Raw genomic sequence first — 43,565 nt, 5'->3', positions numbered from 1 at the left:
TGGACGATATCGACCGGGTGACGAGCTGCTGGCATTCCTCGAAGCGCTCTGAATTATGCCGACACACCGCGCCGGTCTTCTCGCAGCACTTAAGGGTGTGAGGATCGGCGCGGCATAATCCGAACATCGGCATTATGGGCGTTATGCCGACATCGGCATAAGGCCCATTGGACCGGAAGCGAAAAGCGGCTGGAGCGGATAAAGAAGTTTGCGAACCGCGAAGCCTATGCCTTCGAAGAGCTGGTGGCGGAAATCGGAGCCTGTTTTCTTGGTGCCCAGATTGGCGTCGCGCCGTTATTCGATCAAAGCGCCGCCTATGTTGAAGGGTGGTTGAAAGCGCTCAAAGAGGACAAGCGGGCGATTTTTTGTGCGGCATCTGAAGCGCAGAAAGCTGCCGACTTTGCTTTGCAAGCAGCAGGTCAAAGCAAGGAGGTGGCAGCATGACTCCCGACTATCACAGCGATGATTTCGCGACCGCGCGACTGGAAGACACGGTCAGCCTGCGAAGCGCTGCCCGCGAGGCGCGCGCCACGCTCTACGCGGTGTTGAATCGGCTGGAGCTGAACGATCTGGACGGCGAGGAGCAGCCCTATATCGACGATTGTCTTGGGGCTCTCGCAATCCTTGAGGAGGCGTTGCGATGACCTTGGAAGAGATCAAAACAGCAGTGGACGCGGGCAACCGCGTTCACTGGGTCAACAGCGGGTATGTGGTGGCGCGTGATGGCCTCGGGCAGTACCTCATCACCTTCACGTGGAATGGGTCAGCTATTGGTTTGACCAGTCGGGATGGCACCCGCTTGAGCGGCAATCCTGACGAATTTTTCATCGGTGAAGCGCCGAGGTTTGCCATGAAGTATTCTGACATCAGGCAAGCGGCCCGAGAGGGCCGCGCCAGCGTGCATCTGCATGGGTTCTGTAATCTGCCCGATGGCGGGCAGGAGTATTGCGATGATCTGGCACTGATCGATGGCTGGGCGATTTATGTCCGAGTGGAGACCCCGGACGACCCGCAACAGCCCTTTGATTTGCACGAGCTGCCCGATCATCAAACCTATACCAGCGCCGAAGGCGCAGCCCGCGAAATAGCGCTGCAATTGCTTGGCGATGCTGAGGCGTGGAACCACGATTAGTGGTGCCATGCCTTGCGCATGGGGCCGGGCTTTGCCCGACGGTCGCAGCCGATGGCTGCTCCAAACGGAATACAGGAAGTTGATGCAATATTATAATATTGATTCAATTATGGCGAAGTGCCATAACAGGGCTGCCTGTATGATGCTGGCAAGAAATAGGGGTGATTACTTCACATGGGCCGACCGCGCGCGCCACGGCACAAGCGACTGACGCAGAACCAGCGTTTTGCCATCGTTCGCAAGCGTGCTGAGGGGGTGCCGATCGAGGATCTGGCCCGCGAATTCGGCGTCACTACCCGCACCATCTTCTACACGTTGAAGGGCGATCAAAGCCGCAAGCTTGATGCGCGCGTGCGTTCAGAACTGGTGAATGTCCGGCTAACGCCTAAGGAGCTTGCGGGCTTCGATACGGTGCTGACGCGGCATGATATTGCCAACCGCGCCGAAGGGCTGCGTCGGCTGATCCATGCCTCAAACGACCTCTTCGTTCCTGACGACGAACTGGCCAATCAGATGCAGGGGCTATCGGCCTCGCTCAATCGCACCGGCAACAATATCAACCAGATCGCGCAGCGCCTGAACGAGGCAAAGCGCCAGGGTAAAACGCCGCCCTATGGCAATTCTGCTCATGGCCAAGTCCGCGCCCTAGCCGGGTTGATCTTCGACATCGCGGACCAGGTTCAAGACATGGCGCAGCGACGCCGAAGTGCGCTGTCTGGCGAGGTTGCCCGCGTTCTGGGAGGCTTTGCCGATGGCCCGGAATAGCGCCGTTGCCGCCGCGCAAGAGGCCTTCTTCGATCGCGACTGGAGCCGCATTCGCGGCAGCGTCCCGCGCGCCCGTGCCAAGCAAATGGCCCGCGCGGCCATGGGCCATTCACCCGCGATCTTCAAAGCCATTCGCGACGGCGGCACGCACAACAAAACTCAGCTGCGTAACCAGCTGGAATACCTGACCACCAAGTCGAGTTTTATCATCGACAGCCGTGGCACCTATGACGGCCAAAGCGTCCTGTCAGCAAAAGAGATCGAACAGGTCACGCGCCGGTTTTCTGCGCAGTGGAATGAGGGGTTTCATCCCAAGCTGGGGCATACCTCGCATCTCTTGATGGCTTTCCCGATTGGCACGCGCGGCGAGGATGTCGCCGACATTACGCGCGAGATTTGCGAGAGGTTCTTTCAGGGCGAAGGCAGCCACTTCGACTACATCGCGGCCGTGCATGAGGATCGGGATCACCCGCATGCCCATATAGTCCTGAACCGGCGCAGCAAAGACGGTGAATTCTTCTTCCTAAAGGAAGGGCACCACTTCAACTACGACAGTTTTCGCGAGGCGATGGTGGAGGTGTCCGACCGCTATGGGCTGCGCCTTGAGGCGACCCGAAAGCTTGAGCGTGGGGTCACGACGAAGAGCATCAGCGATGTAGAGCAACGTCGCGCGGAAGCCACAGGGCAGAAGCTGATCGAGCGCGAGCGCGAGCGCGTGGGACCAGAGCTTGACCGCGCGCTGGCCGAAGTCGCCCAGAACGCGCGGCTCTATCGCGGACTGGCTGCCGAGGCCTCGCGTGAGAACCAGCATGACATTGCAGCAGCGTTGGACAAAGCCGCGACGCTTTTGGCGCAGGGCAAACCGATTGAAGCAGATGGAAAGGTATATGGCATGGTCGAAGAACAACATTCGTTTGATGAGGTCGTGGATGCCTTTCACGACAAGATCAACCAAGCTGAACGCATTGTAGCTGACGCCCCGGTGGAGCGGCGTGCGGCGCTGGAGCACGAGCTGAACGACATCTATCGTTCACTGTCGCATCTGAGCCCAATGGGAACGCAGTCCCACACCTTGCTCGAAGATGCGTCCAAAAGCGGGATCTATTCGGCCGCGAACATTCAGGCCGAGGTCCAAGGTGCCTTACAGGATCCAGCGCTTGCCGAACGTCTTGAGCAGGCTTTGAAAGGCACCGGCATTGATGCGCAGGATGTGACGCGTCGCGTCGAAATCGGTGCAGGCAATGCCGCGCTGGAGCGGCAATGGCTTGGTCAAGATTTGAAGGCGATTGCCGACAAGGAAGGCTTTGACCTGTCGCGCGCCGATGAGCTCGAAAAAGCGATCGACCGTCTCGACCAGGTGCACAGTGATCTGGGCCGTTTGTTGGCAGATGGTGAGGTTCTCAAAGACAGTGGGGCGGTGGAAGTCGACCGGCAGGAAGCCATAGTCGACAGGTTGCCGCCGACCACCGCTGATATCCAGAGCCGAATGTGGGACGACCCAACCGCAGATCCATTCCGCAGCGATCTGGAGCGCGAGACATTACGTGCCGAGCTGGAGGAACTGGTCGGCGAGGAGCATACTCCCGACTTGGCAATCGGCGATGAGACCACGCTGGAGGAACATATCGAAGACCGCCTGGACCGGCTCTATGCGGCCAAGGCCTATCTCCAAAGCGACGCCGCACTGGCCAACAGTGTGGCGATGGAGCATGTCCTCGACGAAATCGCCAACGAAGAACTAGACCTCCAACGCGAGCGGCACGTCGATACCGACGGCGAAAAGGGAGTGACGCATGGGTAAGGCGCGGATCGCACTTGGCGTCATGAGCTTTGCTCTTCTCGGCGCGGCATTGGGCTATGTCCTGGCGTCGGCCTTTCTGACGTTCCGCTGGTTCGGGGTCGGGGCGGAAATCGATTTTCTGATGCTGGCGCGTGGGTATGGAGGGCTTCGTACGACCCATCCGAGCGATATGCAGATCGTGCACTTGATTGTCGGAATCAGCACCGGTGCCGGTGTCTTGCTCAGTGCTGTGTTGATGAACGACGCGCTGACCAAGTTCGGTGAAACCCACTGGCAACACATGTCCGAGATGAAGCGGAACGGCTTTTTCGGCAAGCCTGGCCATGGGTTTGTTCTTGGCAAAATGGGCAGGCCGAAGAGTCGGAAGCCGTTTGTTATGTCCAAGGTTTTTCCCCATGCCTTGATCGTGGCCCCGACCGGGCGCGGTAAGACCACGGGTTTCGTCATCCCGAACCTTCTGACCTACCAGGGCAGTGCGGTGGTTCTGGACGTGAAGGGCGAGAACTTCGAGGCGACGGCGCGGCACAGGGCTGCGCAGGGCGATAAGGTGTTCCGTTTCGCGCCCACAGATTGGAAGGACGGCCGCTCGCACCGCTACAATCCTTTGCTGCGGATCTCGGTGCTGGAAAACGTCGACCGCCAGCAGATGGAGCTGCAACTCCTGGCTTCGCTGTTTCTGCAAGCAGATAACGACCGCGTCCAAGGGCTCCTCGATGGCGGTATCGACCTATTCGTGGCGGCAGGGCTTTTGGCGTTCGAGCGAAAGCGGCCGACTCTGGGCGAGATCTACCGCATCACCGCATCTGGCGGGGACAAGCAGAAGGAGTATCGCCGCCGCGCCGATGAAGTGGTCAATCCAGCCGCCAAGCTGATCTTCATGCGCATGGCCTCGACCAACAACGATACGCTTACGTCCTACCTGTCGCTCTTGATGACGTCCGGCCTCAAACAGTGGTCCAATCCCGCCATCGACCGAGCAACCGCGACCTCAGACTTCGATTTCCGCGACATCCGAAAGACGCCGTATTCGGTTTACCTCGTGGTTGAACCGCTGATGGTGAAACCGCTCGCGCCACTGATCCGCCTGTTCTTTTCGGACTTACTCGCATCGTTGCAAGACCGTGAACCTGGTAAGGACGAGCCCTGGCCGGTGATGATCATGCTCGATGAGTTCAACCGCTTGGGCAAAATGCCGATCGTGCTCGACAGCATTGAAACCTTGCGATCTTACCGGGCCAATCTCGCGATCGTCACACAGACGATCCCAGCACTAGATGAAATCTATGGCGAAAATGCCCGCCGCGCTTTGCAGGGCAACGCGGGTATCAAGCTCTATCTGACCCCCTCAGATGAAAAGACCATCGAAGAGCTCAGCAAAGCCGTCGGCAAGACCACCAAGCGAGTCGTGACCCGCTCGCGCTCGGTCGGCCGCAACCCATTCGCCGGGCGCAGCATGTCTGAGCGGACGGAAGAAACGGCTTTGTTACCTGAGGATGAGGCGCGGCGCATGGATCTGGATGACATCGTCTTGGTCGTCGACGCGCAAATGCCTGTCCGCGCCAAGCGGATCAAATACTATGAGGATCGCTTCTTTAAACAGATATTCGACAAGCAGACCGGCGATCAGCCATATCCCTCAGCGGGGGACCAGATGCGCGGCCTGCAAGGGCAGATCAAGGCTCTAGAGGCGAAGATTGGGTCGCTTGAGATGCCTGGAGTGGTTTCAGACGACGGCTCTAAAGGCGGAGGAAAGCGCCGAGAAGAGATCGATGATTTGGCTAGCGCAGAGCGGGGGGTGACGCCCGGCGATCAGCCCGGTTTGGGAGAGTATCGGGAAGGCACTGAACGTGTGGAAAGATTTATGGAAGAGGCGGCTGAAAGATGAATGACGCATTGCGGGGAACCATCGTGCTGCCGTGCTGAACGGCAACTGAAAACCGTGCTAGCAAGTTCAAACCACGAAAGTGGGCATTGCGGTTAACGGAGTCGGTCAACAATTTGGCTACGTTCCGGCCGCTTACAGCAGTACGAAAGGGAGAGTCCGGAACTTGCTCTGGGCAAGCTACCACCTTCATAATGCAAAAAGCTTGCTCTATTTTGGGTTGTTTTCTCGATGTGAATTCAAGACTCTGAGGCGGACCAAGAGATTTAGAGAAAGAATCAATAAATTTGACAGTACCTGATCATATCGCATGGCTACATAATACCGGCGAAACTGTTGCGACGGTAGACGGCCGCGAAGTTGAAATCTGGGTTTTACAGCACGCCGATAACCCATCGATCCTCTCGAATTGGGCCACCCACTACCGAAACCACTACTGCCGCGATGAAGATCTGCCTGATCTGGTCGCGGATACGGGACTATCGAACGCCGACTTTCTGACCTGCATTAAGTTTCCAGACACGGCAGCGGCCCCTGGACCCAGTACGCGCGCGGGTGACTTCGGTGAAATCCTGGTGGCGGATTTTGTCGAATACGTCCTGGGGTACTGGTGCCCTCGGCAAGGTCGATTTGAGGATCGCGAAAACCGTAACGTGCCTTCCAACGGCACAGATGTGATCGGGTTCAGCTTTATGGAAGACGAGCCAAGTCCCGACGACGAATTGCTGGTTATTGAGTCGAAAGCCGGATTTCGGCCAACGGCAATCAATCGCCTACAACAGGCGATCAATGATTCCAGCAAGGACCTTGTCCGTGAAGCGATGTCATTGAGCGCCATCAAACAGAGACTACTCAAGATTAACCGCTATGATGCCTTGAAGGTTGGGCGTTTTCAGAACCAGGCTGACAAGCCGTTCAAGCGAACCAATGCCGCAGTTGCTGTGCTTGACAATGAGATATTCAACGATATGGCGCTTGACGAGTCAGACGCATCGGAACACCCGAACGGGGACAATCTCCGGCTTATTGTCATTCGAGGAACATCGATGATGGACCTCGTACACGCACTTTATACGAGGGCTGCAAATGAGGCCTGAGCGGGAATCGCGACTAATCCTTGCCGCCGTTCAAGCGCGCGCGAAAATGTATGAGTTTCGTGCAGCCGAAGAGGATCATGTCCCGTTCAGGCGAGCGCCAGAGACCCTCTTCCCATTGGCTGTTGGTATTCTGCATGACGCAGCAGGCGCTATCGCCGATCGATTTGTCGATCGGTCAGAAGGTCCTGTCATCCCCTCCGCTTGGGAAGAGGATGATGGTTCGATTGCGCAGATGATCCGGTTCTCGGCCTCGTTCTTTGACGCGTATTTAGAGTCGCAGCTGAATGCCGAACTCACAACCGAGTTCTCGACGCTCTGTGGGGCATCCTATTACCTAGCAGACAGTGTTGGAAGTGCGGTGGTTGTCGCCCAAAGGTCCGAAGCACCCTCTTTAGAACTAGGGCATGGCCTTTCACGGGTGGCCTGGCATATCCTTCGGGGTGACGTCGGTCCCGTCGAGGGGGAAGCTAAACATGCCGAATTCGGCAATCGTCTGCTTACCGCTTTGACTCGGCACTTCAGCCTTGAAATAGACGCCCAAGAGGAAATTCGCTCTTTGTGTGCTGAATTGCGGGTAAGTGTTTATGACAACGGATCGGCCCGTGAAGTCGTTTACGCGGATATCGTAACGGCACTCTGTGCTCGCAAGCTAGAGAATGCAGCTCGCACGATTCTGCCACCATCATCGGGCTTGCCGCATGATTTGTGGGCCCAAGCTTTACGTAAGCCGCGCTTCCCCAAAGAGCTATGGCCAGCTCAGAGAAGGATTGCGGAGGCTGGCCTACTAGAAGGAAACTCTGGCGTCGTGCAGATGCCGACAAGTGCGGGCAAAACGCGCGCGACCGAGTTGATCATCAGGTCGGTTTTTTTATCGGGGCGCTCGAACTTGGCTGTGATAGTCGCCCCGTTTCGTTCGCTATGTAACGATATTCGTTCCGATATGGTGGGGGCGTTTGTGGGAGAGGACGTCGCTATCGACGAAGTCTCAGACTCATTTTTACTCGATGTTGATCTCGCAGGAGTTCTTGCGCAGCGATCGGTTATGATCGTGACACCAGAAAAGATGCTCTACATGCTAAGGCGTGCGCCTGAACTTGCGGAGAGAATCGGCCTCGTCATCTATGATGAGGGCCACCAGTTCGAAGGCTTCGCACGCGGTCCGACCTACGAGCTGCTGCTTTCATCGTTGCGGATGACTTTGCAACGGGAGGCGCAGGTGGTCCTGATCTCCGCCGTCATTGGCAATGCACCGGTTATAGCCGAATGGCTTGTCGACGACGCCAATGCGGTGATCAGCGGTGAGGGTCTACTACCGACCACCAAAAGCATCGCCTTTGCAAGTTGGCAATTCGAGCGCGGGCTTTTGCAATACGTGAGTCCAGACGATCCTGAACAGCAAGAGTTTTTTGTCCCTCGCGTCGTGACACAGACCAATCTTGCCCTAAAGCCTCGTGAGCGCGTAGCACGCGTTTTCCCGAAACGGGGCGGTACTGGCGAGAGTGCGGAAGTCGGATTGTATTTGGGGCTGCACTTGGTCGAGCGCGGCAGTGTGGCACTGTTTTGCGGAACCAAGGAATCCGTCATTTCACTTTGTGGACGGGCAGCGGATATATTTGATCGCCGAGTCGCACTATCGCGCCCGCTTGATGTTTCCGACGCGGCCGAGATCGCGCGTCTCTCGCACCTCGCAAAACTAAACCTCGGCGCGGACCAAGATGTGACCCAAGCGTCAGAATTGGGGATTCTTGCTCATCACGGTAACACTCCGCAGGGACTGCGTCTCTCAGTCGAACATGCCATGAAGGAAGGGCACGCAAAATTTGTCATTTGCACCTCGACGCTGGCGCAAGGTGTCAATTTCCCAATTCGGTACCTTATCGTCTCGGCAACCCAGCAGGGCAAAGAAAAGATAAAGGTGCGCGACTTCCACAACCTTATGGGCAGAGCCGGACGGGCCGGAATGCACACCGAGGGTAGTGTAATTTTTTCGGCACCATCTATTTACGATCAGCGGGGCAATATCGATGGGCGCTGGCGTTGGAATTCCACCAAGAATCTCCTGGATTCAACACGTGCCGAGCCATCGCGCAGCAGCATCCTGAACTTGTTCGATGATTATGAACAGACCGCCAGGCTCCAGCTCACTTTTCAAGTGGGTTGGCTGGACCTTGCCTTTGCAACGCATGCCGACATCGACGCTGCAGTAACCTCGATCAAACGGAGATTTGATTGGGTCGACATTGATAGATTCAAAACTTTCGTCGCCGATCGCGCACGCGCCATTCAGCGCATCGCCGCCTATCTAGCGGCTTACGTGGATTTTTCGAGCGACCAAGCAGGCGAACGGATCGACGAACTAACCCGCAACACTTTGGCATGGCACTTGGCTGACGAAGCCACGCGCGAAAACCTTCTCGAAGTTTTCCACATGACTGGGAGAGCTATCAGGGAAGCTGGTGACGATGCGCTACGCGCTTTGATCAGAAAATCTCCACTTCCACCTGCAGACATTTTTGCTCTACGTGATTGGACAAACGCTAACATTCAAACGCTTGTGGATGCGGCAGAACGTGGTGAACTTGTCGATGCAGTCTTTGCGGAGGTCCGTCAATACGTCACCTCCAAAGCCCTGACCAAGCTCACTGACCAAAACCAAATCCTGCCCACATTGAAGGCATGGATGGCTGGTGAGTCATTTGACACTATTGGGCAGGCGCTGCGTGCTGCCAATGTTCGGACTAGCAATCGGCATATTACAGCAAACCATGTAGTAGCCATCTGCGAAGGCGGTTTTGGGTTCGATCTCGCAATGGTCGTGGCATCGATTGCCGACCTCGTTGAACCTCGAGATCCAGCCCTCCACGAACAGCTGTTGTTGCTTCAGCGGCAGATAAAGAATGGACTGAGCAACACAACAGCGCTCGCCTTTTATGAAGCTGGTTTCAAGGATCGCGTGGTTGCTCAGGCACTGGCAACCTCATTTGGCGGCATTAACGATCGCCATGGTGTCCGGCGTGTTTGCAGCGCTCAGCAAGACGAGCTGAATGCGGTTCTCGACGCTTTCCCAGCATATTTCCAAAGTGTTGTGGAAGAACTGCGGCGTTGAGTTGGGCACGTCAAGCAGAACCGCTGGTTTCGTACTTGCGGCAGTTGAAATGCTGCTCCCCCCTCGAATGACGCGGAAGGGCTTCGTACGGGCTTTTGCGCTTGAAAAATGGAGGTCGTTAAGGGGCGATAGCACTTGAAACCCATCTTGTGACAACGTATTTCTGGCTTGAGCTGCCGCCCCAGCCTCCCCCCTCCGACGGGAAAGTATTCAGCATGCAGGGTTTGAAATAGAGCTTTTTCTGTTCGAGCGCGCACATAAGGAGGGATTGTGTATTTTTGCTCGCAATAGGAGAAACTCAAATGAACCTATCTGCACCGATCAATGAACTTAAACGCAAGGCAAAGCTGTTGCGCCGCTCTGAGGATATCCCACTCAATCAAGCGTATGCGCGTATCGCCAACGAAGAAGGCTATGCGAGCTGGGGGCTCTTAAGCCGCGACTATGAAGCGCAGAAGCCAAAGCCGAATGCGCGACCTCGGACAGGCTATCAGATCACTTCGCTGCCAGTCGATGACGGCTACCGTAGAGAAGCGATAGAGCTGGCCAACAGCACATTTGAAATGGTGATAAGTCGGATTGAGCCCGATAACCCAGTGGAAACGCGGCGGCTCTGGGATGCGGTAGAGTACATCGATCATCACCATTTAAGCGCTGATATGCTTCCAATTGATAGTGAATACGCCCTGTCTTTGATCGAGGCGTTTTTGGTCCATCACGTAATCGATCTCGCCGTGCAAGCAGATCGAAACGCGGAAGCTTAAGCTAGACCAACCTTTGGCTGGGGGTGAATGCACCCCCAGCCAAAGACAGCTTTTGGCAAATCTGCAATGCAGAGCCTGCTCATGCTATGAATGGTGGAAACGGCCGACTTCACTCTAAGCGCTTGGCCCGTTCAGCGACCCTCTGAACCAGTGAAACGGTCGCAGAGCTAGCCTGGCGCATCCCAGCCCCGGCGATTTCCGCATTTGACCTTGTTCCAAACCGTGCCCGCGCCCGTGACCCCTTGGTGCCAATCAAGCCCTTCGCGAACCCGCTAGGTCCAGGTATGCTCGGCGGTCCGGCCATCATGAAGTTGCCGGAGATTGAGCGCACAATCAGCGGGGTGGCGATGATCATGCCGCCTGCGAGAAACATCATCATAAAGAAGGGCACCAGCGCGCCGATGTTGCTTGCGCCGGAGGGATCTCCGAGTTCGGTCATCAGCGAACGTGACATGCCGACGACCGTCGAAAATACCCCGGCGATCACGAGGGGGTAGAGCGCGTAGGACACCGTGCTGGACAGCCAGCGGTGGAAATAGTCTTTGCTGACGTCGAACAAAGACAGCGCGATCATGATTGGGGCGATGCCGATCATGAACGCCAGCATGATCTTGGCGAAGATCAGAACCAGGCCACAAAGCGCGCCGATGACGCCCAATAGGAATGCGCCGATCGCGCCGATCAGGGCTCCGGCCATCCAATGCATGTTGTCACCGGCCGCGTTCAGGTAGTCGCCAAATTCTTCGATGAGATCGTCGAAGGCCTCGGCAAAGTAGGATGCACCTGCACCGCCACCGCCGAGCCCTGCCACCATGCCGCCCGCGAGTTGGTCGAGCCCGTTGATGAGGGCGCTGGCCACCGCGTTGAATTGGACCCAGTTCATCGCAAAGAGGGAGATCAACATGAGCTTGAGGGCGAACCAGAACGCGGTTCGCCCATCCATGGATTTGTACTGAAACACCATGTTGAGAAACACGCCGATCACAGCCAGCGTCGAGGCAATGGAAATGACGCCGCCAAGCTGACCGGCGACGTTGCCAAATGTGGTTTGGGCCGCGTCGTCCAGAAAGTTGTCGGTTGTCTCTACCATCCAGGTGACAACGCCCATGGGATCCTCCTCGGTTGGGCTTAGGTGCTGTCACCAGTGCGACGTTTCAGGAAGGCCTTCAGGATATGCTCGCCGTCGAAGTCTGGCACGACTGAGACCAGTTCCCAGCCATCCTGGCCAAGAGCCGTCAGCTGCGCTTCGATCTTTGGCGGCTTTGTATTGGCGGTGTTAATCTGTTCAATCTTGTATTCAAACATGGGCTGTTTCCTTTGGATGGGCCGGATCAATCGGCAGGTAGAATTCGGTGATGCCGCGCGCGCCTTCATGGCGACCGGCCTGGATGATCACATCGATCGAGCGGGTGATATAGTCGTTCATGTCCTGGTAGGTCATAGGCACGTCGGTCTTCAGGGCAGCGATGGCGAGGCGCTGTACCGCCAGCTGAGGGGTTTCAGCGTGGAGCGTGGTGAGAGAGCCGCCATGCCCGGTGTTGATGGCCTCAAGGAAGGTCATCGCCTCTTTGCCGCGTACTTCGCCTAGGACGATGCGGTCCGGCCGCATGCGAAGGGTGGAAGTCAGCAGGACGTCAGCGCTGCGCGTGGCTTCGTCGCGGTCAGACATCAGCGTGACGACATTGGGCTGCGTCGGACGCAGCTCCGCGGCCTCTTCGATCGTGATGATACGCTCGTCGGCGGGCACGAAGGAGAGGATCTTGCGCGCTGTGACGGTCTTGCCGGTCGAGGTCCCGCCGGACACGATCATGTTGAGCTTGTGCGTGATGCAGAACTTGATCGCGGCGTCGATATCGCCGGTGGCCACGACATCGCGCAGCTCGGCATTGCGCTTGCGCCTAGCACCCTCGTTGCTGCGCTCTTTTCCGAACAGGTAAGACAGCTTGATCTGTTCTAACGGAAGGTCCGCGAAGAACCGCAGGGAAATCGCGTATCCACCATCAACGGCCGGAGGCTGGATGACTTGCGCGCGGATTGGGCGGTCGCGGTAGGTGATGCTGACCGATACGATGGGCTTGGTCCGGCTGAGCGTGGTGTTTGCGGCCGAAGCAATCTGATTGCCCAAATCTTTGATCTCGTTCGGTGACAGCCGTCGATTGACGGACCGCATGAAGTGATCACCCTGAAACTCGGCCCACAGCGTGCCGTCGGGGTTGATGCAGAGCTCTATCAGCTTTGGGTCGCGCGCTTCGGGGATCTTGTCCATCGAGCTTTGCAGGTAGCTGGCCGCCATGATCAGAAGATCTCCAGATCGCGGTCGACCATCACGGTGACGCGGGCACCTTGATCGACATAGATCACGGGCGAGACGGAGAGATATTCGCCAATAACGCTTTGAGCGCTGTCTTGCAGGTCTTGGCCAATGCCTTCCAGAACATCAGAAGTGATCTCATCTTCGGTGTTTTGGGCAGCCACCGCGGGCAAGGCTCCGATCAGTGATATCAGAGCAGCGGACCCGAACCGTGTGCCGAAGCGGCTGTCGACGAAACCGGTTGTGCCGGACCGCCCCAGTTCATCACCACCGAAGGCGCTGATTTCGACGGTCTGGTTACTGGGCAGAATGATCCGGTCCCAGGCGATGGTCACGCGTTGTTGCGCAATATCTAGGCCGGATTGATACCGCCCGATCAACCGCGCCCCGCGTGGGATCAAGACCCGCGTGCCGTCATAGGCGTGGACATCTTCAGACACCATTGCTCGGACCTGACCGGCAAGCGAGCTGTCTATCGCTGTCTCGAGCACGGCCTGGATCATCGTGCCCTGAACAACCGTGTTTGACGGGTTCACGATCACCTGGGCCTGGGTCATCTCAGCGGGTTCAGCGCCGTTGCGGACAAAGTCTGTGTCGCCATCAAGCCGCCGTTGCTGCGCGGCGGTTTCATTGTTGCCGTTACCCGAGCCGCCAAAGGCGATGATTGGGCTGGCGATGCGGGCTTGGAGTTCGTCAAGTTCGGCTTGCCGCCGCCGTTCCAGCTCCTGAAGGCGCAGTTCCTCGGCCGTGGGGCCGGTTGGTGCGGGCGTGCGCGGGGCTTCCAGGCGTGCAAGCTCCAGATCGTTCTGCAGACGCTGGATTTGCCGTGCGCGTTCTTCCAGTTCTTCGCGCAAGGCGGCTTGCGTTGCTGCTGCCTCGCTGCGCAGGGCGTCGATCTCTGCGCCCAAGGTATCCAATGCCTCGAGGTCGACGGTTGGGGCTTCAGGCGCAGGTGCTTTGCGCAGGGCTTCGAGTTCGGACCGCATAGCGTCCATTTGCGCGCGCAGCTCTTCTGTCTCGCTTTCTGGTTCTGACTCCGCTGGAGGTAGCGATGTGTCTATCGGTGCAGGAGTTGGCTCAAGGTCTCCAAACCCCGGACCGGCCGCTTGGAATTCATCTGGGGAGGCGGTTTCCAGGCTGTCGGGGTCAGAGCCGCCAGAGAACAACAGCAAGAAACCGCCAAGAGCCGCGATTGCCCCAATCCCTAGGGTGATGGCGACAAAAGATGGCCGCGCCTTTCGGTTTTGTGGTTTTCCTTCAAGTGCTTCGAGGCGTTTCTTAAGCTCAGCTGTTTCACTCATCGGGATTTGCCTCGCTCATCTCTAGGACGCAGATCTCGTCATCGCCGAGCCTGAGAACCCATCGAGTGCTGACACCTGACACGCGGATCACGCCATCTGGCCGCGCGAGCGCATTCACGCTGCGCTCATTGCCACCGGACCATCGAAAGATCGCGGGCAATGGGGCATTCGCGGCAAAGCGGAAATAGGTGAAGGTGCCATCGTCCCAAATCTCGCGCGGGGTGATCTCGGATCGCGCGCTGACGCCGTAGGCGTGGTTTGCTGGCGCAGTGGCAGCCATACGCGATTGCCGAGGGGCCGCTTCGGGATAGGTGAAGCGAATGACGTAGAAGGTCGGCGAACTCGCCTCGGTCACGTTGAAATAGTAGCTACGCCGGTTGGTGTAGACGGTGATATTGGTGTGCGCGCCGCGTGTAACGGGCTTGATCGCAAAGGCCTGACCACCGGGCACTCCGTCCAACAGGAAGCCTTCGGTGTCGCCAGCAATGATCGAGCGGATGGTCTCGCCCTGGCCAAATTCAATGCTGGTCACGTGGGTCAGACTGGTTCTGATGCGGTAGACCTGCCCGTCCTGATAGGTGGCCAGCCGGACGCGGGCATCAAAGGGGCCTTGGCGCGGCTGTGTTTCTGCATAGGCGATGCCAGCAGACGGAACGAGGACGGCGAGGATCAAGAACAGGCGGCGCATTGGTTACTCCAAACGATCCGAGCGGATCGCGTATTCGGTGACGGTGAAGCCAAAGGGGTTCTGCCAGACATCGTCGATCGACCGGCTATTCTCGGGCCGAAATTCAAACATCAGGGTAGCGGTGAAGAGTCCGTTTTGAGAGCCGCGCGGTGAGTTGAGCCGCTTGCGCAGGCGCACCTGGGCACGATTGGCGCTGATATGAGTGATCGACAGAACCTCGACCTCAAGCCGGGCATCTGTGCCGTAGCTGTCGGGCGGATAGGCCTCGTGGCCGCTGGTCCAAAGCGCGCGCAGCCCTGCGGCGGCCGCGCCGTCCGACTGGTCCAGGACCCGCCGCACGCGCACATCATTGTCGAGCTGATTGTAGGTCTCTCGATCAATCACATAGCGGTAGACCTGTGCCTCGATGATAGCGGGGCGTTCCGTGAGTGAGACCGCTTCAACCATGGCATTGGGGAGGGCCATGCCGGTTTCGCTATCAAAGGGCACGATCATGGGCGGCGGGTCCACGTCGAACAGGGCCACGAGGGCGGCGGCGAGGCAACCTGCCATGCCAAACCCCATGCCTGTCAGCCCCAGTTTCTGCCACATGAGCTCGCGTCGTCGTGCGCCGTAGACGAGCTCTTCTTCGATGATTTCTGCCTCGCTGTTCATGGGGTCAGTCCGCGCGCAGGTCTGGCAGGGTGAAATCCATATAGCGGCGCTCTTCGGCCAGCGTCGCGGCATCGACCACTCCGGATTGGCCCGCGCCGACTGTTTGAATGGCTTCGAGCTCCCACATGCGTGTCATGGCGATGGCCAGCTCGGCCGTGACGCGGGTGTTGTGATCGACGGCTTCCTTGAGCGTTTCCATGTCGGGGATCAATGAAACCAGCTGCTCGACCCGTTCCAGCGATTGCGCGGCCTCGTCATAACTGTTCTCTGCCGCCGCCGACATCACCGCCCCGGTGCCCGCCTGGCTGGCAATGCGCTCAGCCCCCGGATTGCCGCTGCTGGCCATGTCAGAGAGGGTATCTTGGTCAAAACCTGCGTCCTCGAGGGCTTGCGTCATGCGGCCTTCCATCTGAGGGGCCGCGTTGCCGATCAGGCCGCGAAAATCGCCGCTTTGGATTTGCCGGATGGTGCCAAGGAGATCGCCGAATTCCTGATCGAGTAGGCCGTCGAGATCACCACCCATAGCCATCTCGATGATATCCGTCGCGCCGGTCAAGGCGGCGTAAGTCTCATTGAGCGTGTCGAGTTGCTGCTGCACCAGGTCGAGCTGTTTGAGAAGCGTGTCGAGTTGGTCGGTCTGGATCCCGAAATCCTCCAGCATTTGCTGCAGCTGGCGAATTTCCTGGGCGATGTTGCGTGTGTCGACAGTCGGAACACCTTGGGCAGATACGGGTGACGCAACCAACAGCGCGCAAGTGGCAACGGTAGAAAGAAAGCGGATCATCGGAATGCCTCCAGATCGAATTGCATGAAGTCTTGTTCGCGGGCCTGTGCGGCCGCCATGGCCAGCTCGGCCGAGCTAAGCGGGCGGGTATGGGCGGCCTTCAGGCGCGTACGGATTGCGATCAGGCGGGCGAGTTCGGCCCGCGCGTAGGTGTTGAGCGACATGGCCGCGTGAATGTCGTCGGTTTCGCCGATGCGGGTGATGATGTCCTGCACGCGCAGCGCGGCCGCTTGCACCGAGACCAATGAGTAGTCGCCATAGACCCCCGCCCCAAAAGAGGTCAGGCTCATCGTGGAGTTGGCAAGCAAGACGGGATCAATCGTGCCAAGCGCATCGACGCCGCCGACGCGGGCAAGGTAGAGATTGTAGCGTTCGGGGATGACCTGAACGTAGTGCTGGGTCTCAGCGAAAGGGGGCACGCCGCGGTAGCGCTGCACGTTGCCGGGACCGGCATTGTAGGCAGCTAGCCCGCGAATGATGTTGCCATCAAACATGGCCAGCATCTGCGCCAGATAGCGCGCGCCGCCGGTGACCTGGATGTAGGGGTTTTCATAATAGGCTGGGTAAATCCCGAGATCCTGCGCCGTACCGGGCATGATCTGGGTCAGGCCGAATGCACCAACAGGTGAGCGCGCGCCGATGGTGAAGCGGCTTTCTTGCCAGATCAACGCCTGCAACAGACAGCGCCACTGCTTGGGCGATAGGCCCGCCGCGTGCACGCCAGACATGTGGTGCGTTTCTTGAGCGGCGCGAATGATCAGCTCTTCAATCGATCCCGAGGCATCGCCGAACATCTGGGCTGCACCGGGATTCGGGTCCACCGGGCCATAAAGAGTTTCAACGGCGCTCTCTGGCGATGAACCAGCTTCCAAGCTTGCGACCAGCGCGCCTGAATTGCCGCTGGCAAGCGTTGCGGCATCAAGGATATCATCCAGCGCTTGGAGTTGTTCTTGCTCGAGCTCTTCAAGCTCTTCCTCTTTGGTCAGCCGATCCCGCTGCAGCGCCAGATCTTGTTCGCCTTGTTGCAGCACGCGCTCGCGCTGCAAGAACATGCCCGCATCAAATGTGGGCACGCCTTGGGCAAAGGCCAATGACGCGGCGAAACAGAACAGACCCGCAAAGATATGCAGGCGATGCTTACTCACCGAGACCACCAATCGGCCCGAGCAGCTCGAAGTTGCAATTACTGCGGCTGACCTCGGCAAAGGAGTTGAAGCATTCGGCCTCTGACGGCCGGTATTCCGCGCAGGCTGTCAGGGTCAAAAGGGTGAGAGTCATTACGCACAATCTACGCATCAATCTGTCTCCAAAATTCGGGGTTCTGGCGATAATCAGCGCCCACCAGTGCTTCGCCTTTTTCCATGCCGCCAAGGATCGTGAGGTAGGGGCCAAGGGCGCTCAGATCGGCATCGATAACAACAGAGCCTTGATCATCGCGCACCAGCGCCAGACGAGAGTTGCTTCCCGTTCCGAGCAAAACGCTGAGCTCTTTTTCGGTAAGGCCGAGCATGGTGTAATCGCTGGCCGAGGCGCGGATGTTCGGAAGCAAGAGCTGTGTCGGCACGGCCTCGACAATCGTCTTGCCAGTGCGGGTTTTCTCGAGCTGGCTTGCGTATTGGGTCATCATCACGACGACGGCATTCTGTTTCCGCGCCGTGACCAGCCAGTTGCTCAGCCTGTCGGCAAAATACGGGTTATCCAGCGCCTTCCAGGCTTCATCGATGATGATCAGCGTCGGCTTGCGATCCTCGATCACGCGCTCCACCCGCCGAAACAGGTAGGAGAGGACAGCCATGCGTTCCTTCTCGCTTTCGCTGTCGAGAATGCCGGTCAGGTCGAACCCCACGACATCACCATCGAGCGAGAAGGTATCCTCAGAGCTTTGCCCGAAGATCCAGCCATAGCGGCCATCTTCAGTCCATTCCTGGATCCGCTCGAACAGATCCCCTTCGTCAGCTCCCGCTACAAAGAGCGACGCCAAATCCTGCCAGTTACGAAGGGCGGCATCGCTCGCCCCGGCGTTCTGGCGCACTACCTCTTGAATGCGGTTGATTTGGACCGGGCTCAGGGGCTTGTCGGTGCGATGCAAAAGCGTGGCCAGCCAATCGGAGAGCCATGCTTGCCCGCGCCCATCAATTTCCGTGCGTAGCGGGTTGAGACCTGTGGCTTCACCGGCCTTGATGGCGCTGTAGCGCCCACCATTGGCCCGAACCGCCATTTCCATGCCCGCGCGATAGTCGAAGACAAAGACGCGCGCGTCGCAGCGCCGAGCTTGGGTCATGAGGAATGCAGACAACACCGACTTGCCAGAGCCTGGGCGGCCGAGGATCAAGGTGTGCCCGCCGGTCGGTTCTTTGTCCGGCTGACCCGTCTCATGGTAGTTGAACAGGAAGCCCGAGCGTTCAGGCGTCGGGAAGAGGGTGATCGGCTTGCCCCAAGGCACTCTATCGCCCTGCTTGCCCAGTTGACCGCGATGTAGCGCCGCGAGATCAGCAAAGTTGGTGTTTGTGATGGCGGCCTTGCGGCTGCGCATCTGCCCATTGCCCGGATGCTGCGCGAAATAATGAGTTCGGGAAGCAAAGCTCTCATTCACCAGATTAACGCCTTCACTGGCCGCGATGTTGCGCACCTCGGCCGCTATGGTTTCCAGCCTTTCCTCGGTCTCGGCGAAAACCGTGACGGTCATGTGATGATCGCCAAAGCTCAGCCGCTTGGATTCAAGATCGTCGAGCGCGTCGACGAGTTCCTCTGCAAGGGAAATCGCGCCGTCATCGCTGGCCTTCATCAGGCGCTGTTGGCGCTTGATCCGACTGGCCATGATGTTGCTGTTAATAGGCGTGAAGGAATGGGTGACGATCATGTCGACGGGAAGGTTCAGCTCATCAAACATGGTGCAGTTGGTTTTGGCCGGATAGGTCTTGATCGCAAAGGTGGTGCCAAAACGCTTGCCCGCCGTCCCGTCGTCGAGCGCAAAGCCTCGCCCCTGAAACGTAACACGCGCGTTGGCCACATCCTCGGCAATGATGCCGATGCGGGATTTTGCGAAGAGCGGTCGCTCCTGGCCAATATTGAGTGCCCCGAGGAAACCCAGCAGTTCGCCGCTCTCAGCCCCAAGCAGGCGTGGGTTCATATCGGCAAAAGATGAGAGCAGAAACCCGACGACTTCCTCGAGCTTGCGCAGCTGCTTGGCCGTCTGGTCTTTCAGCTGTGCGATTGAGCCTGAGCGCTTCAAGCGCAGCCGAGCGCCGAGGGGAGGACGTTTGAGCACTGTGAGCGTGAGCGTTTTGTCCCGCAGGCCCGCCCGTACCATGGCCGCTTGCCAACGGGTGTCCAGGGCTTGGGCAAACCCATCCTCAGGCACCGGGGGTAAAGTAGTTTCAATCGCTTTTGAGACCTTGTGCACGTAGAAACTGTACTCTGGTCCGATCTGCGCGATGATCGCAGCAAAGAGCGCGCGGATCTTTTCCAAATGCGCGTCATCGCTGGTCATGCTGTTGACGCCATCAAGACGAATGCATTGGAACAGGGCATTGCCGCGCGTGCGGATCGTCACGTCATTCACGAGACTGACATAGGGTAGCATGCTGGCCACCGTGCGCTCTTTGCGCGCCCAGTCCGGCATCATGGCAAGGTCATCCGAAGGGTCATGGAGCATAGCTGTCCCCCGAATGGATCTTGCGGTTCGAGGTGGGCGGCGTTTCCTGCAGCGCAGTGACCATAACCTCAAGAAAGGCCGGATCCCAATCCGCTGCTTTCCACAGCGCAGGATAGGCCAGAGCGGCGATGATGATCACCGGCCAGCTCTGAACCCGCAAAAAAAGCAACACAAACCCGAAGAGCCAGACCATCGCATACATGATCGGCAGCCCAATGAGCTTTGGCGGCCGGATCAGGCCCAGGAAGAGGCGGGTTTGGGTTGCCATGTCGGACTTACGCGCCCCAGATCGCGGTCACGATGGTCGGTGCAGCTGCGATGCCTGCAATCGCAACAAGCACCCAAAGGGCTTGGCGGAAATCCAGAATGCCGAAGAGCCAGGAGAGGAACACACCAATCAGAGCCAAGGTGCCAATGACAATACCCAAGGGGCCGGTGATCGTATCGACGATGCCCTGCAAAAGGTTCTGCACCGGCGAAAGGTCGATGCTCTGCGCAAAGGCCGGGTTGGCAATCATCAAGCTGGCCAGAGCCAGCGACAGGATCGTGCGAATTTGTATGTGCATCAGGAGGCTCCAGTCAGTCGATCACGCACGGCCATGACACGGCGCACGTGATTTTGGGTTTCTCGGTAAGGAGGAATGCCGCCATAACGCGCGACCGCGTCAGGCCCCGCGTTATATGCAGCGAGTGCGAGTTCGGGCGTGCCGAACTGCGCCAACATCATCAGAAGGTAGCGTGCAGAGCCGTCGAGGTTGGCCTGCCAGTCATGCGGATCCACATCGAGCTGCGCGGCCGTCGCGGGCATCAACTGCCCGAGGCCAATCGCGCCTGCGGAACTGCGTGCATTCGAGCGATAGGCGCTTTCGATCTCGATATTGGCTTGGAAGAGTGCCTGCCACTCGGTCACCGACAGACCGGCGCGGCGCAAAGCCGGGTGCCCGCCATAGCGATGCGCCGTGCTTTCAAGAGCTGCGAGGATTTCAGGTCGGGGAACTGCGCGGGCGGGTGCAGGAGGGGGATCTACAGGCTCTGGCGCTGCAAAAACGATCAGCTCTGGTGGGTTTGCACCAATCCCGTCGACATAGTTTTGAGCAAAACCTGGTTGGGGTGCTTTGGTCTCCAGCTGGCCATCGGCCCGCATGGAAAGCACGAAGCCTTCAGAATAGGCGGGTGCAGCAAGTAATGCTGCGAGGACGGCAAGTGGCTTAGCCCGCGTCGTCCAGCTTGTGTGAGGCGATCTTGCCTTCAAGCATCGGGATCGAGACGATCGAAACACCAAGGCCCGCAAGGAAGCTGGATAAGCCGTTGATCGTCTTGAACTCTCGGGCTGCCATGTTGTTGCGCGCAGTGACGAGCAGGCGACGCGTCTCGCCATCTGGCGAGACGCAATGCACGGTCCAAACCCCGGACCACTGAGCACCTGTACGTTTGGGCGTAACCCGGCACACAACATCCGCCGAATGATCCTCGGCAAGCAGCGTGCGCAGCCCATCTTCACTGACAACATTTGGGGCGTCTTGCATCAAATTCATAGGATCGAGCCTTGCAGAATTGTGCATTGGCCCGGCAGTCCCTCATGGACTACCGAACCGATACAATATTATAATCATGCAATCAATAGGTGCATTTTGAGTTTTTGCGCCATTCATGCGTTGAAACGAATTTACTGCAACGGAGTGGCTGAGCCAAGATAATATGGCGCTTTTGAAACAAACATTGGCGGTTATGATCGTTCTGAGCTGGAGTTCTGCCTCGATCGCGGGCAGTTGTCTGCCGCCTGTGCCGCCCTGGATGCCGACCAATGCACATGACGTGCAGGCCTATGCAGATCTGTTGCAGCGTAATGCGGAGACGTATTTTACCGATGTCGAGCGGTACTTCCGTTGCCTGGATCAGGAGCGACGGGAGGTTTTTGAGCAGGTTAGGGACTTCACCGAAGACTACGCGCGCGTTTTGGAGCTTCTGGACGGCGTGAGGAAATGACACCGGTCCTCGAGTAGGGAAAGCTGGCGCTCAACAAAGCTGCGGCGAAGGTCTCCCATGCGGGGTAAAGTGTGAATTCGCCGCGCCAGCCTCAACAACCGCTTTCTGAGTATTGCGACCGCAGCGAAAAACACCAAGGGCGGAAAGCAGACTTTCGCTGCGCTGACCCTTAACGTCTGCACTGCGTATCATGCGGAATTCTCAAAGTCCGCTCAAAATGGTGTTCTCTGAAATCTCCGACTAACGCCTTTCAAGCGGAAGGCCAACGGTAACGCAGGCATGTTCCCCGATTACCTTCTATTTCACATAGTACGCGGAATCGGCTTGAAAAAAACCTGTTTCGGAATCACGATCATATGCAAAATGCAGTATTTTAAGGATTCATTAATTTTGACAAGCCCACACCAAACCTTGCGTAAACCGTTATGATAACACCAAAGCCTGTCTCCACGCACGATCCGGTCTCCGAGCTCAAAATGATACGGTGGAAGCAGGCACGCTTCGAAGAAATCACCTTAGTCGTTGAAGACGCTCTGCCCGAACTCCTGAAAAACATTGAGAAGACTGTTGCTTCGATGACAACCATCAGAGCGAGTAAGGCACAGGTGTTTCCAGATGGACTTTGGAAAGAGCTCTTTGAGCCTTGGGCATTGCAAACTGCCAGTCTTGTTGAGGCGCAAATGGAAGAGGAAATCCAAGAGCTCGTCGCATCGGCTTCTGAGAGGGGAAACTTGGAACAGGCTTTGCGTGTTGCGCGACCTGGGCTCGCTGGAGCCGGGGTACTTGCTGCCTCTCTTGCCGCTATACCGACCGTTATCTCGTTCGCGACGGTCAGCACGACCTCTTTCTTCGTCTTTACCACCTCCAGCATTTCTTGGCCGATCATCGCGGTAGGAGGGGTCGGCCTTGCTGTTACTACATTTGCCGGAGGGAGCGGTGTCAAATGGCTTGGCGATAAGAACCGCTTGCACCTCGTGAAACGTCTCCAACAACGCGCTCTGACTGCGGCTCTTGGCTATGGCAGTTCTTTAGGAGAGCGTAGTCTCGTAACTGATCTACAAGCGGCCACACTGCGCAGCCTCGATGCTAATTTGGAGGCCCTCTGATGCCACTCCTTTACGACATTCCCCTTAGCGTCCTTAACCGTGTGTCATCAGGTGAGGCTGAGGTGGTAGGCGCGCTTATCAAAGAGGTGGCGTCGGGCAAGATCCTGGCGCATGTCCAGCCAACTCAAGGTTTTTTCAATGCGCTTTCTCAGGTCGGTGGCACTTTCGCACAGACCGGATTTTCGCCGCTTGGTGCAATTGGGGTTGTGCAAGGTGAACAGATTAAGTCCGGTATTGCGAGGCTGGAGCAGGGCTTAGGGCTGGTTCAAAACCTGCAATTCGTCAATATGGCCCTCACCGGGATCGGGGTCGGCGTGTCGGTTGCCGGTTTTGCGGTCATGAACATGCGCCTGAATGCTATTGAGAACAATCTCGGCACTCTGCGCGAGGAAGTCTGCGAAATCGGTTCGATGATACAGGCAGCCGAAATACGCCGCCTCTTTAGTGAAATTCGCGCAGCACTCAAAGATCTTGATAGTGTCACCACGCGAACAGACCATCTTGCCCTTGCAAGCAGCCTGCAAAGACAGCTGTCGTCCCATGTAAGCTCACTCAACGATCTCTTGATGGAGGCAATCGCGATCCGGAAGGAAACCAGCCTTTCAATGGAGCGGTTGGATCTGATCTGGACCCTTAGCTCGGCAAAGTGGCTTTGCGAGGACGCCGAGTTGCGGGCGCTTTTCGTATCAGAGGATATGGAACACGCGGACGAATACGCGGCCCGCTACATGGATGATAATCTCAGGTGTCTGGATCAGCTGAACCCAGATGCAATGTCCCGCTTGGTTGCCGCTGGCGAAAACGATTGGACCAACGCTGTGGCCAAACGCCGAGAAGCGGCTGGGCTCGCTGACACTATCGCAAATGGTTTTGCAAAGGCGGTTGAGAACCTCAGTCAGCAGCAATCACTGTCTCGTGCGCTCATAGAGGACGGGACCAGCGGTCGCATGTTTATTCAGACTGCCTCCAAAGAAACACAAAGCAAGTTTCTCGTTGTCATGCCTAAATAGTAGCCTGGTCGCCCAGCCCCTTTCCCACAGGCAATTAAGTAGACCAAGTGATGGCCGCCAATTGCATCGACTGATCCTCGGCGGGGCGTAGCATAGACACTGTGCGTCGGCCGAAAAGCGGCTATCCGGAAAGTGATACTTAGACGGCAGCTATGGGCCGGAACCAGACCTCGAACGCACTTCAACGCCGATCCTCTGGTCATTCCCGGGGTCGCGCAAGATGTCGTTGGCAGCCCGTCCCTTCGCCAGCTACCGCCACCGCCGAACGACAGCAGGCAGCAAGAGAACAAGCGCAACCTGCGCGTGGCCCTCGAAACAGGGCAGGTCAATCAAACCGGTGCAGCCTGCAGGGAACGAGTTTTTGGGTTCCGGGCTTATCCGGATGCCCGATGAACCCGAAGGTCATGCTCAGCATGCCCGAAACATCCTGTTCGACCATGCCGACATTTCCCGGCAGGAAAGACCCGAACGGGTCCCAGTCGAAACAGCCATATCGAACCTGTGCGGCCCGCGTGCCCAAGGCCTGGTGCCAGCGGACGACGCCTTCCAGCGAGATCGTCGAATTGACGAAAATCCCCGCCGGCCCCTCGGGTTGGAAATCCGCGAGAACCCGCGCGGCGCTGTCGGCGGAATACCCGGCCGCCAGAACGTGATCGTCGGGGACCGCGATCCCGCGATCGCGATGCGCTGCGAGGAAGCCCTCCAGGCGCGCGGCGGTGTTGTGATCGGCCAGCCGCCCGCCGACAAAGCGCAAGGCGCCGGACCAACCCAGATCCCGGGCACAGCGATCAAGGATCAGCATGGTCAGGTCATATGCTCCCGCGCGGTTGTCGGAGATGACCGAGGGCGCCTTGGTTCCGGGCAGGTCGAGGTTGATCGACTGGACGCCCGCGACCGCACAGAAATCCGAGATCCGGTCGGGGTCGGTGGCACCGGTCGAGATCAGGCATTCTGCCTGGTACGAGATCAGCTCCCGCGCGGCCTCGAATTCCAGATCAGGATCACGCTGGGTGCAGGTGACGACGGGAAACATGCCGCGGGCCCGCGCGATTTCCTCGAATTGCTCGGCGATCTCTCCGAAATAGCGGTTGTCGTATTTCGGGACGATCATGCCGACGATGTTGGACTTCTCCCGGCGTAACAGACTGGCCTGCACGTTCACGGCATAGCCCTGTTCTTCGGCGATACGCATGACACGCTCCGCCAGTTTCCGACTCAGTCGGCGTTTCTCCCATGTGCCATTGAGCACCGCGCTGACCGCACTGGGCGAGGCATCTGCCAGCGTGGCGATATCGTATATCGTTGTTTTCTTCTTGTTATTGTTCATTTCGCCCTCGCTCGCCGGCCCCGACAAGGGCCTCAATCCGATTATTGACAAAACTCAATCGATGTAGCAACCTTTGCGCAATCGATGGAGCAAGCTGTTCAATCGATTGCGCTCAGGGAGAAGCGCAAATCTTGGCTTGGAGGAGAAAACAAATGACCAAGAAAACGACCTTGTTGGCCACGTCCGCGCTCTTGGGGGCGCTGGCCGCGACCACGGCGGCGGCTGAAACCGTCGCCTTCCTGATGCCCGACCAGGCATCGACCCGCTACGAAGAACATGACTGGCCGGGTTTCCAGGCCGCCATGGGCGAGCTGTGCCCCGACTGCACCCTGATCTACCAGAACGGCAATGCCGACGTGGCACTGCAACAGCAGCAGTTCAACTCGGTCATCGCCCAGGGCGCTAGCGTCGTCGTGCTGGACCCAGTCGATTCCGCTGCAGCCGCGGCGCTCGTGGAAATCGCCCATTCGCAGGGCGTCAAGGTGATCGCCTATGACCGTCCGATCCCGGACACCCCGGCGGACTTCTACGTGTCCTTTGACAACGAAGGCATCGGCTACGCCATCGCGCAATCCCTTGTCGAGCATCTTCAGGCCGAGGGTGTGCCGGACGGCGCCGGCGTGCTTCAGATCAACGGCTCGCCCACCGATGCCGCTGCCGGGCTGATCCGCGACGGGATCGACCGGGCGCTGGATGCGTCGCCCTATGTCACGTTGTCCGAGTTCGACACTCCCGACTGGGCCCCGCCGAAGGCGCAGGAATGGGCCGCGGGCCAGATCACCCGGTTCGGCGGCGACATCCGCGGCATCGTGGCTGCGAATGACGGGACCGGTGGCGGTGCCATCGCGGCGCTGAAAGCCGCTGGCGCGGATCCGCTCCCGCCGGTGACCGGCAACGACGCGACCATCGCGGCGCTTCAGCTGATCATTGCTGGCGACCAGTACAACACCATCTCGAAGCCCTCCGAGATCGTGGCCGCCGCTGCGGCCGAAGTCGCGGTGCAACTTCTCAACGGGGAAGAGCCGGAAGCGACGACCTCGCTTTATGACACGCCCTCCCAGCTCTTCGTCCCGGCGGTCGTGACGCAGGAGAACATCAAGGAGCTGATCTTCGATGCGGGTATCCAGTCGGCGGAAGAGGTCTGCACGGCAGAATATTCCGATGCCTGCGCGGCGCTCGGAATCGAGTAAGCTTGACTGAACTCGCGTGGCGCCGCCCCGAAGGCGGCGCCGCGTATGCCTTGGGAGGACGACGTCTTGGTACAGGCCATGAATGCCCGTGAAAAAGGGGAACTGATCCTGCGTCTACGCGGGATCGGAAAGCAATTTGGTGCGGTCACCGCGCTTGAAGACATCGAGCTGGATGTTCACGCGGGCGAAGTGGTCGCGCTGGTGGGCGACAACGGCGCGGGCAAGTCCACATTGGTCAAGGTCCTCGCCGGGGTGCATCAGGCCACCTCTGGAACCATCGAATACCTCGGCAAGGAGGTAACACTGGACACTCCCGGCACCGCCCTGGAACTGGGTATCGCGACGGTTTTCCAGGACTTGGCCCTATGCGAAAACCTTGATGTCGTCGCCAACCTGTTTCTGGGTCACGAACTGTCGCCCTGGCGCCTGGACGAAGTGCAGATGGAGGTTCGTGCCTGGACGCTGCTGAAGGAACTGGCGGAGCGTATCCCGTCGGTGCGCGAACCAATCGCTTCGCTGTCCGGAGGCCAGCGCCAGACCGTGGCAATCGCCCGTTCGCTTCTGCTGGACCCGAAAATCATCATGCTGGATGAACCGACTGCCGCCCTGGGCGTGGCCCAGACCGCCGAAGTCCTGAACCTGATCGAAAGGGTCCGGGACCGGGGCCACGGAGTCATCCTGATTTCACACAACATGGAAGATGTCCGTGCCGTGGCAGACCGGATCGTGGTCCTGCGACTTGGCAGGAACAACGGCGTGTTTATGGCGGACTCCTCGCACGAAGATCTTGTCGCCGCTATCACGGGCGCGTCTGAAAACTCGGTCTCTCGTCGTGCCGCGCGCAAACTGGAAGCAACGGGGGAAGAGACATGACCAACGACACGCAAACCAGCCAGACCGCCCCCCAGCTTGACCGCGCCGATAGCCGGGTCCGCCATGACGAAGGCCTGTCCGGTGCGCTGCGCGCCTTCGTGGATCAGGTCCGGTCTGGGGATCTGGGCATGTTGCCGGTCTTTGTCGGGTTGTTACTGATCTCGGTTGTCTTCACCGCCCTGAACCCGGTGTTCCTGGCCCCGAACAACCTTGTGAACCTTCTGTTCGACGCCGCTGCGGTCGGGCTGATCTCGCTTGGCGTTGTCTGCGTGTTGTTGCTGGGCGAGATCGACCTGTCCATCGGCTCCATGAGCGGCCTGGCCTCGGCCATGACCGGCGTTCTGTGGGTCAATGCGGGAGTGTCGCTGCCGTTGACAATCGTGGCCGTGCTGGTCACGGGCATTGCGGTCGGCGCGATCTACGGGTTTCTGCGCAACCGCTTCGAGATGCCAAGTTTCGTGGCGACCCTTGCGGGCCTGCTGGCGCTTCTGGGGCTGCAACTCTATATTCTTGGCCCGACCGGCTCGATCAACCTGCCCTTCACCTCGCCCATCGTGCGGTTCGGCCAGATCCTGATCATGCCGGCCTGGCTGTCCTACCTGCTGGCGATCCTGCCCGGTGTCCTGATCGTCTGGAACGGCATCCGGACCGGCCAGAAACGGCGGGCGGCCAATTTGTCTGCCAGCGGCCTGAGCGTGACGCTGGCAAAGGCGCTGGTCCTGACGGCGGCCCTGGTTTTTGCGGTGTTCTACCTTGAGAAGGGGCGCGGCGTCCCCTGGATGTTCGGAGCCTTTACCCTGCTGGTCGTCCTGCTCGATTACGCCCTGACGCGCACGAAATGGGGCCGCTCCATGTTTGCCGTGGGCGGCAATGCCGAAGCCGCGCGCCGGTCGGGGATCAACGTGCGTCGCATTCGCCTGAGCGCCTTCATGATCTGCTCAAGCCTCGCAGCTCTCGGGGGCGTCTTCGCAGCGGCACGGCTGGCTTCGGCCAGTCAGCAGGCCGGCACCGGTGACGTGAACCTCAACGCCATCGCTGCCGCGGTCATCGGGGGCACGTCGCTCTTCGGCGGGCGCGGTTCGGCCTGGTCGGCCCTGCTCGGCGTGATCGTGATCATGGCGATTTCAAACGGTCTGACCCTTCTCAATCTCAGCTCCTCGCTGCGTTACATGATCACCGGTGCCGTGTTGGCCATTGCCGTGATCGTCGACTCGCTTGCGCGGCGGTCCCGCGCCAGCCATGGCCGCGCTTGAACCGGGAAAGGAACGCCAGATGACCGACGCACTTAAGGGCAAGACCGCCGCCATCACTGGCGCGGCATCGGGGATCGGGCTGGAATGCGCCCGCATCCTGATTGAGGAAGGCGCGCAGGTTGTCTTGATCGACCGGGCCGAGGATCGACTGAACGCGCTTTGCGCAGAGCTGGGCGAGGCTGCGCATCCGCTGGTGGTCGACCTGCTTGACGGTCCGCAGGTGTCGAGGATGTTGCCCCGGATCGAGGCACTGGTCGGGCCGCTGGACATCTTACACGCCAATGCCGGCGCCTATGTGGGCGGTCCGGCAGCCGAGGGAAACCCGGACCAGTGGGACACGGTGCTGAACCTGAACGTCAACGCTGCGTTCCGCTGCGTGCAGGCGGTGCTGCCCGCGATGATTGAACGGCGCACAGGCGACGTGATTTTTACCAGCTCGGTCGCCGGGGTCGTGCCGGTCGTCTGGGAACCCGTCTACACCGCGTCGAAATTCGCGGTACAGGCCTTCCTGCATGCCACGCGGCGGCAGGTGTCCGAATACGGCATCCGCATGGGTGCCGTCCTCCCGGGGCCAGTCGTCACGGCATTGCTTGACGACTGGCCGACCGAGAAGATGGAGGAAGCCCTTGCCAACGGGTCGCTGATGCAGCCGCGCGAAGTGGCCGAAGCGGTTCTGTTCATGCTGACCCGTCCCCGCGGCGTGGTGATCCGTGACATGGTGATCCTGCCCAACAGTGTCGACCTTTAGGCGGGTGGGGCAATGACAGCAACGCAAACAGACCCGCGCCTGTTGATCGGTGTCGATGTCGGGACGGGCAGCGCTCGCGCCGGCGTCTTCACCACTGACGGGCGGATGATCGGCACGGCGAAACACCCCATCGCCCTGCATCGCGAAGGCGGCGTCATCGCCGAGCAATCCAGCGAGGATATCTGGCAGGCGGTCGCGGCGTCGGTGCTTGGGGCGATGGCGGCAGCAGCGGCCGACCCGGCACAGGTTGGGGGGATCGGGTTCGATGCGACCTGTTCCCTGGTGGTCCTTGGGCAGGGCGGTGCACCGCTTCCGGTTGGCGACCCGGCTCATCCCGAACGCAATATCGTCGTCTGGATGGACCACCGCGCGGTTGGTCAGGCAGAGCGCATCAACGCAGCGGGTCACCGGGTGCTTGACTATGTCGGCGGGCGCATCTCGCCCGAGATGGAGACGCCCAAGCTTCTTTGGCTGAAAGAGAACCGGCCCGATGTCTTTGCGCAGGCCTGGCAGTTCATGGACCTGACCGATTTCCTGACCTGGCGGGCCAGCGGCGACCTGTCCCGATCGATCTGCACGGTCACCTGCAAATGGACCTACATGGCCCATGAAGGCGCATGGGATGCCGGGTATTTCCGGCAGATCGGGCTGTCGGAACTGGCTGATGAGGGGTTTGTTCGCATCGGGACTTCCATCGTCCCGGCGGGATCCGCTCTCGGCACGGGCCTGACTGGGGCCGCGGCGCGCGATCTGGGCTTGCCCGCCGGAACACCCGTCGGCGCGGGATTGATCGATGCCCATGCGGGCGGCGTCGGCAGCGTCGGCGCACAGAGTGGCGGCGGGGCCGCGGCGAACATGGCTTACGTGTTCGGCACCTCCTCTTGCACCATGACGACGACGGCAGAGCCTGTCTTTGTTCCCGGGGTCTGGGGGCCCTATCACTCGGCGATGGTGCCGGGGCTCTGGCTGAACGAGGGCGGCCAATCCGCCGCCGGGGCCGCGATCGAGGCGCTTTTGGCTTACCATCCGCGTGCTGCGCAGATCCGGGCCAAGGCCGAAGCTGCGGGCAGCAGCCTGCCCGACCGGCTGGCCGAGGAGGTCGCGCGACGCGTGGCCGACGGGGCCGAGATCGAGAGCCTTGCGCGCGGCATTCACGTCGTGCCCGAATTCCTGGGCAACCGCGCCCCATTTGCCGACCCGCATGCCAGGGCGATCATCGCCGGGCTGGGGATGGAGCAAGACCTCGACAGCCTTGTCGCACTTTACGTCGCCGGGCTATGCGGCATCGGCTACGGCTTGCGCCAGATAATCGAGGCCCAAACCCGCGCCGGGGCCCCGACCGAGCGGATCGTGATCAGCGGTGGGGCCGGGCGCAGCGATCTTGTCCGACAATTGCTGGCGGATGCGACGGGGGTCGAGGTCGCCGCGCCCGAGGCCGAGGAACCGGTGCTTCTGGGGGCAGCGATTCTGGGCAGCGTGGCTGGGGGCGTGACGCGGGATATTCCCGATGCCATGGCCGCGATGTCCAGGTTTTCAACCCGCTACGAGCCCAGAGGCGGTGCCGTGCGCCGATGGCACGAAGCCCGCTTCGGGGTCTTTGAAGACCTCCAGGGCGCGGTCCGGTCATCTGCCTAGACTTGACCATTGCTACACTTGATGTGGAGTACGCAGACAACGCTCTGCATCGGTGAGCTTCGACATGGCACTACGCTGCCGGGACAAAACGCGACGATGGACCGGTGCGGATAAGGCACCACGCTACCGGATGCCCATTGTCGTCCAGGCAAGCCGAGCCTTGACTTGGTCGTGGTCGACTGGTGCCTTGTCCCGCGATGTCTGAGTTCCAGCGTCCTCAGATTCCGCACAGGCAGCGAACGGCAGCTATGCGGGTAGCGGCTGCAGCATTTCGATGAGTTGTACAAAGTCCGGAATGGGCCGTTTGTGAAGCTGCATACCCAACTTCTGCCCCAGATGCTGCACCGCTTCTTACGGCAGCAGTGAGCCCACAGCCGACATGCCGATTTCTCGCTGCGTGCGCTCGCAGCGGAGAGTATTCTGCAATTGCACAGAATTCCATGACGCAGCGCGGCGGTGGTTCCGGTCATTCGTGCATAGTGTGAAAATTCTGGAGGGGTGAATCTACAGGACTCGCAACTTAGCTGACCTCAGAAATGTGCACCCATGCCCGGATTCAAGGCGCGCTTTGCGCGCCGCCGGTCAGCGCCCGACCGCCCCGATGGCAGGGCGCTTCTGCAACGTATCCGCATTGAACAACCACCCGATGTGGCGGAAAGATTGGAGAGCAAACCATGCCAAGCGTCCAACTTCCCGCTCTCGCCACGAAACGAAGAGCCTGGAACAAGGGGCGGATCATCGGCCAGAAACGGCCTCTGTTACCAAAACAGGTCTGGGCGATCCGCGCGCGGCTCGAACTGGCACGCAACCTGCGCGATCTTGCTCTGTTCAACGTGGCGATTGATAGTAAGATTCACGAATGCGATCTGGTGAAACTGGCCGTCAATGACCTGGTGAGGGACTATTGCATTCGCAAAAGGGTCTCCGTGTTTCGGAGTGAAACACAGCGGCCCGTTCAGTTCGAACTCTCTGAAAACACGCGGGATACCATTGCCGCGTGGATCATGTCGCCTGAAATGCTCGGCTGCCGTATCATGTTTCCCAGCCGGTTTCATGACCGCCCACATATCTCAATGCGCCAAAATGGCCGGCTTGTACGGGATTGGGTGGCCGCTATCGGCCTGAAACCCAGCGGATACGGCACACATTCGCAACGCCGGACCAAGGCGGCGGAGATCTGCCGCAAGACCGGAGATCTCAGAGCTGTTCAACTGCTGCTCGGACACACTAGTTTTGACAGCCCTGTCAGATACCTTGCCGTCGAACATGAAGATGCGCTGAGCATCGCCGGGCAAACCGACATTTGAACCACGATGGCGGGCGGCGCTTGCCGTTCGCCAACCGGACCGGGCCTGAGTTCGCGCCGCAGCGGTAGTTCTGATCGACCCCAAAGCACCGAATGCTGCACTGTTAACACGATTTGACGATCGCCTGTACCGGTCATTGGGCATTGTCGAGACTTTGGAATGGAGGGAACAGACCGGCCGTTCCTTGCGCCTCGCAAGAACGGTGGTTTCGCGCCAGGCACGGATTTTAAAATGGGCGACATGATCTGCTTGTTTGCGAAAGCCAGAATAACAAAATCAAAATGACAGAACTATAAAATGGTTGACTATATGAAATATATCTTTCATTCCTTATGCTACTTATCCACTTGATTCCGAAAGGCCCGCCTTTGTCACTTCCAATAAAGACCCGCCTGTCCAATGCCCTGAAGGAGGGGACGAAAGCGGATAAGGCGATTGCCAGCTACATGAGCGGCGCCTTGGCGGATTTGCCATTCGAAACAGCCGCAAGCATCGCGAAAAAGGTCGGGGTCAGCGAGGCGACAGTCGGGCGGTTCTGCCGCTCCATCGGGTATACAAGCTTCAAGAACCTCAAGGATCACCTGAAGGGTGATATCGCGGACTATCCCTGGCTCATGAGCGACCGGCTGAAGGAATTACAGAAAAGCGCCGCGGCGGGTGACGCGCATCTGACACGTGGGATGGAGTTGGAAATCGCGGCAGTGGTGAGCGTCTATGAATGCGCCCGCATGCCCGAATGGCCTCGGGTGGTCAAACGGCTTGCCAGCGCGAATAACATCCATGTGGCAGGCTTTCAGACAGAACGAGGTATTGCCCAGTACTTCGCGAACCAGATGCAATATGTGCGCGACGGGGTGTCACTGGTCGACCTGGCGGGCGGTAATTTTGCCGAGGTTCTGGCCTCTGGCAAGGACTCTTGCCTCTTGATTTTCGAAGCGCGCCGGTATTCCCGGCTCGCCAAGGTTCTGGCCCAGGAAGCGCAGGCAACCGGTATTCCCGTGACCCTTGTCACCGATCCATTCTGCGATTGGGGCCATGACGTCGCGGACGAAGTTTTCGCTGTGCCGACCCAGTTCAACCAGTTCTGGGATTCCACGGCGCAGATGGCGAGCCTCTGCAATCTGCTGATCAACAGCGTGTTCATGGAGCTTGGAAGTGACGTCGAAGATCGACTGAGCAGATTCGCCGAGCTTTATGGGCGCTTTACCGGCCATGTGGGCGACCCTGTCGCGCAAGTGGCGAAATAACTACAATCAAGAACCAAGAGGAGGAAACTAGATGAAACTCAAGAACAAACTGGCCGCGGTGCTGGCGACGACCGCCATTGCCGCCTCGATGGCGACTTCGGCGTGGGCGCAGTCGCTGCGGCTCGGGACAGAGGGCGCCTACCCCCCGTTCAACTATATCGAAGCGGACGGAAAAATCGCCGGTTTCGACGTGGAAATCGGGCTTGAGCTGTGCAAGCGTATGGAAGTGGAATGCGAGGTTGTCGCGCAGGACTGGGACGGGATCATTCCCGGCCTTCTGGCGAACAAATACGACTTCATCATCGCGTCGATGTTCATCACCGAAGAGCGCCAGAAACAGGTGGACTTCACCGATCCCTATTACCTCGCGGCCATGACCCACGTTGTGCCCGTCGGGTCGGACATCACCGAATTCAGCAACGAGGCGCTGAGCGGCAAGGTCATCGGTGCCCAATCCGGCACCACTCAGGCCGATTTCATTGAAGCCACCTATCCAGACGCCGACATTCGCCTTTACCCGACCCAGGACGAGGTGAACCTCGACATGGCCAGTGGCCGGATCGACATGCAGGTGGGCGACATGCTTCCGATGCTCGATTGGACGACCAAGTCCGATGATGGTGCTTGTTGTGAACTTGCGGGTGACCCGATCACCGACCCGGCATTTGTCGGCGACGGCGTCGGCATCGCGGTGCGTCAGGAAGACGACGAACTGCGCGAAAAACTGAACGCTGCACTGATGGAAATCCGCGCGGATGGCACCTATCAGGCCATCAACGACAAGTATTTCGATATCGACGTCTACACGATGCGATGACGCGATACGTTCCCCCGACCGAAAGACTGACCCATGTTTGAACTCTTCTCATATGGCGATACCGGCTGGGGGGACGAAATCCTGCGGGGGTTGGCGATCACGGTGCAACTCGCGATCGTCACGCTTCCCGTGGGCCTGTTACTTGGATTTCTGGCGGCGTTCGCGTCGATGTCTCGCCTTGGCCTCCTGCGGTTCCTGGGTTTCGGCTACACCACCATCATGCGCGGCCTGCCCGAGATCCTGACGCTCTTCGTTGTCTACAACGGCGTGGGGTTGCTTTTGAACATGGCGCTGCGCTGGTGGAACCCCGAACGCGGGGCGACGGATTTCAGCCCCTTCGCCGCCGGTGTCATTGCGCTTGGCATGGTGTTCGGCGCATTCGCGGGCGAAGTGCTGCGCGGCGCGTTCCAGTCGCTCGACAAGGGCCAGACCGAGGCCGGGCGCGCCATCGGCATGACCCAGGGCCAGATTTTCCGCCGTATCCAGTTGCCGCAGCTTTGGCGGTTCGCGCTGCCGGGGTTGGGCAACCTCTGGATCAACATGCTGAAGGACACTGCTCTTGTTTCAGTTATCGCGCTTGATGACCTGATGCGCATGACCAAGGTCGCCGTCGGCGTCACCAAGCAACCTTTCACGTTCTATCTGCTGGCCTGCCTGATCTACTGGGTCATGTGCGTCTTGTCCGAGCTGGTGCTGTATTGGATGGAACGTCGCGCCAATCGCGGCATCCGGAGGGCCGTGTGATGAACCCGATCGAGATCATCGCCCAATACTGGCCCCGGTTGCTCGACGGCACGCTGATGACGATCAAGCTGACCTTCCTCGGCGCGCTTATTGCCGCGCTCGTATCACCAGGCTTCGCACTGATCCGCACCCATGCCGCGCCACTGGCTCAGGCCCCACTCAGGCTTTACATCTCGTTCATGCGCGGCACGCCGATCCTCGCGCAGCTGTTTCTGATATTCTACGGCTCGGGCCAGTTTCGACCCATCTTGCAGGACTGGGGGCTGTGGACCTTCTTCCGCGACCCGTTCAACTGTGCGCTGCTGGCTTTTGCGCTCAACTCCACCGCCTATCAGACCGAGATCCTGCGCGGCGGCATCATGGGTGTGCCACAAGGTGAAATCGAGGCCGCCAAAGCCATCGGCATGACTCGTTTCAAGACGCTCCGCCGCGTTGTCTTCCCGCACGCCTATCGTATCGCGTGGCCTGCGCTCGGCAACGAGGTGATCCTGTTGATGAAAGCCAGCGCGCTGGCAAGCGTCGTCACCGTTTTCGACATCATGGGCCGAACACGCCAGATCTTTTCGCGCACCTTCGATTTCTCGATCTACCTGTGGGCTGCCCTGATCTATCTCTGCATTACCGCGATCTTCGTCCTGATCTGGCGGCAGGCCGAACGCCGCCTTAGCCGGCACATCGAAGCCCATCACAAACCGCGCGTCGCTGCACAGCCCGCAAAGGAACCCCAGGCATGAGCCAGACGGAAATCATCTTGAAGGCCGAAGGCATCCACAAGTCGTTCGGCAGTGTCGAAGTCCTGAAGGGCATCTCGCTTGAAGCGCGGAAACACGACGTGATCTCGATCCTGGGCTCGTCGGGGTCCGGCAAGTCGACCTTCCTGCGCTGTCTCAACTTCCTTGAAACACCGACATCGGGCAAGGTGACCGTCCATGGCAACGAAATCCTGGTGCGGAATGGCAAGCCCCAGAACGTGCGCCATATCGAGGAAATCCGCGCCCGGCTTGGCATGGTCTTCCAGCAGTTCAACCTCTGGACCCACCGCACCGTGCTGGAAAACGTGATGGAGGGCCCTGTCCAGGTCAAACGTCAACCGAAGGCAGAAGCCCGCGACAAGGCCGAGGCGCTTTTGAAGCGTGTCGGGCTGGAAGAGCGCATGGGCATGTATCCATCGCAGCTTTCCGGCGGCCAGCAGCAGCGTGTGGCCATCGCCCGGGCACTGGCGATGGAGCCCGACGCAATCCTGTTTGACGAGCCAACATCGGCGCTTGACCCGGAACTGGTGGGCGAGGTTCTGAAGGTGATGCAGGATCTTGCCGCCGAAGGTCGGACGATGATCGTCGTGACGCACGAGATGGGTTTTGCCCGCGAGGTCTCCTCCGAAGTCGTCTTCCTGCACGAAGGCCGCATCGCCGAACAGGGCCCGCCCGAAGAGATGTTCACCAACCCCAGGACCGAGGTGTTCGAGCGGTTCATCGCCAAGGTCATGTGATCCACCAAAATCTAGGAAGTTGTCGAAATGCTGGAAAAACCCGAAACGCCGCCCGCCGGGGCGATGCACCAAGGCATCCTGATCGAATCCGCCGAGCTTCGCATCGTCAGCCTGCCACTTCTGACGCCCTTCGTGATCTCGACTGGCACGATGACGGCCAAGACCTTTCCGCTTTTGGTGCTGAAGGGCGAAGGGCTGGAGGGCATCGGCGAAGCGGTGATGGACCCGGCCCCGGACTATCTTGAGGAAACCATCCCCGGCGCGATGGCCTTCCTGCGCGACGTGCTGCTGCCGCAGATCGTCGGCAAACGCTTTGCCTCGCCTTATGAGCTTCAGCCGATCCTCGCCCCGTGGCGCGGCAACCGAATGGCCAAGGCGGTGGTCGAGATGGCATTCTGGGATCTCTGGGCCAAAAGCCTGAACATCCCGCTGAAGGCCGCGCTTGGCGGCGTCGGCGACAGCGTCGATGTGGGCGTCAGCCTTGGCATCGCGCCGGTCGAGAAGACGCTGGAACGCGTCGATGAGGCGGTCGCGAATGGCTACAAGCGCACCAAGCTCAAGATCGCGCAGGGCCATGACGTCAAGATCGTCGAAGCGGTGCGGGCGCGCCACCCCGACATCAAGCTGACCGTGGACGCCAATACCGACTACGGGATGGCCGACTTGCCGGTGTTGCAGGCGCTCGACGACTTCCGCCTCGACTATATCGAGCAGCCGCTGGCCTATGACGACATCCACGACCACGCGAAGGTGCAGGCGGCGCTGAAGACCGCGATCTGCCTTGACGAGAGCATCCGCAGCGCCAAGGACGCCCGCATCGCGCTCGAACTCGGTGCGGCGCGGGTCATCAACATCAAGGTCGGACGCGTGGGCGGGTTTGCCTCGGCCCGTGCCATCCATGACACCTGTGCCGCCTTTGATGCGCCGGTCTGGTGCGGCGGGATGCTGGAAAGCGGCATCGGGCGGGCGCACAACATCCATCTGGCGACGCTCGCGAACTTCACCAAACCCGGCGACACCTCCAGCGCCAGCCGCTACTTCAAGCGCGACATCATCAATGAACCGCTCGAAGCCACGAACGGCGAAATGCCCGTGCCCACGAACGGCCCCGGCATCGGCGTCACGCTCGACCAAGGGTTTCTGAAAACCGTCTCCGATCATGTCGAGGAGATCGGCGCATGAAGGTGGAACAGTCAGGCATCACAATACGCGAGCTGAACTCGGTCACAGAACTCAAACGGTCCGAGCGCTTTCAGAAAGAGGTTTGGGGCGAGGATGACCCGTCCGACAATTCAGACATCATGCTGGCGATCCAGCATGAAGGGGGGCTTGTTGCAGGCGCATTCAAAGACGGGCGCATGCTGGGTTTTCTGTTTGGCTTCCCAACAAGCCAACCCGACGCACAACACTCGCACAGGCTGGCCGTGCATCCCGACAGCCGAGGCATGGGGTTGGGGGCAAAGCTGAAATGGTATCAGCGCGACTGGTGCCTTCAGCGCGGCATAAACGTGGTGCGCTGGACCTATGATCCACTGCGCCGCATCAACGCAAGCCTCAACATAGCAAGGCTTGGCGCGACCGCGGGAATCTACCACGAAGATTATTATGGCGAGATGGAGGGCATCAATGCCGGTGTCCCCTCCGACCGCCTCGTTGCTGAATGGCATCTGAACGCACCTGAAGTCGTGCAGCGGCTTGACCCTTCGGTGGCGCAGCCTCATGTGCCCGAAGGCAGTCTGAAGATCACAATCCCCGCTGATTTCGCAGGCTTGCTGTCACATGACATGGACAAAGCCATATCCGAACGCCTGCGCGTGCGCGAAGAGTTGACCACAGCTTTTAAGGCGGGATATCGGATTGTCGGGTTTGACGTGGACACTTGCGCATATCTTCTGATCCAACAGTGATGCGATTGATCAGCATTTTCAGATTTCTGAACGACCGCCACGCTCAGCGCAACACTCCCTTGCCTTGATCAGAGACCGGATCAGGCTCAAGGACGAAGCCGCTCGCGCGGCAATGGCGCTTGTGGCTGATGTTTCGCATTGTTCCTGAATTACCGGAATGGGGAAATCTGCGATGCTGCCGAACTCTCGGTGCTGCAGATGCGAACTTCGATTTGGACTTTCTGCACGTGCATTCGCTGCTAACGAGCAGGTCCGCAATGTCCGCGTTACGGACCTTCGTGGACTTCAACCAGTCGAAAAAGCCCGACTGAAAGCGTCGGATGACAGCTACGAGCCCATACTCACGGATACTGCGCCGGACACGAATGTCCGGAAACGTACAGGACTCAAAAACGCTCACCGAGCAATCGATAGCACCAAAAAGACTCTTCGGTCTCGATCGCCTTGTTGAGCCTTGCCGGTGAAAACCCCGTCGCGCGGCGCAGAGAGCGCCCCATGTGGGACTGGTCTGAATACCCTGCTTCAAAAGCAATTTCTGCCAATGGCTGCCCCGCCGAACGCTGCGATTGCTCGTGGAGTCGCTCAATGTTCGAAAAGAAATTCAGACTGCTTTGCGTGTGACCCGAATACCGTTTGATTTTGCGCTCTATGCTCCGAAGGCTACGACCGGCTCCCGAAAGCGCGGCTCTGGTCGCGAGAGCTGTGGACCAGTCCGAAATGCGGGCGACAGGATGCCAGCTATCTGATCTTGCGGCGCGCCAAGCGTTCTCGAGCTTATCGCAAAGCGCGGCCCAGCCTTCTGCCGCAGTACCTGCGTAGTCGAAACGCTCAATCGCCTCATCCAACACGGGTGGTAGAATTGAGCATGCATCATCACCACCGAGTGCGCGCCACGCATCAGGGTAGATCCCGACTGTCAGCGCAACGACATCACCCTGCGCCCAACTGGTCACCGGCACATCTTGGGGTGAGATCACAGATTTTCGGGGAAGCGGCGACGTTTGCGCGGCCTCCTGCCATCCTGTGCCAGCGGGCAGCATGTGAAGCTTCCCGAGCTGCACAAAAGTGGCCGCAACCAGCGGTGACGAAGGAAAATGGTTCATCCGATCTGCATCAGACAGGTTCGCCCCGCGTGTATCCCGATAGATTCCGGCCATAAGGCAGCTTGCCAAGTCAGGCGTCGGCAGGAACAACTTTGAGATCGGCGGCATCAAAAACTCCTAGTGTCGAAACTGTTCTATAATTCGCATCCCCCATTGAGACAAAAAAGTCCCAAACAAGCAAAGGGACTTCAATATGGGTAAATTAGTCTATTCAGGACCGTTGTCGCTACGGTTGCGCAGCCTTGCGAAGCTGAGCCAGATCGCGATTCTAACGTCGATCCGGCATAGTTTCGGTCGCCACATGGCCAAGGATTGGGACGCAAACATGGAAACCGGAATCCGGTTTGTTCGCCACCAATTCACCGAGGCTATGCGCCACTCTGACATCAATGAAGGGCGCGAACTGTTTGACAGTGTGCAACTGCAGACGGACGATATTTATGCGGTCTCATCATCGAATGCGCACGCGGGCAACGGGCGTTGGTATGATCCAAAACACCGCAATAGCGACGCGGTCCTGCTATATTTCCATGGGGGCGGATATACCTTCCACAGCGGGGTAAGTGGTCGTTTCGCGCAAATGCTGGCGCATCATACCGCTGCACGGTTGTTCGCACCCGACTACCGCCTGACACCAGAGCATCCCCATCCGGCTCAGGCCGAAGATGCCATGGCGGCGTGGGACTATTTGTCGGCGCAGGTGCCCGCGGAAAAGATCGCCGTTATTGGCGACAGCGCAGGCGGGCATATGGCGTTGATGCTGCTTCAGGCGCTCAAGGCGCAAGGAAAGCCTCAGCCCGCGCTCTGTATCGGTCTGTGCCCCTGGACGGATATCGGGGATCGTGGCGCCAGCTTGCGCGATAACGATCCCACCGATCTGGTGCAGGGCTGGATGGCACTCCAGTTCGGCCGCTGGCTAGACCCAGATCAGGCGTATGGGCGGGAAGTCTTGTCGCCGATCTCGTATGACTACAACGGCCTTGCCCCGCTCTACCTGCAAGCCGGAGGACGGGAAGTATTGCGAGATATGATCATGGACTTCGCACGAGAGCAGAAAGCGAAAGGTGCCAAGGTGATGCTCGATCTCTGGCCCGACATGCCGCATGACTTTCAGGCCTACGATAGCATGACGAAGTCATCGCAGGCCGCGTTGGCGAGGATCAGGCAGGCAATTGATAGCCACCTTCACGCAGCCCCCCCTTTACGCGGCCTACCTGGTGTCACCGTCGTATGACCATGGAGTAAACAAGCTGATCGATGTAACGCAGCCATTGGCATACTCGAAGCGAAGTGGTGCTTTGTCCCGCGGTCCGGACCTAGACCCTTCGTCAGATCATGCATCTGCAGCGAATGGCGGCTGTGGCGGGCCGCACCGCGGCGTGCTGAACGTTCGGCCAACGGCAGGAATGGGCCGTTCATGTCGCCAACAACAGCAAAGATTGAGCAGATGCTGCGCTGCATCTGAGGTCCAGAATGAGCCCAATTCGCGTGATGCTGCAACGTGAATGAATGCCCGCTAAGGAGATTGCCAACTCCTATTGGAAAGCAAGTTCTTGTTTCTGTGCTCAGTTCTCTGGGTTTGCTATGAGAGGGTTTGCAACGAACAGAGTCTGAAAATACTACACAGTAGAGTCCGAAAAATAATCTTCTGAGAATCAGAATCTGACTCGAAATCCATACTGCCCTCGCGCATCTTCAATGAGCAGATACGACGGAGAATTCGATGATACATTCTGAACATAGCCGAACTCGTGCTTCACAACGCGGTGTAACGGCCCGCTTTGTCGAGGACATTCTTATTCATGCAGATGTAGAGCATCCCATCGGAGACAACTGCACTTTATTGCGTGTGAGCCGTCGGCGCTCTGAGCGGCTGAACATCGATGACCGGCTTGGCCGCTACGCGATCATCTGGAGCGAAGATACGGCACGGATTGTAACGGTCATGCCACTTCATGATGGACCCGCAGGTCGCCGCTACCGGCGCAAAAACTGAAGAGGCGCAATATGGAATCTCAACAAAACAAAGACGAGGCCCGCAAGGCACTGCGTTCGACAGAGGTCAACAGGCTTCGTCAATTCGAACAAGAGGCAGTCGGTTCTGGAACGAAACTCGGCCCGAGGGACCGACTCAAAGCCGCGTTTCACCTGACACGGGCCTGGAACCAAGCGAACAAGGCAGGATTGCGTAAGGCAATCTTTCAGGATCGCGTTTTTGCACGTCTCCAGAGGCCACACGGGAAGCGCCAGGAGTTTCGCCTGACAAACTGGACCCTGCGACGCAGCGAGGATCCGTTCCAGCAAGATCTGACGGACGCTTATGAAAGAAAGAGCACGCCTCAGAAGGCGCTGGAACCTTACCTCGTGGGGGTCACTGTCGCCGCAGAGCATTGCGAAGTGGACTCGGACAATTGGAAGCTCGACATGATGCGCGATCTCTCTGTCTGGTCACGACCGACGGCACGACCAGATGTTGCGCCGCAAGATGACCGGCCCGCCGAAACCCTCGCGATATTGCTCAATGCACTTTGCGAAAACCTGGCTCGCAAAAACCGGTTGGGTGCTACTTTCGACGCCGTTCACCGCATGAGCTGTCGGTGGGAGATTTTCGAGGAACGGCTGGTCCCAGTCACAAACGACACAATCTGCATGGAGGCGATCGACAGCCCGATCAGCCCTGTCTGTGAGGAAAGCCTCTATTTCGAAGAGGTGTTTCCCTTCCCGTCTATTCCGCTGCTTTACATTCCTTATCTTGTAGGGGAGGCCGAGTTTGCCTTGGCACCTGAAGCAATGCTGCGACAGGAAGATGCGAAGCGCATTGCGGATGGCGATTACCCGCATGTCGGAGCGGCAATGTGGGGCAATCACTACAATGTCCCGGAAGACGCGCCCAGCCTACGCAAGGCGGAGGGAAAACTTATCTGGTCGCGTGAACTCAGGCTCTGCCTTGTGCCCGATGGCCATGGAGGCTTTGCCGCTGCGATCGAATCCCGCCCGAGGGTCGAGGTCGAGTTCCAAGAGGAGTCTCCGTTCGCAGGTCGGCATCATGTCATCGGTGGGTATGAACCTGACCTACAGCGTGGGCTGTTTTATGCCCGTGCCGAGGATGGTGGGCAAATCTGGCCGCATATTTGCGACCGGAATGGCGTGCTCTGGCGGTTGCGTCTCGTGCTGGAGGATGAAGACGAAAGTTGGTTGGATCGCTTTGTAGAGCGAGACCCGGAAACCACCGGTTGGTGCTTCGATCCAGATCCGGTCCGCCACCCTGGAGACTGGTGCAGCGAGCCTTGGTATCTATCCTACACCCCGGCAACGGCGCCTTATCTGCGTCACTGGTTGACCCAAGACTGGCGTCTCGAAATTGAAGCAGGCGTGTGTCCCTGGAACCGTTCGAACTTTGACACGGCCAACCTGGAAGGCAAATGGTACCGCAATCTTCCGCCGATTCATGAGTTGAGTTTTCCCGATTTCAGCTTCGCGACTTGGATAGAGTGCTGTTTGCACAATGGCTTGATCGAAGAGGCTTTTCAGGCCGCCATTGATCGGCTGAAAGACCAAGTTGGGGCCTTGCAGACCGAATGGCACCACGCACGCGAACAACACAGCAATGCGCTACTGAAGCGCTGGAAGGCTGAAGAGAAAGAACAGAGAGACTGACTCATGACCCGCATTTACGAACGCCAGACAGATGCACTTTTTGCCAGAGCCCTGGTCGATAATCCGGCCTTCGCCACGACCTTCCTGAACGCCGTCGACGGGCGTCTGGCGAACCCGATCATCGATTTGTCCACCCAGACCCGTCACCGGGGCACCGGACACCGCGGCAGTATCGATCTGGAAATCACTCGCGCCGATGGAACGATCCTTCTGGTCGAGAACAAGA

The 43,565-nt window shown here is 58.9% G+C and carries 44 protein-coding genes (1 of these 44 only partly in view); 29 read left to right on the top strand and 15 right to left on the bottom strand.

The window, feature by feature from the left end:
• Positions 1 to 114: 114 nt before the first annotated feature.
• The 9 genes from AC13C8_RS18380 to AC13C8_RS18340 all read left to right on the top strand — a co-directional run bounded on the left by AC13C8_RS18380 (position 115) and on the right by AC13C8_RS18340 (position 10,547).
• Entirely contained in the window at positions 115 to 444 is a 330-nt protein-coding gene (locus AC13C8_RS18380) for a zincin-like metallopeptidase domain-containing protein (RefSeq protein WP_482848648.1), read from the top strand.
• Positions 441 to 644 carry a hypothetical protein gene (locus AC13C8_RS18375; protein ID WP_014880597.1) on the top strand — a complete coding sequence of 68 codons (204 nt, stop codon included), beginning with the start codon at positions 441 to 443 and terminating at the stop codon, positions 642 to 644. Before AC13C8_RS18380 ends, AC13C8_RS18375 begins: the two co-directional genes overlap by 4 nt.
• Entirely contained in the window at positions 641 to 1,132 is a 492-nt protein-coding gene (locus AC13C8_RS18370) for a hypothetical protein (RefSeq protein ID WP_482848635.1), read from the top strand. The genes AC13C8_RS18375 and AC13C8_RS18370 overlap by 4 nt, the downstream gene beginning before the upstream one ends.
• Positions 1,133 to 1,306: 174 nt before the next feature.
• On the top strand, positions 1,307 to 1,897 hold the full coding sequence (locus AC13C8_RS18365) for a hypothetical protein (RefSeq protein ID WP_482848634.1): 591 nt from the start codon (positions 1,307 to 1,309) through the stop codon (positions 1,895 to 1,897).
• Positions 1,884 to 3,698 carry a relaxase/mobilization nuclease domain-containing protein gene (locus AC13C8_RS18360; RefSeq protein ID WP_482848633.1) on the top strand — a complete coding sequence of 605 codons (1,815 nt, stop codon included), beginning with the start codon at positions 1,884 to 1,886 and terminating at the stop codon, positions 3,696 to 3,698. Before AC13C8_RS18365 ends, AC13C8_RS18360 begins: the two co-directional genes overlap by 14 nt.
• Positions 3,691 to 5,583: a type IV secretory system conjugative DNA transfer family protein gene (locus AC13C8_RS18355; protein ID WP_482848632.1), complete on the top strand. Its 1,893-nt coding sequence runs from the start codon at positions 3,691 to 3,693 to the stop codon at positions 5,581 to 5,583. Before AC13C8_RS18360 ends, AC13C8_RS18355 begins: the two co-directional genes overlap by 8 nt.
• A gap of 284 nt (positions 5,584 to 5,867) precedes the next feature.
• Positions 5,868 to 6,677 (top strand): DUF1837 domain-containing protein, encoded by an 810-nt coding sequence (locus tag AC13C8_RS18350; RefSeq protein ID WP_215264008.1) that lies wholly within the window; start codon positions 5,868 to 5,870, stop codon positions 6,675 to 6,677.
• Positions 6,678 to 6,723: 46 nt separating this feature from the next.
• Positions 6,724 to 9,783, top strand: a complete 3,060-nt coding sequence (locus AC13C8_RS18345; RefSeq protein ID WP_482848631.1) for a DEAD/DEAH box helicase — start codon at positions 6,724 to 6,726, stop codon at positions 9,781 to 9,783.
• Between the two features lie 302 nt (positions 9,784 to 10,085).
• A complete protein-coding gene (locus AC13C8_RS18340; RefSeq protein ID WP_482848630.1) occupies positions 10,086 to 10,547 on the top strand; it encodes a hypothetical protein in 462 nt (153 codons plus the stop codon).
• Between the two features lie 109 nt (positions 10,548 to 10,656).
• Here AC13C8_RS18340 and AC13C8_RS18335 read toward each other — a convergent pair whose 3' ends face one another.
• The 13 genes from AC13C8_RS18335 to AC13C8_RS18275 form a co-directional block, all read right to left on the bottom strand.
• Positions 10,657 to 11,655, bottom strand: coding sequence for a TrbL/VirB6 family protein (locus AC13C8_RS18335; protein ID WP_482848629.1), 999 nt, complete (start codon positions 11,653 to 11,655; stop codon positions 10,657 to 10,659).
• 20 nt (positions 11,656 to 11,675) lie between these two features.
• Positions 11,676 to 11,852, bottom strand: coding sequence for a DUF4177 domain-containing protein (locus AC13C8_RS18330; RefSeq protein ID WP_482848628.1), 177 nt, complete (start codon positions 11,850 to 11,852; stop codon positions 11,676 to 11,678).
• Complete coding sequence (locus AC13C8_RS18325; RefSeq protein ID WP_482848627.1) at positions 11,845 to 12,840, bottom strand: ATPase, T2SS/T4P/T4SS family; 996 nt, start codon at positions 12,838 to 12,840, stop codon at positions 11,845 to 11,847. Before AC13C8_RS18325 ends, AC13C8_RS18330 begins: the two co-directional genes overlap by 8 nt.
• A 2-nt stretch (positions 12,841 to 12,842) precedes the next feature.
• A complete protein-coding gene (locus AC13C8_RS18320) occupies positions 12,843 to 14,159 on the bottom strand; it encodes a TraB/TrbI/VirB10 family type IV secretion system protein (RefSeq protein ID WP_482848626.1) in 1,317 nt (438 codons plus the stop codon).
• A complete protein-coding gene (locus AC13C8_RS18315; RefSeq protein WP_482848625.1) occupies positions 14,152 to 14,847 on the bottom strand; it encodes a TrbG/VirB9 family P-type conjugative transfer protein in 696 nt (231 codons plus the stop codon). Before AC13C8_RS18315 ends, AC13C8_RS18320 begins: the two co-directional genes overlap by 8 nt.
• Positions 14,848 to 14,850: 3 nt before the next feature.
• Positions 14,851 to 15,501, bottom strand: coding sequence for a VirB8 family type IV secretion system protein (locus AC13C8_RS18310; RefSeq protein WP_215264000.1), 651 nt, complete (start codon positions 15,499 to 15,501; stop codon positions 14,851 to 14,853).
• 4 nt (positions 15,502 to 15,505) lie between these two features.
• Entirely contained in the window at positions 15,506 to 16,285 is a 780-nt protein-coding gene (locus tag AC13C8_RS18305; protein WP_348487740.1) for a type IV secretion system protein, read from the bottom strand.
• On the bottom strand, positions 16,282 to 17,430 hold the full coding sequence (locus AC13C8_RS18300; RefSeq protein WP_413900182.1) for a lytic transglycosylase domain-containing protein: 1,149 nt from the start codon (positions 17,428 to 17,430) through the stop codon (positions 16,282 to 16,284). Before AC13C8_RS18300 ends, AC13C8_RS18305 begins: the two co-directional genes overlap by 4 nt.
• 143 nt (positions 17,431 to 17,573) lie before the next feature.
• Entirely contained in the window at positions 17,574 to 19,940 is a 2,367-nt protein-coding gene (locus tag AC13C8_RS18295; RefSeq protein WP_482848624.1) for a VirB4 family type IV secretion/conjugal transfer ATPase, read from the bottom strand.
• Complete coding sequence (locus tag AC13C8_RS18290) at positions 19,930 to 20,208, bottom strand: VirB3 family type IV secretion system protein (protein WP_482848623.1); 279 nt, start codon at positions 20,206 to 20,208, stop codon at positions 19,930 to 19,932. The genes AC13C8_RS18295 and AC13C8_RS18290 overlap by 11 nt, the downstream gene beginning before the upstream one ends.
• A 7-nt stretch (positions 20,209 to 20,215) precedes the next feature.
• A complete protein-coding gene (locus AC13C8_RS18285) occupies positions 20,216 to 20,506 on the bottom strand; it encodes a TrbC/VirB2 family type IV secretion system protein (protein ID WP_096789457.1) in 291 nt (96 codons plus the stop codon).
• A complete protein-coding gene (locus AC13C8_RS18280; RefSeq protein ID WP_482848622.1) occupies positions 20,506 to 21,084 on the bottom strand; it encodes a lytic transglycosylase domain-containing protein in 579 nt (192 codons plus the stop codon). Before AC13C8_RS18280 ends, AC13C8_RS18285 begins: the two co-directional genes overlap by 1 nt.
• Positions 21,085 to 21,148: 64 nt before the next feature.
• A complete protein-coding gene (locus AC13C8_RS18275; protein ID WP_148056135.1) occupies positions 21,149 to 21,475 on the bottom strand; it encodes a hypothetical protein in 327 nt (108 codons plus the stop codon).
• 163 nt (positions 21,476 to 21,638) lie between these two features.
• On the opposite strand from AC13C8_RS18275, the gene AC13C8_RS18270 reads away from it, so the two are divergent.
• The 3 genes from AC13C8_RS18270 to AC13C8_RS18260 all read left to right on the top strand — a co-directional run bounded on the left by AC13C8_RS18270 (position 21,639) and on the right by AC13C8_RS18260 (position 24,042).
• Positions 21,639 to 21,926: a hypothetical protein gene (locus AC13C8_RS18270; RefSeq protein WP_482848621.1), complete on the top strand. Its 288-nt coding sequence runs from the start codon at positions 21,639 to 21,641 to the stop codon at positions 21,924 to 21,926.
• 425 nt (positions 21,927 to 22,351) lie between these two features.
• Positions 22,352 to 23,032 carry a hypothetical protein gene (locus tag AC13C8_RS18265; RefSeq protein WP_482848620.1) on the top strand — a complete coding sequence of 227 codons (681 nt, stop codon included), beginning with the start codon at positions 22,352 to 22,354 and terminating at the stop codon, positions 23,030 to 23,032.
• The gene (locus tag AC13C8_RS18260) at positions 23,032 to 24,042 is read left to right on the top strand and encodes a hypothetical protein (RefSeq protein ID WP_482848619.1); all 1,011 of its coding nucleotides are present in this window, start codon (positions 23,032 to 23,034) and stop codon (positions 24,040 to 24,042) included. Before AC13C8_RS18265 ends, AC13C8_RS18260 begins: the two co-directional genes overlap by 1 nt.
• A 325-nt stretch (positions 24,043 to 24,367) precedes the next feature.
• Here the strand turns inward: AC13C8_RS18260 and AC13C8_RS18255 are convergent, their stop codons facing one another.
• Complete coding sequence (locus AC13C8_RS18255) at positions 24,368 to 25,369, bottom strand: LacI family DNA-binding transcriptional regulator (protein ID WP_482848618.1); 1,002 nt, start codon at positions 25,367 to 25,369, stop codon at positions 24,368 to 24,370.
• Positions 25,370 to 25,521: 152 nt separating this feature from the next.
• On the opposite strand from AC13C8_RS18255, the gene AC13C8_RS18250 reads away from it, so the two are divergent.
• The 13 genes from AC13C8_RS18250 to AC13C8_RS18190 all read left to right on the top strand — a co-directional run bounded on the left by AC13C8_RS18250 (position 25,522) and on the right by AC13C8_RS18190 (position 38,579).
• On the top strand, positions 25,522 to 26,559 hold the full coding sequence (locus AC13C8_RS18250; RefSeq protein ID WP_482848617.1) for a substrate-binding domain-containing protein: 1,038 nt from the start codon (positions 25,522 to 25,524) through the stop codon (positions 26,557 to 26,559).
• Between the two features lie 78 nt (positions 26,560 to 26,637).
• Positions 26,638 to 27,432 (top strand): ATP-binding cassette domain-containing protein, encoded by a 795-nt coding sequence (locus AC13C8_RS18245; protein WP_482848647.1) that lies wholly within the window; start codon positions 26,638 to 26,640, stop codon positions 27,430 to 27,432.
• Positions 27,429 to 28,685, top strand: coding sequence for a sugar ABC transporter permease (locus AC13C8_RS18240; RefSeq protein WP_482848616.1), 1,257 nt, complete (start codon positions 27,429 to 27,431; stop codon positions 28,683 to 28,685). The genes AC13C8_RS18245 and AC13C8_RS18240 overlap by 4 nt, the downstream gene beginning before the upstream one ends.
• A gap of 19 nt (positions 28,686 to 28,704) precedes the next feature.
• A complete protein-coding gene (locus tag AC13C8_RS18235; protein ID WP_482848615.1) occupies positions 28,705 to 29,433 on the top strand; it encodes an SDR family oxidoreductase in 729 nt (242 codons plus the stop codon).
• Positions 29,434 to 29,445: 12 nt separating this feature from the next.
• Positions 29,446 to 31,068: an FGGY-family carbohydrate kinase gene (locus tag AC13C8_RS18230; protein WP_482848614.1), complete on the top strand. Its 1,623-nt coding sequence runs from the start codon at positions 29,446 to 29,448 to the stop codon at positions 31,066 to 31,068.
• Positions 31,069 to 31,742: 674 nt separating this feature from the next.
• Positions 31,743 to 32,375, top strand: a complete 633-nt coding sequence (locus tag AC13C8_RS18225; RefSeq protein ID WP_067547908.1) for a tyrosine-type recombinase/integrase — start codon at positions 31,743 to 31,745, stop codon at positions 32,373 to 32,375.
• Positions 32,376 to 32,743: 368 nt separating this feature from the next.
• A complete protein-coding gene (locus tag AC13C8_RS18220; RefSeq protein ID WP_067547905.1) occupies positions 32,744 to 33,622 on the top strand; it encodes a MurR/RpiR family transcriptional regulator in 879 nt (292 codons plus the stop codon).
• Positions 33,623 to 33,653: 31 nt separating this feature from the next.
• On the top strand, positions 33,654 to 34,439 hold the full coding sequence (locus AC13C8_RS18215; protein WP_482848613.1) for an ABC transporter substrate-binding protein: 786 nt from the start codon (positions 33,654 to 33,656) through the stop codon (positions 34,437 to 34,439).
• A 33-nt stretch (positions 34,440 to 34,472) separates the two neighbouring features.
• Positions 34,473 to 35,183, top strand: a complete 711-nt coding sequence (locus AC13C8_RS18210; RefSeq protein WP_482848612.1) for an ABC transporter permease — start codon at positions 34,473 to 34,475, stop codon at positions 35,181 to 35,183.
• Positions 35,183 to 35,917: an ABC transporter permease gene (locus AC13C8_RS18205; protein ID WP_072704673.1), complete on the top strand. Its 735-nt coding sequence runs from the start codon at positions 35,183 to 35,185 to the stop codon at positions 35,915 to 35,917. Before AC13C8_RS18210 ends, AC13C8_RS18205 begins: the two co-directional genes overlap by 1 nt.
• On the top strand, positions 35,914 to 36,672 hold the full coding sequence (locus AC13C8_RS18200) for an ABC transporter ATP-binding protein (RefSeq protein ID WP_067547897.1): 759 nt from the start codon (positions 35,914 to 35,916) through the stop codon (positions 36,670 to 36,672). Before AC13C8_RS18205 ends, AC13C8_RS18200 begins: the two co-directional genes overlap by 4 nt.
• A 27-nt stretch (positions 36,673 to 36,699) precedes the next feature.
• Positions 36,700 to 37,854, top strand: coding sequence for an o-succinylbenzoate synthase (gene menC / locus AC13C8_RS18195; RefSeq protein ID WP_231014192.1), 1,155 nt, complete (start codon positions 36,700 to 36,702; stop codon positions 37,852 to 37,854).
• Positions 37,851 to 38,579: a GNAT family N-acetyltransferase gene (locus tag AC13C8_RS18190; RefSeq protein ID WP_067547894.1), complete on the top strand. Its 729-nt coding sequence runs from the start codon at positions 37,851 to 37,853 to the stop codon at positions 38,577 to 38,579. The genes menC and AC13C8_RS18190 overlap by 4 nt, the downstream gene beginning before the upstream one ends.
• 386 nt (positions 38,580 to 38,965) lie before the next feature.
• Here the strand turns inward: AC13C8_RS18190 and AC13C8_RS18185 are convergent, their stop codons facing one another.
• Entirely contained in the window at positions 38,966 to 39,790 is an 825-nt protein-coding gene (locus AC13C8_RS18185) for a helix-turn-helix domain-containing protein (RefSeq protein ID WP_482848611.1), read from the bottom strand.
• An 85-nt stretch (positions 39,791 to 39,875) separates the two neighbouring features.
• Between AC13C8_RS18185 and AC13C8_RS18180 the strand changes: the two genes are divergently transcribed.
• The 4 genes from AC13C8_RS18180 to AC13C8_RS18165 all read left to right on the top strand — a co-directional run.
• Positions 39,876 to 40,916, top strand: coding sequence for an alpha/beta hydrolase (locus AC13C8_RS18180; RefSeq protein ID WP_482848610.1), 1,041 nt, complete (start codon positions 39,876 to 39,878; stop codon positions 40,914 to 40,916).
• A gap of 489 nt (positions 40,917 to 41,405) precedes the next feature.
• Entirely contained in the window at positions 41,406 to 41,678 is a 273-nt protein-coding gene (locus AC13C8_RS18175; RefSeq protein ID WP_482848609.1) for a hypothetical protein, read from the top strand.
• Positions 41,679 to 41,689: 11 nt separating this feature from the next.
• Positions 41,690 to 43,339, top strand: a complete 1,650-nt coding sequence (locus AC13C8_RS18170) for a hypothetical protein (protein WP_482848608.1) — start codon at positions 41,690 to 41,692, stop codon at positions 43,337 to 43,339.
• Positions 43,340 to 43,342: 3 nt separating this feature from the next.
• On the top strand, positions 43,343 to 43,565 hold the start of the coding sequence (locus AC13C8_RS18165) for a hypothetical protein (RefSeq protein ID WP_482848607.1). The gene runs 725 nt beyond the window's last position; only the first 223 of its 948 coding nucleotides appear in the window; the start codon lies at positions 43,343 to 43,345; its stop codon lies beyond the right edge, outside the window.

The sequence above is a fragment of the Aliiroseovarius sp. B-4 genome (genome assembly GCF_056857795.1).
This window is presented reverse-complemented; position numbering and strand designations above follow the sequence as displayed.

What these genes read in the sequence shown, in the direction of transcription:
- AC13C8_RS18375 (WP_014880597.1), top strand. Translation starts at nt 441, where the DNA reads ATGACTCCCGACTATCACAGCGATGATTTCGCGACCGCGCGACTGGAA.
- AC13C8_RS18370 (WP_482848635.1), top strand. Translation starts at nt 641, where the DNA reads ATGACCTTGGAAGAGATCAAAACAGCAGTGGACGCGGGCAACCGCGTT.
- AC13C8_RS18365 (WP_482848634.1), top strand. Translation starts at nt 1,307, where the DNA reads ATGGGCCGACCGCGCGCGCCACGGCACAAGCGACTGACGCAGAACCAG.
- AC13C8_RS18360 (WP_482848633.1), top strand. Translation starts at nt 1,884, where the DNA reads ATGGCCCGGAATAGCGCCGTTGCCGCCGCGCAAGAGGCCTTCTTCGAT.
- AC13C8_RS18355 (WP_482848632.1), top strand. Translation starts at nt 3,691, where the DNA reads ATGGGTAAGGCGCGGATCGCACTTGGCGTCATGAGCTTTGCTCTTCTC.
- AC13C8_RS18345 (WP_482848631.1), top strand. Translation starts at nt 6,724, where the DNA reads ATGTATGAGTTTCGTGCAGCCGAAGAGGATCATGTCCCGTTCAGGCGA.
- AC13C8_RS18340 (WP_482848630.1), top strand. Translation starts at nt 10,086, where the DNA reads ATGAACCTATCTGCACCGATCAATGAACTTAAACGCAAGGCAAAGCTG.
- AC13C8_RS18335 (WP_482848629.1), bottom strand. Translation starts at nt 11,655, where the DNA reads ATGGGCGTTGTCACCTGGATGGTAGAGACAACCGACAACTTTCTGGAC.
- AC13C8_RS18330 (WP_482848628.1), bottom strand. Translation starts at nt 11,852, where the DNA reads ATGTTTGAATACAAGATTGAACAGATTAACACCGCCAATACAAAGCCG.
- AC13C8_RS18325 (WP_482848627.1), bottom strand. Translation starts at nt 12,840, where the DNA reads ATGGCGGCCAGCTACCTGCAAAGCTCGATGGACAAGATCCCCGAAGCG.
- AC13C8_RS18320 (WP_482848626.1), bottom strand. Translation starts at nt 14,159, where the DNA reads ATGAGTGAAACAGCTGAGCTTAAGAAACGCCTCGAAGCACTTGAAGGA.
- AC13C8_RS18315 (WP_482848625.1), bottom strand. Translation starts at nt 14,847, where the DNA reads ATGCGCCGCCTGTTCTTGATCCTCGCCGTCCTCGTTCCGTCTGCTGGC.
- AC13C8_RS18310 (WP_215264000.1), bottom strand. Translation starts at nt 15,501, where the DNA reads ATGAACAGCGAGGCAGAAATCATCGAAGAAGAGCTCGTCTACGGCGCA.
- AC13C8_RS18305 (WP_348487740.1), bottom strand. Translation starts at nt 16,285, where the DNA reads ATGATCCGCTTTCTTTCTACCGTTGCCACTTGCGCGCTGTTGGTTGCG.
- AC13C8_RS18295 (WP_482848624.1), bottom strand. Translation starts at nt 19,940, where the DNA reads ATGCTCCATGACCCTTCGGATGACCTTGCCATGATGCCGGACTGGGCG.
- AC13C8_RS18290 (WP_482848623.1), bottom strand. Translation starts at nt 20,208, where the DNA reads ATGGCAACCCAAACCCGCCTCTTCCTGGGCCTGATCCGGCCGCCAAAG.
- AC13C8_RS18285 (WP_096789457.1), bottom strand. Translation starts at nt 20,506, where the DNA reads ATGCACATACAAATTCGCACGATCCTGTCGCTGGCTCTGGCCAGCTTG.
- AC13C8_RS18280 (WP_482848622.1), bottom strand. Translation starts at nt 21,084, where the DNA reads ATGCGGGCCGATGGCCAGCTGGAGACCAAAGCACCCCAACCAGGTTTT.
- AC13C8_RS18275 (WP_148056135.1), bottom strand. Translation starts at nt 21,475, where the DNA reads ATGAATTTGATGCAAGACGCCCCAAATGTTGTCAGTGAAGATGGGCTG.
- AC13C8_RS18270 (WP_482848621.1), top strand. Translation starts at nt 21,639, where the DNA reads ATGGCGCTTTTGAAACAAACATTGGCGGTTATGATCGTTCTGAGCTGG.
- AC13C8_RS18265 (WP_482848620.1), top strand. Translation starts at nt 22,352, where the DNA reads ATGATAACACCAAAGCCTGTCTCCACGCACGATCCGGTCTCCGAGCTC.
- AC13C8_RS18260 (WP_482848619.1), top strand. Translation starts at nt 23,032, where the DNA reads ATGCCACTCCTTTACGACATTCCCCTTAGCGTCCTTAACCGTGTGTCA.
- AC13C8_RS18255 (WP_482848618.1), bottom strand. Translation starts at nt 25,369, where the DNA reads ATGAACAATAACAAGAAGAAAACAACGATATACGATATCGCCACGCTG.
- AC13C8_RS18250 (WP_482848617.1), top strand. Translation starts at nt 25,522, where the DNA reads ATGACCAAGAAAACGACCTTGTTGGCCACGTCCGCGCTCTTGGGGGCG.
- AC13C8_RS18245 (WP_482848647.1), top strand. Translation starts at nt 26,638, where the DNA reads ATGAATGCCCGTGAAAAAGGGGAACTGATCCTGCGTCTACGCGGGATC.
- AC13C8_RS18240 (WP_482848616.1), top strand. Translation starts at nt 27,429, where the DNA reads ATGACCAACGACACGCAAACCAGCCAGACCGCCCCCCAGCTTGACCGC.
- AC13C8_RS18235 (WP_482848615.1), top strand. Translation starts at nt 28,705, where the DNA reads ATGACCGACGCACTTAAGGGCAAGACCGCCGCCATCACTGGCGCGGCA.
- AC13C8_RS18230 (WP_482848614.1), top strand. Translation starts at nt 29,446, where the DNA reads ATGACAGCAACGCAAACAGACCCGCGCCTGTTGATCGGTGTCGATGTC.
- AC13C8_RS18225 (WP_067547908.1), top strand. Translation starts at nt 31,743, where the DNA reads ATGCCAAGCGTCCAACTTCCCGCTCTCGCCACGAAACGAAGAGCCTGG.
- AC13C8_RS18215 (WP_482848613.1), top strand. Translation starts at nt 33,654, where the DNA reads ATGAAACTCAAGAACAAACTGGCCGCGGTGCTGGCGACGACCGCCATT.
- AC13C8_RS18210 (WP_482848612.1), top strand. Translation starts at nt 34,473, where the DNA reads ATGTTTGAACTCTTCTCATATGGCGATACCGGCTGGGGGGACGAAATC.
- AC13C8_RS18205 (WP_072704673.1), top strand. Translation starts at nt 35,183, where the DNA reads ATGAACCCGATCGAGATCATCGCCCAATACTGGCCCCGGTTGCTCGAC.
- AC13C8_RS18200 (WP_067547897.1), top strand. Translation starts at nt 35,914, where the DNA reads ATGAGCCAGACGGAAATCATCTTGAAGGCCGAAGGCATCCACAAGTCG.
- menC (WP_231014192.1), top strand. Translation starts at nt 36,700, where the DNA reads ATGCTGGAAAAACCCGAAACGCCGCCCGCCGGGGCGATGCACCAAGGC.
- AC13C8_RS18190 (WP_067547894.1), top strand. Translation starts at nt 37,851, where the DNA reads ATGAAGGTGGAACAGTCAGGCATCACAATACGCGAGCTGAACTCGGTC.
- AC13C8_RS18185 (WP_482848611.1), bottom strand. Translation starts at nt 39,790, where the DNA reads ATGCCGCCGATCTCAAAGTTGTTCCTGCCGACGCCTGACTTGGCAAGC.
- AC13C8_RS18180 (WP_482848610.1), top strand. Translation starts at nt 39,876, where the DNA reads ATGGGTAAATTAGTCTATTCAGGACCGTTGTCGCTACGGTTGCGCAGC.
- AC13C8_RS18175 (WP_482848609.1), top strand. Translation starts at nt 41,406, where the DNA reads ATGATACATTCTGAACATAGCCGAACTCGTGCTTCACAACGCGGTGTA.
- AC13C8_RS18170 (WP_482848608.1), top strand. Translation starts at nt 41,690, where the DNA reads ATGGAATCTCAACAAAACAAAGACGAGGCCCGCAAGGCACTGCGTTCG.